The following is a 56325-nucleotide window of genomic DNA, read 5'->3' on the forward strand; positions in this document are numbered from 1 at the left end:
TGTCCAGGAACTGCCTGATGCCCGCCTCGGACACCAGGTAGGTGATGTTGCGGCGCAGGAAGGCCCGGCTGCTGCGGGCGATGGTGACGATGCCGGGGAAGACGGCGGTGTACGCGTCACCGGCCTCCTCGTCGACGGGGTAGTTGTCCTTCCCGCCGAGCCAGTAGTTCCAGATCCGGGCCGAGTGCGGCACCGAGGTGTCGATCTTCTGGTGCACCGACGATCCGGGCGTCGTCGCTGAGTCGCTCATGGGTGGCGTCCGTCTTTCAGCCGAGGCGTGCAGGTTCCATCGCACAACGTACGTCCCAACGGCCACGGCGTGCACACCAGTTCACTTCTTCGAACGACCGATTCGCGGGGCCCCGCCGCCCCCGCCTTCGCCCCCGCCGCGGCACCGGGACCCGGAGGCCGTGGCCCGTCGCCCGGATGTCCTCCCGGCAACTCCTGTGCTGCACTGGGCGCATGGAAGCGCGAGTGGTCGGAGTCGACATCGGTTCGGTGGCGCGGGGGCGGTTCGCCTGGGCGGCGATCGACGCTCCGGCTCCCTCACTCGCCGGGCAGGGGAGTGACCCGGAGACGGCGGTGCGGGCCCTTGTCGAACGGCTCGCCGCCGGCGGCCGGGCGGCGCTGGTGCTGGAGGCGCCGATGTCGGTGCCCATCCCGGCGGCCGACCGGGCCGACGCGTGGGCGGCGCTGGGCCGGGCGCGGACCGGTGAGGGGAACCGGGCGTGGTCGGCGGGCGCCGGCGCCGGCGCCCTGGCCACGGGAATCGCGCAGGCCGGATGGCTGCTGGCCCGACTGGCCGGGACGGTCCCCGGTGCGCGGGCGACCACCCGGCCGGACCGCTGGGCCGCACCGCACGGTCCCCGGCTCCTGCTGGCCGAGGCACTGGTGTCCGGCGCGGGCAAGCCCGTCCCCACGGCCGGTGACCCGCACGCGGCCGACGCCGAGGCCGCGGCCCGCGCCCTCGCCGGACGCCTGCCCGGCCTTCCCCGGATCGCCACGGACGTCGAGTGCGCCCCGCACGGCTCGCTCAACCTCCTTGCCGCCGCAGCGCTGTGGGCGGGCCTGGACCTCCCGGCCGACGAACTGCGCACAGACGTCCTGGTGTTGCGGGCCCGGCCCGCGCCGTACGAAGCCGAGGGAGAGCGGGGAGAGGGCGACGGGAGACGGGCCTGAGCGTACGTATCGGCCCCAACCGCCCCTCGCATCAGGTCAATCGTCCCGGACCCTTGACTCGTAACCCGCCAGTAGCGATCCTCGTCGCATATCTTGCGCGGTCATGACAATCCCGTGTGGGTCGTGGGCGTCCTCGGATCCCAGGCGTCCCGGCTCGTCGACCGCGCGCTCCCGCCGACCGAGGGACGTGGGCAGTGACCATCGCTGGACGCCCGTACCGCAGACACCGGCAGATCACCGTCGTGTCGTTGCTCCTTCTCATACTCTCCATGACCTTCGGGCCGACGCCGAGTTCGGCCGCCGGAAGCGAGTGGTGGGTGCCCACCGCACGGCCTGCGCCGGACTCGCAGATCAACGTCACCGGGGCGCCCTTCACCGGCACCGACTCCGCAGGCGATGTGCGCGGGTTCGTCGACGCCCACAACCACCTGTTCTCCAACGAGGCCTTCGGCGGGCGGTTGATCTGCGGCAAGGTGTTCTCCGAGGCCGGCGTCGCCGACGCGCTCAAGGACTGTCCCGAGCACTACCCCGACGGCACGCTCGCGATCTTCGACTACATCACGCACGGCGGTGACGGCAGGCACGACCCGGTCGGCTGGCCGACCTTCAAGGACTGGCCGGCGTACGACTCGATGACCCATCAGGCGAACTACTACGCCTGGGTGGAGCGCGCCTGGCGCGGCGGACAGCGGGTCCTGGTCAACGACCTCGTCACCAACGGCATGATCTGCTCGGTCTACCCCTTCAAGGACCGCAGCTGCGACGAGATGACGTCGATCCGCCTCCAGGCGAAGCTGACGTACGCCCTCCAGGCGTACATCGACAAGCAGTACGGCGGCACGGGCAAGGGCTGGTTCCGGATCGTCACCGACAGCGCGCAGGCCCGCCAGGTCATCGAGCAGGGCAAGCTCGCGGTCATCTTGGGCGTGGAGACCTCCGAGCCGTTCGGCTGCAAGCAGATCCTGGACATCGCGCAGTGCAGCAAGGCCGACATCGACGCAGGGCTCGACGAGCTGTACGCACTGGGCGTGCGCAGCATGTTCCTGTGCCACAAGTTCGACAACGCGCTGTGCGGCGTCCGCTTCGACGAGCACGGACTCGGTACGGCCATCAACGTCGGCCAGTTCCTGTCGACGGGCACCTTCTGGCGGACCGAGAAGTGCACCGGCCCGCAGAAGGACAACCCCATCGGCCAGGCGGCGTCGGAGGCCGAGAAGGACCTGCCGGCCGGCACCGAGGTCCCCTCCTACGACGAGAACGCCCAGTGCAACGTCCGCGGGCTCACCGACCTCGGTGAGTACGCCGTACGCGGCATGATGAAACGCAAGATGATGCTCGAGATCGACCATATGAGCGTCAAGGCGACCGGCCGCGTCCTCGACATCTTCGAGTCCGCCTCCTACCCCGGAGTGCTCTCCTCGCACAGTTGGATGGACCTCAACTGGACCGAGCGGGTCTACGGCCTCGGCGGCTTCGTCGCCCAGTACATGCACGGCTCCGAGGCGTTCAGCGCGGAGGCGAAGCGTACCGACGCGCTGCGGGAGAAGTACGGCGTGGGCTACGGCTACGGCACCGACTTCAACGGCATCGGCGACCACCCCGCGCCACGCGGCGCCGACACCTCGAACCCGGTCACCTACCCCTTCAGGACCGCCGACGGCGGCTCCCTCGTCGACCGGCAGACCACCGGCGCACGCACCTGGGACTACAACACCGACGGCGCCGCCCACGCCGGCATGATCCCCGACTGGATCGAGGACATCCGGCGCGTCGGCGGCCAGGACGTGGTCGGCGATCTCCTGCGGGGCGCCGAGTCCTACCTCGGCACCTGGGGCGGCACCGAGACGCACCAGGCCGGCGTCAACCTCGCCAAGGGCGCCGCGGCCACAGCCAGTTCCGAGGAGTGGAACCCCGTGACGAGCTACACCGCGGGCCGCGCCGTGGACGGCGACCCCGCCACCCGCTGGGCCGCCGACTGGAGCGACGAGCAGTGGCTGCGGATCGACCTCGGCGCCACCAACCTGGTCGGACGCGTCACCCTCGACTGGGAGCGCGCGTACGGGAAGTCGTACCGGATCGAGCTCTCCGCCGACGGCCAGAACTGGCGGGCGGCCTGGTCCACGACGACCGGCGACGGCGGCCTGGACACGGCCCGCTTCACCGGCACCCCCGCCCGCTACCTCCGCGTCCAGGGTGTGGAGCGCGGCACGGAGTGGGGGTACTCGCTGCACGAGGTCGGCGTGTACAGCGGCTGACCCACGTCCCACCGGCCCGCCCGCCGCACCGCGGGCGGGCCGCCACGAGCCCGAAGGACACGCACATGGCACGGATGCCGTCGGCCGAACGGCGCCGGCACTTGACGGAGGCGGCGATCCGGGCGATGACCCGCGACGGCGTCGCCAGGACGACGACCCGGTCCATCGCCGCCGAGGCGGGCGTGTCGCTGAGCGTCTTCCACTACTGCTTCGACTCCAAGCAGGCCCTCGTCGAGTCCGTCATCACGACGATCACCGACCACTACGTCACGGTCGTCCGGGAGGCACTGCGCCCGCGGGCGACACTGGAGGACACCGTCCGGGCCGGCTTCCAGGCGTACTGGGACCACGTCCGGGCCCAGCCCGACGAGCACATGCTCACCTACGAACTCACCCAGTACGCCCTGCGCCGGCCCGGCTTCGAGCACCTCGCGCGACGCCAGTACGAGCTGTACGCCGACACCTACGCCGAACTGATCGAGCAACTGCGCACGAGCATGGACCTCCGGCTGAGCGTGCCCGTCCCCGTCCTGGCCCGCTATCTGGCCGCCATGACCGACGGCCTCACCCTCAACTACCTGGTGCTCGGCGACGAGACCGTCTGGACCGGCATCCTCGACACCGTCACCGCCCACATCGCGAGCCTGGTGCGCTCCCCGTGACAGGACGTCACCCGGCCAGGGAGCGGGCCCCGCGGTGGAGATGGTCGAGGGCCTCGGCCACGACGCTGCGCCGGTACCACTCGTGCCAGGTCGCCACATCGCGGGCCAGCGCCTCCAGGGCCCGCTCCTGAGGGCCGGACAGCCACCGGCCCGCCGCCGGCCAGTGCGCCGAGACCACCCCGACACTGGTGCCCGCGCCCCCGATCAGCGGCGCGCAGTACAGGGAGCGGGTGCCCTCGGCGAGCAGCACCTCGCGCATCCGCGGGCCGGCGAAGACGGGGTCGGTGGCCACGCTCTCCACCACCACCCGGCGCAGGGTCGTGTGGGCGACCGTGTACGGCGCCCGCAGCTGCGACACCTCGGCGAACTCGTCGGCGAAGGCCTCACCCAGGTTGCATCGCGCCTCCAGCACCAGCGTGCCCTGCGCCTCCTGCGCGCACAGCAGGTCCACGGAACGGGCCCCGGTCACCGCCAGCGCCTCGACGGCCGCGGCGTCCAGTACCCGGCGCCGCTCCACCGGTGAGACGTCGGCGTGTCTCAGGAACGGCGCCGTGGGCACCGGTGGGTGGTCCGACCAGGCGGGTGCCCGGCCCGGCGGGGGAGTTGTCACCACCGCGGAGGCGAGCACCCGGACCGGCACATTGCAGTGCTGGGAGGCGCCGCTGAGCAGGTCGAAGGAGACGGCGGCCCCCGGCAGCCCGTAGCGCTCCACGAGGATCCCCTGAGCCATGCCGATCAGCGCGGAGCTGCGCAGCTTGGCCCGCAGCCCGCGTACCTCGGCTTGCAGGTCCCCGGCCGACGGCGGCTGCACAGGCTCGGCCGGGGGCGTCACCGGGCCCGCGTGAGGCGCGGACCTGAGGCCGTGCAGGGCCGACTCCACGGTGGCGTGCGGCCTGATGCCCGGCAGCCCCGCCAGCCGCAGCGCCTCCCGCACGTGCGGGCGCGGCTGCACGATCGGCAGCGGGCGGCCCGCCGCGGCCAGCCCCCGGGTGACCTGGTCGAGGGCGCGCACGGCGGCTGCGCTCGACAGATAGACGTCCGTCATGTCGAGGACGGCGTGGGTCTGCGTGACCTCCGCGTGTGCCAGGTGCGAGGCGAGCGCGTGGGAGAAGTCGTCGGCGTTGGATGCGTCCAGGGTGCCGCGCACATGCAGGAACGTCACCTGCCCCAGGCTCTCGCCGTCCAGCGGCGAGGCCTTCATCATCAGCGGGGCGGGCGGTTCGCCGGCCCGGCGGGGCTGATCGGACATCATGAGGAGAGGCGCCTCCCGATACGGATGGGTCACCAGCCGGCCGCGTCCTGACCGATGGCGTCCACCATGCCCAGCGCCGGCGACCGGATGCAACGACCCCCGCCCCCGTGTCCGCGCCGACGGACCCGCACGCTCATCCGACGTACTGACGTGCGGGCGACGAGCGCCGGGCGCGTTCCAGCAGGGAGATCCGGTCTTCGATCTCCGGCGGTACGGGCGAGCGCTGCCGCAGCACCCAGGGCAGTCCGGCCACCGCGTGCGCGAACGCGCGGACCGAGGCCGCGTCCCGGGGGACGGTGAGCGCCAGATGGGCCGTACGCCGCAGCGCCGAGGGCAGCGGGCGGCGCAGCCAGGTGAACCACAGCGTGTTGCGCAGACCGAGGATCCGGCGCGCCGTGCTGTCCCGCACCAGCGAGGCCTGGTGGTGGACGGTCAGCTCCTCGGCATAGCTCAGCCACCAGCCCTGCCGCAGCAGATCGGTGGCCAGGAGTTCCTCCTCGCCGCCGAGCCACAGGCCGGGGTGGAAGCCGCCCGCGGCGCGGAAGGCGTCGACGCGCAGGACGGTGGCCGCCGCGAGGAAGGAGCCGAGGGCGGGGCCCGGCAGGTCGTCCGGACCCGTCAGCGGGGATTCCCGGAGTTCTTTCACGACGGGGTCCTCGCAGCCGTCCGGTTCCACGACGATCCGGGCGGTGACGGCGGCCAGTCGCCGTCCCGCGTCGAGGAGGTCCGCCCCCCGCCGCAGGCTCCCCGGCTCCCACCAGGTGTCGTCGTCGCAGAACGCCACGTACGGCGTGCGGACGTGACGCACCGCCAGGTTGCGGCCGACGGCGCCGAGATTCGTCCCCGGCTCCAGCAGGAGAACCTCGGGGAAACCCCGGCGCACCGCTTCGGCCGTACCGTCGCCCGAGGCGTTGTCGGTGACGATCACCGGCGGCCGTTCGGGCAGTTCGCGCAGGCGGGTGAGGGTGCGCAGGAGTTCGTCGCGGCGGTTGTGGGTGATGACCACGACCGTCGTGCGGCCGTCCCTCGTGCAGCTGTCCTTCGTGCGGCTGTCCTTCGGGTTTTCGCTCATACCGGCCTCCGTTCGGCCGCCTCGGGAGCGGTCCGGTCGTCGGGACCGGTCCGGTCCAGCAGCCGGGCCGCCCGTTCCACGCGCGCGGGCAGCGGGCGGCGCCGGGCGAGCGCGGCGGGCAGCCGGACCGCGACCTCGCGCAGGGCGCGTCGGGCACCGGGCTCGCCGCTCACCGCGCAGGCCGTCAGCCGGGCACCCGCCCGCAGGGCCACCGGGAGCGGGCGGCGCAGCACCAGCGTCAGCACCTCGTTGCGCCGCACCTGATGACTGCGCCCCTCCCTGCCGCCGGGCTCGGGAGCGTGCCGGGCCGTCAGCGAGGGCTCGTACGTGACGCCCCAGCCGCCGGCGGCGAGGTCGTAGGCGAGCAGGGTCTCCTCGCCGCCGAAGAACAGCAGCGGGTGGTAACCGCCCGCGCCGAGGAAGGCGTCGCGGCGCGCCACGCACGCGCACGCCAGGAAGCCCAGCACCGGACGCCCCCTCAGGTCGGGTTCGAACGGCAGGGGCGAGGCCGCGAGTACGGCGTTCAGCGGGTCCTCGGTCCGGTCGGGGCCGACCAGGGTGCGCGCGGCCACCAGGCCCAGCCGCGGACAGGCGTCCAGGAGGTCCGCCGCCCGGCGCAGGCTGCCCGGCTCCCACCAGGAGTCGTCGTCGCTGAACGCCACGTACGGGGTGGCGGCCTCCCGGACCGCCAGATTGCGGCCCACGGCACCGGTGTTGGCGCCGGGCCGGATGAGGCGGACGGCCGCCGGATGTGCGCTTACCACCTCGCGGGTCGCCTCCTCGGAGCCGTTGTCGACGACGACGACGGGCGGGCGTTCCGGCAGCGCGGCCAGCGCGTCGAGGGTGTGCAGCAGGCTGTCGGGCCGGTCGCGGGTGATCACCGCGACCGTGATCCGGCCGTCAGGGGCGGGCTGAGGCGACACGCGTCCGCGCTCCCCTCTCTGAAGGTGTGCGACCACGCCGCAGCAGCGATCGCGCGGCCGCGACCGTCTCGTCGGCGTCGATGCCCAGCAGCCGGAGGTCGGGCACGTCGCCGTGCGGGTCGCCGGGCGGACCCGGCTTCCACAGGGCCAGATGGTGCGGCGAACGCGGCGGGCCCCACAGGTGCGGCGCCACCGGCCCGAACAGCGTCACCGACGGCGTCGCGTGCGCCACGGCGAGATGCGCCAGCCCGGTGTCGCCGCTGACCAGCAGCGCGGCCCCCGCGACCAGCGCCGACAGCTCGCCGAACGGCAGTCCGCCGCGCAGCACGTCCCGCTCGGGCAGGCCCGCCCGACCGGCGACGTCCCTCACCAGCACGTCCTCCCCGGGACCGCCGGTGACGACGACCCGGTGGCCTTCGCCGTGCAGCGCCCGCGCCACGGCCGCGTAGCGCTCGGCGGGCCAGCGGCGGGCCGCCGACTCCGCTCCGGGGTGGACGACGACGGCCCCCGGCGCGGGTGACTCCACGGCAGGCGGGGGGAGCCGTACGTCGGCCGGGTCGGCCGGGATGCCGTAGTGGGCGAGGAAGCGGCACCACCGGTCGCGTTCGTGCTCGTCCGGCCGCCACTCGGGCGGGGGCGGATCGGGCTGGGCGAAGGCGAGCAGCCGGCCGGGGGAGAGGGCGGCGAGCGCGTCGCGGCTCTCCGGGCCCTTGCCGTGCAGGTCGACCGCGACCTGCGGCGGCGGTCCCGTCCAGTGCGTCAGCAACGGCACGCCCCGCCCCGGAGCCCGCGCCGGGAGGACCGTGTCCACCGCACCGGTGGCGAGCGCCGCCTCGTGCAGTGCCGGCGGCAGCGCCAGCACCGTCTCATGCCCGGGGAAGGCCCGCCGGACACCGCGCAGCGCGGGCACCCCGGCGAGCAGGTCGCCCAGGCCCAGCGCGCGCAGCACCAGTACCCGAGGTGTCACCGGTGCCCCCGTCCGTGGGCCAGGCCCGCAGGCCGTGGGGACGACGCCGCCTTCTCGGCGATCCCGGTCGTGGAGCGCCCGTCCAGATAGGGGAAGAGGACGACCTGCCCGCCCCAGCTCTCCACGAGCGGGGCCTCCGGGAGCCGTTCCAGGGCGTAGTCGCCGCCCTTGGCCCAGATGTGCGGGCGCAGGTCGGCCAGCAGCCGCTCCGGGGTGTCCTCGTCGAACACGGCGACCGCGTCCACGCACTCCAGCGCGCGCAGCACCCTGATCCGGTCCGCGACCGGCACCAGGGGCCGCCCGCCGCCCTTGCGGCGGCGCACGGAGGCGTCCGAGTTCACGCACACCACCAGGCAGTCCCCGGTACGGCGGGCCGCCTGCAACAGGGCCACATGGCCGGCGTGCAGCAGGTCGAAGCAGCCGCCGGCGGCCACGACGGTCCCGCCCGCGGCCCGTACGCGGGCGGCCGTGCGCAGGGCGTCGTCCGTCGGCTCGGCGTCGACCGCCGGGGGCGACGGCACCGGCGGCGCGGACACGGCACGGGCGCCGCCCTCGGCGACGTAGCGGGTCGCGGCGTGCACGGCTCCCCGGACGGCGGACTCGGTGAGTTCGCCGTCGGCCAGCAGCCCGGCCGCGGCCGCCGCGAACCGGTCCCCGGCACCGCAGGCGTCCCCGTCGGCCGTCACCGGCGACGGCACGAGCAGCGGTGTGTCGCCGTGCGACAGCAGCGCGCCCCGGCCGCCCAGCGTCACGGCCACCGAGGCCGCCCGCCAGGCCCGGACGAGCGTGTCCGCGTCACGGGCCGCCGTCTGCAGGGCGCCCATGCCCTCGGGCCGCTCGTCGCCCGCGAAGCCGCGCGCCTCGCTCGCCGACGGCGTGACCAGCCGCACCCCGGGCACCGGCCGCTCCCCGCGCGGATGCGGGTCCCAGACGACGGGCACCCGGGCCGCCGCTGCCGCCAGTTCCTCCCGCAGCACCTCGGCGGTGCCGCGGCCGTAGTCGGCGACGAGGACGGCACCGGCCTCGGCGACCGCCCGGCGCGCCTCGTCGGTCGCCTCGCCGGCCCGGCCGTCCCCGTCGTCCAGCCGCAGCAGCGGGGTGCCCTCGGCGAGGACCCGGGTCTTGCTGGACAGATCACCGGTCAGCGGCAGCCGCACCAGCCGCACCCGGCCGCCCAGCGCCCGCACCAGACAGGCACTGGACTCGTCCTCGCCGAGGGCGGTCACCAGGGTGACGGGCCTGCCGTCGGCCGCGGCGAGCCAGGCCGCCAGGGCCGCGCCGCCCGGCCGGGTGACGCGCCGGGCCGCGCTGACCACCGGCACGGGCGCGTCCGGCGCCAGCCGCTCGGCCCGTCCGCACAGGTCGTGGTCGAGGAGGGCGTCCCCGACGACGAGCAGCGGGGCGGGGGCACTCATACGCCGTCCCTCCCCGCCGGGTCCGCCCACCGGTCCACGCGCGGGCGCCGCCGCTCCACGGCCAGGCGCCGTTCCACGGTCCGGTCGAAGGCTTCGCACAGTATGTGCACGGCCACCAGGTGCAGCTCCTGCACCGTGGCGGACGTCGCCGCCTCCACGCACAGGGCCGCGTCGGCCGCGCCCTCCAGGGGGTTGGGCGCCGGCCCCGTCAGCGCCCAGACGGTCATGCCGAGTCGGGCGGCCTCCTTCGCCGCGACGAGCAGGTTCTCGCTGGCGCCGCTGGTCGACAGCAGCATCAGCACGTCCGCGTCCCGCCCATGAGCGGCGACCTGCCGGGCGAAGATCTCCTGCACGCCGTAGTCGTTGGCGATCGCCGTGGTGGAGGACGTGTCGGCGTGCAGGGCGAGCGCCGAGAACGGCGGGCGGTCGTCGCGGTAGCGGCCGACCAGTTCGGCGGTCAGGTGCTGGGCCTGGGCGGCGCTGCCGCCGTTGCCCGCGACCAGCAGCCGGGAACCGGAGCCGAGCCGGTCGGCGAGGGCGGCGCCCCACCGGTCGATCACGGGCGTGGCGTACTCGCGGAAGCCCGCGAGGGCCTTCATCAGGTCGTCGCAGTGAGTGACGTCGGTGGCGAGTTTCATCGGACGACTCCAGAGAGCGAGGGGACGCAGGAGACGGCCCCGTAGACCTGGGTCACTCCGTCGGCGACGCGGTCCCACGTGTACCGGGCGAGGACGCGGCGCCGGCCCGCGGCGCCGTACCGGGCGAGCCGGGCCGGGTCGTCGAGGAGGCCGCGGATCGTCGCGCTGAGGTCGTGGTCCTCGTCGGGCGGCACCAGGACGCCGGTGACGTCGTCGACGACCGTGTCGAGCTGGCCGCCGACGGCGGTGGCGACGACGGGCGCGCAGCACGCCATGGCCTCGACGGGGACGATCCCGAACGGCTCGTAGCGGGGCAGTGAGAGCACCAGGTCGGCGCCGGACATGAGCTGGGGCATCCGGTCGGGGCTCACCCCGCCGAGGAGGGTCACCCGGTCGTCCACTCCGCAGTCCTCGGCGATCGCCCGCAGCCGCTCCGCCTCGGGTTCGGCGCCCAGCAGGGCGGGCTCGGGTCCGCCGGCGATGAGGAGTTCGGCGTCGGGGACGCCGGCCAGGGCCCGGATCGCCCGGTCGAACCCCTTACGGGGGACGAGCCGGCCCACCGAGACCAGCCGGCGGGGCGCGGCGGGCGACCGCCGGGCCGCGGCGACGGGCGCGAACCGCACCGGGTCGACCCCACAGGGGACGACGGAGATACGGTCGCGCGGCAGCCCCATGGCGATCAGTTCCGTCACCTCGTCCTCGCAGGTGGCGATGATGCCGCCGCACTCCCGTCCCACCGCCGACTCGATCGCGAGGCGCTGCGGCGGGCTGGTGTCGGCGGTGCCCTGGTGACGCTTCTTCACGGTGCCGAGCGCGTGGTACGTCTGCACCACCGGCACTCCCAGGGCGCGCGCCCCGGCCACCGCCGCCATCCCGGACATCCAGAAGTGCGCGTGCACCACGTCGGGCGGCTCGGTGGCCCACTCCTGCGCCAGCCACGCGCCGAACTCCGGCATGTACGGCAGGAGTTCGTCCTTGGGTATCGGGGCCGGGGGTCCGGCGGGCACATGAACCACCTTCACCCCGTCGGGTGTGGTGACCCGCTCCGGCAGCTTGGGATCGTCGCGGCGCGTGTACACGACGACCTCGTGGCCCCGCCGGGCCAGCTGTCCGGCGAGCTGGGCCACGTACACGTTCTGTCCGCCCGCGTCCGGGCCGCCTAGTTCGGCCAGGGGGCTGGCGTGCTCGGAGACCATGGCGACGCGGCCGGCGGTGGGGTGACTGGGGCTCATCGGGTGACCTCCTTGATCAGGCGTTCCCAGTCGTCGCGGAAACGCCGTTCTCCGTAGCGGGCCTGGACCGCGGCCCGGCCGGCCTCCCCTGTCGCGCGGGCGTACGCGGGGTCCGCGGCGAGGCGGCGGACGGCGTCCTCCAGCACGTCGAACCGGTTGGAGACCACCCCCGCCCCCTCGGGCACGGCCTCGCGGACCTCGGTGGTGTCCAGTGCCACCACGGGCATCCCCAGGAACATGGCCTCCAGGAGGGACAGCCCGAGCGACGTCCAGCGGATCGGGTGCAGGTAGAGGCGGCAGCGGGCCATCGCCGGGTGCAGTTCGCCCTGCGGCAGGTCCCGGCTGCGGCAGCGGTCGGGCGGCAGCCCGAGGTGCTCGGCGAGTCCCTCGGTGCGCATGCCGAAGACGTCCAGCGGTGCCCAGCGGGCGAACCGGGGCAGCAGATCCGTGCCCGTGGTACGGCCGCGCCGCACGGGCTCGTTGACGACGACCGCGGCGCGGGGCTCCTCGCCGGTCCACAGCGGGCCCGGGTCGATGATGCCGTGCTCGATCACCGTCGTCGGCGCCCGGCCGTTGTCCCACATCAGCCGGTTGAAGTGGGTGACGTGCACGACCGGTATGTCGGTCCGGCCGGCGAGGGGGTGGCGGGTGCCGACGGCCGTCCCGTGCGGGCTGTTGTGCTCCACGTACACCGCAGGGACGTCGACGCCGGGGCGGCGGCCGGTCCACGCGTGGGCCAGCTCCAGCTCGTGCGGGCGCTGCAGCACCATCAGGTCGATGTCCGCCGCGCGCAGCTCGCCGGGCCCGGCCTCGCGGACCGCGGGCGGCCAGTTCCAGGTTCTGGCCCGGCCCAGCCCGTCCGGCCCGCGGTCCGGGGTCACCGGGACGAGGAAGGTGTACGGGCCCTGGACGAACGACGTCAGCCACGAGCCGTGCACATGCCAGACGAGAACGTTCATGTGTGCTCCTTGAGCAGTTTCCGCACCGCCTGCACCACGTCCTGGCCGGTGACCTCGTCCAGACAGGGATGGCCGGCCACCGGACAGTGCCGGGCCCTGCTGTCCGCGCACGGCGCCTTCTGGTCGCCGAGCAGCACACTCGGCACGCCGTACGGCCCCCAGCGCTCCGCCGGGACGACGGGGGCGAACAGGGACACCACCGGGGTGCCGACCGCCGCCGCCAGATGGGCGGGGCCGGTGTTGCCGCACACCACGACGTCGGCGGTGCGCAGCACGCCCGCCAGGGTGCGCGGCTCGGTCCTGCCGCCGAGGTCCACCGCCGTCCCCCCGCTGACCCGCCGGGTCAGGTCACTCTCGTCGGGGCCGCCGGTGACGACCACCCGGTGACCGGCGTCGGCGAGCAGCGCGACGGCCTCGGCGCACCGTTCGGCACTCCAGGCGCGGGCGGGCGCACTGGCACCGGGGTGGACGACGACGTACGGGCCGTTGCCGGTCAGGGCGACGGTGTCCGGCGGCGGCAGGACGCGCAGCCGCCCGTCGTCGCCCGGTGGCGGGGGAAAGCCCAGCGCGGCGGCGGTGTCGAGCGCCGCCTCCGCCTCGTGCCGGCCGGGCAGCCGCCGGTGGCGCACGTCGAGGAGGCTGCCGGGGTGGTCGACGCTGTCGGCGCCGATCCGGCCGATACCGGCCAGCCGCAGCACCAGCGCGGTGGGCAGGGGGCTCTGGTGGAACGAGGTCAGGACGAGGGCCACGTCGAACGCGGCCTCGCTCAGTCGCCGCACCAGTTCGTCGACGTCCGCCTTGCGCACCGGGGGCGGGTCGACGCCCTCCCACGGCGCCGACCAGACCAGGACCTCCTCGACGCCGGGCAGCAGCCGGGCGGCCGGTTCGCCGCGTGGGCCGCACAGCATCGTCACGCGCCCGCTGTGTGCGGCGACCGCGCGGACGGCGGGCCCGGCGAGCAGGACGTCGCCGAAGCTGTCGAGCCGTACGACCAGTGCCTTCACAGCCGGCCTCCCTGCGTCTGCGCCAGCAGCCGGTTGACCGCAGTGAGCAGGTCGGGGGCGGTCGTGGGAGCCGACTCGACCTCTTCGAGCAGCGTCACCGCCGTCGGGATCAGCACACCCCGGGCGCCCGCGGCACGGGCGGCCAGCACGTCGGCCCCGATGTCGCCGATCACCACACAGTCCTGCGGAGCCACGTCCAGGCGGCGGGCCGCCTCGATGACCAGTCCGGGACGCGGCTTGCGGCAGCCGCAGCCGTCGTCGGGCACGTGCGGGCAGTACACCCAGGTGCCGAGACCGCCGAGCAGGGCGTCCACCCGGTCGTTGACCCGGCGGACGTCGGAGTCCGTGAGCAGTCCGCGGCCGATGCCCGACTGGTTGCTGACCACGCCCGTCAAGATGCCCTCGGACCGCAGCAGGTCCAGGGCCCGCTTCGCGCCGGGCAGCGGGCGCACCCGCTCGGGGTCGCCGTTGTAGGGCACGTCCTCGACGAGGGTGCCGTCGCGGTCGAAGAGGACGGCGGCGACCCGGACGCGGTCGGCGGTCCGCCGGCTCACGGCCGGCCTCCCATCGGCAGCGCACGCCGATGGCGTACCAGGCCGTGCAGCCAGTGGCGCACCGCGAGCGGCGGGATGAGAACGCTGGTGACCGCCATGGTGACGATCTCGTCCCGGGTCCTCGGGCCGGGCAGGATCCGGGCCGCGGCGAACTCGGCCGTGCCCAGCAGCCACAGGGCTCCGGCCGCGGCGGCGGCCCGGCGCCGGCCGGCCGGCGCGCACAGGGACGCGGTCAGCGCGGCGGACGTCACCAGGACGTGCCGGGGAAGCCGTCCGCGGGGCGCCTCGGCGCGGGTCCACCAGTGGCGGCCGTGCAGCCGGGTCATCAGGACGTCGTCGGCGTTGCCCCGCTGGGCCCGCACGGACACCCACCGGTCGGCGGGCCGCACCGGATGCCGGGTCGTGCGCAGGCCGCGCCGCAGCGTCCAGCCCGCTTCCATGACGCGCAGTGCCAGGTCGGCGTCCTCCCGGAACGCCCGGCGGAACCGCTCGTCGAAGCCGCCCACTCCAGCCAGCGCGGCCGTCCGGTAGGCCATGTCGGCGGTCGCCCAGGCGGCCCGCTCCAGCCCGGCCGTGCCGCGTTCCCAGTCGGTGGGCCTGCGGTCCTCGGGGAGCGGGACGGTCAGCCGCCCCTGGATGCCGCCCGTGTCCGGGCCGGCCGCGTCCAGGTCGTCGGCGAGCAGCCGCGACCACTTCGGCAGCACCCGCACGTCGTCGTCGAGGAACACCGTCCAGGGCGTGCCGACGGTGCGCCAGCCCGCGTTGCGGGCGGCGGCGGGCCCCCGCCCGCCGCTGCGCAGGGTGCGCACCCGCCCGCGCAGCACGCCGGCCGCCTCCAACGGCAGCTCCCCGGCGGGCTCGGGCCGGTCGTCGACCACGACGACCTCCTCGGGCGGATGGTCAGCCGCCGCCGCCAGGGCGCGCAGACAGTCCGCGAGACAGGGCCGCCCGATCGTGGGGATCACCACCGAGTAGGCGGGCGCGCCCGTCATGCGAACATCTTCTTCCGCCGCACCGCGAACGGACCGAGCGCGAGCAGGTCCACCGGCGCGGAACCGAAGCACTCCAAGGCGTCGCGCGGATCGTCGACCATCGGCCGGCCCGCCGTGTTCAGGCTGGTGTTGACCACCACCGGCAGCCCGGTCCGCCGCTCGAAGCCGTCGATCATCCGCGCCACCAGCGGCTCGGCCGCCCGGTCCACGGTCTGGATACGGGCCGTGCCGTCCACGTGGACCACGGCCGGGATCCGCTCCCGCCACTCGGCGGCGACCTCGTGCACGAACAGCATGTACGGGCTGGGCAGCGGCCCGTCGAACAGCTCCGGCGCCCGCTCCGCCAGCACCATCGGGGCCACCGGACGGAACTCCTCCCGCCCCTTCACCGCGTTGAGCCGCTCCAGGTTCTCCGCCCGCCCCGGATGCGCCAGCAGCGAACGATGGCCGAGCGCCCGCGGCCCGTACTCGCTGCGCCCCTGGAACCAGGCCACGACACCGTCACGCGCCAGCTCCTCGGCGACGGCCTCCGCGATATCGGCCGGCTCCTCGTACGCTACGGCCGCCCGCTCCAGCCACTCGCGCAGCTCGGCGTCGCTCCAGCCGCGGCCCAGCGCGGCCGTCGGCATGGCTTCCACCGTCTCCTTCTGGTGGGCGACATGCAGCGCGGCACCCAGCGCCGTCCCGGCGTCACCGGCCGCGGGCTGCACCCAGATCCGCTCGAACGGTCCCTCCCGGTGCAGCCGGGTGTTGGCCACGCAGTTCAGCGCCACCCCGCCCGCGAGCGTCAGCACCTCCTCACCCGTGCGCTCGTGCAGCCACCGCACCAGGTCGAGCAGCACCTCCTCCAGACAGGCCTGGGCGCTGGCCGCGATGTCGGCGTGGTCCTGCGTCCAGGGAGCGCCCGCCGCACGCGGCGCGGCCAGCGACGCCCACGGCACGGGACGGGCCAGGAAACCGCCCTCGCCGTCCGTACGGACGTAACCGCGCAGCCGGTCCAGGAAGCGGGGCGTGCCGTACGAGGCGAGGGCCATGACCTTGAACTCGTCGCTGCTGCGCAGGAATCCCAGGTGCTGGGTGAGGTCCTCGTAGAAGAGGCCCATCGAGTCGGGCAGGGACTGCGAGCCCAGGACGGTGAGTTCACGGTTCGCGTAGCGGCCCGCGAGGTGGGAGCCGCACTCGCCGCGGCCGTCGAGCACGAGGACCGCGCAGTCGGGGTACGGGGACGCCTGCCCCGCCGAGGCGGCGTGGGCCACATGATGAGGGACGAAGCGGACCTTGGCCGGGTCGAGGCCGGGCAGCGCCTCGGCCAGGAACTCGGGAGCGCGGCGCGCGTACTCCTGCCGCAGGTGGTCCCAGGGGTCGTCCAGGCCGAGCCGGTCCGCCGGGCGCGCGAGGTCGGGATCGTAGGAGTAGGCGACCGCGTCCAGCTCGGACGGGTCGAGCCCGGCCTGCTCCAGGCACCAGCGGGCGGACAGTTCGGGCAGTTCCCAGGCGGAGAAGGGGACGGGACGCTTGCCGTGCTTGCGCCGGCTGAAGCGCTCCTCCTCCGTGGCCGCCACGATCCTGCCGTCCATGACGAGCGCGGCGGCGGGATCGTGGAACAGGGCGTTGATTCCCAGTACGCGCATGCGATGCCTCCGTGGCGGGGTGAGGGAGGGGTCTCAGAGCTGCGGTTCCCGCGTCGGCTGGGTCGCGGCGAAGTAGGCGATCGTGTGCTTGATGCCTTCCTCCCACGGCACCCTGGGCGCCCAGCCCAGCAGCTCACGGGCCAGCGTCGTGTCCGGCCGGCGCCGCTGCGGATCGTCGGCGGGACGGTCGACGAACTCGATCAGCGAGCCGGATCCCGTCAGCTCCACCACCCGGCGCGCGATGTCACGGACCGTGACCTCGTCGGTCCCGCCGATGTTCACCGGCCGCACCGAGTGGCTCGCGGCCACCAGCAGCACCCCGTCGACCGTGTCGTCCACATAGCAGAGCGACCGCGTCTGCCCGCCGTCACCCGCCACCGTCAGCGGCTCACCGGCCAGCGCCTGACACACGAAGGTGGGCACCGCACGCCCGTCGTGGGCCCGCATCCGCGGCCCGTACGTGTTGAACAGCCGGACGATGCCCGCATCGGCCTCCCGAGCCCGCACATGGGCCGTGACCAGCGCCTCCGAGAACCGCTTGGCCTCGTCGTACACGCTGCGCGGGCCGACCGGATTGACGTTGCCCCAGTAGTCCTCGCGCTGCGGATGCACCAGCGGATCGCCGTACACCTCGGACGTGGAGGCCAGCAGGAACCTGGCTGCGTCACGCTCCGCGACGGCCAGCATGTTGCGGGTGCCCAGACTGCCGACGTCGAGCGTCTCCAGCGGCAGCCGCAGATAGTCGGCGGGCGAGGCCGGACACGCGAAGTGCAGAACCAGGTCGTAGGGCCCCTCCAGCCGTTCCGGGCAGTCCGCCGAGGACACGTCGCACTCGACGAACCGGAAACCGGGGTGGCCTTCGAGGTGGGCGATGTTCGCCCGTGAACCGGACACCAGGTTGTCCGCGCAGTCGACTTCGACACCTGAAGCCAACAGGCGCTCGCACAGATGGCTGCCGAGGAATCCGGCGCCGCCGGTCACCACGGCACGACGCCAGGGCAGGCTGGGGGTCGCATCATTCATGGGACGTCCTTCGCTCGCGCCCGGCAACGCCTTCACGAGGTCGGCGCACTGATCCGGTGCGGCACGGGAGGGTGTGGAGCAGTGAAGGAGGAGGACGCGCGGAGTGCTGCGCAGCAGCGCCGTCCTGGTCGGCCGCCGTTTTCCCGACGGCACTGGCTCGGAGTTCCCGCGCCAGTAGCTTTCACACGTTGATCCCTATTGTGCTCAGGCACCGGCTGTCCCGCGACCGCTCCCAGCCCCACCAGTACCGCCGATCCCACGAGCACCAGAGGCACCACACGCATCAGGCAGCAGAGGCATCCGGCAGGCCGCGTCAACCGGCGGACCCGGTGTCGGCCGGGCGGCGCGGGGCACCCGGAGTCCCGGCGGGTCCGTCCCGGGCCCGCCGTGCCGAGGCTGGAGGTGAAGGACATGGGTCATGGTGGGAACGTCATCGACGAACTGGTGACCGATCATCGTGAGGTCGAGGAGCTGTTCGGCAAGATCGAGGCGCTGCCGGCCGGCCACAAGGACCGCAAGATGTACGCCGACCAGGTCACGATGGAGCTGGTCAGGCACTCGGTGGCCGAGGAGGCCTACCTCTACCCGGCCGTCCGTGAACATGTGGCGGGCGGGGACACGCTGGCCGACAAGGAGCTCGAGGACCACGCCAAGGCCGAACGGATGATGAAGGACCTGGAGAGCTGCGAGGCGGACGACCCGCAGTTCGACCGGCTCGTCGGCATGCTGATGAGTGAGATCCGCGAGCATGTCGCCGACGAGGAGGGCAACCTCTTCCCGCGGCTGCGCTCGGCCTGCCCCGCGGACGCCCTCGACGACCTGGGCGACAAGGTCCGCATGGCGAAGAAGACGGCGCCCACGCGTCCCCACCCGTCCGCCCCGGACAAGCCGCCCGCCAACAAGATGCTGGCACCGGGGGTCGGCATGGTCGACCGGATGCGTGACGCGCTGAGCGGGCGCGGCAAGAAGGGCTGAGGCCCGGGGCACACCTCGGGCCCAGGTGGGCGGGTCCGTCGCCGCCGGCGACGGACCCGCCGGCATGCCACACGCCATGAGCGCCCGAGCCCTGTGAGCAACCGCACTCGGCGCAGCAAGTACCCGACCAGCACACCCTTTTGGGCAGGAGAAGGCACCTCGGCGGGGGCGGTCCGGCGACCACTCGCCCGTCCCGTCTGCCACGATGGTCCGCGCCGTAACCGATCAGGTGGAGTGGCCGCGCAGCGCAGCCGGCGTTCCCCGGTTCCGCCGCCCCGTGACCTCCCCTCGCACCCTCGGGTACCGCACTGTGACTTCCCCTTCCGTCTCCGCGCCCACCCCTGCCCCCGGCAGCCCTTCCCGCGACGCCTCACACTCGCCGTGGCGGTCCCTGAGGCACCGCAGCATGCGCTGGTGGTCCGTCGCGAACTTCGTGTCCAACGCCGGCACCTGGATGCAGCTCACCGTCCAGAACCTGCTCGTCCTGCAGATCACCGGGTCCGCCGCCGCCACCGGCCTGTCCATGTCCGTGCAGGCCGCTCCCGCGCTCTTCATGAGCGTGCTGGGCGGTGCCGCCGTCGACCGCTGGTCGCGCAAGGTGACGGCCGCGGTCAGCCAGGCCCTGCTGGGCATGGTCGCCTTCACCACGGCCGTGCTGGTCGCGCTCGACATGCTCGACATGACGTCCCTGATGGTGCTGGCCGCCGTGACCGGCACCATCGCCACCGTCGACGGTCCCGCCTGTGCCCTGCTCGGCAACGATCTCGTGCCGGCGGAGGACGTGCCCTCCGCGATCGGCGTGGGCGCGCTGGTCCACAACGCCGGCCGGCTCGTGGGAGCGGCGCTCGCCGGTGTCACGGTGGGCTTCCTCGGCACGGCCGCCGCCTACGCGGCCAACGGACTGTCGTTCCTGTTCGTGACCGCGGTCATCCCGTTCCTGCGCCCGGCGGCCGGCGCGGCCGTCCGGGCCGTCGCTCCCCGTGCCGGGAAACGCGACGACCTGACCATCCGGGAGGGGCTGGCCTTCTTCGCCCGCCGGCCCCGCCTGGTCGCGCTCGCCGGAGTCACCGGCGTCAGCGCCGTCTTCGGGCGGAACTACGGCCTCACCCTCGCGGTGCTCGTCACCGGCCCGCTGGCCGGCGGTCCGGGCGCCTTCGGCACCGTCTCCACGGTCCTGGCCGTCGGCGGCATCCTGGGAGCGGTTCTGGGTGCCCGCCTGCGCCGCCCCTCGGTGCGCGTCGTGGGCACCCTGGCGGCGGCGGGCGGGCTGCTGCAGGTGGTGGCCGGGCTGTCGCCCTCGCTGGCGGTGCTGCTGGTGCTCGTGCTCCCCATGGCCGTCGTCGAGTCGGTCTCCGACACGGCGGGAACGGCCGTGCTGCAGACCGACCCGCCCCCTCACCTGCGGGGACGCGTACTGGGCGTGTGGAGCAGCATCGGCACCGTGTGGGGTCTCGGCGGTCCGCCCGCCCTGGGCCTGCTGATGGAACTGGCGGGCCCGCGCGGAGCCCTGGTGGCCGGCGGACTCGTCGTCGCCACCACCATCGCCGCCGGCCACGTCCTGCGCGGCCGGCGCAGGCCACGGACCGTCCAGCTCCCGGCCCGGCCGGGGGAGGAGATCCCGGGCCGGGAGGTGCTGCGGACGGCGGCCTGACCCCGGGACCGGTCCGGGGTGGCCCTCAGGCGATCAGTGCCCGGCCGGGCCCCAGCAGCTCCGTCAGCTGTGTGCCGTGCAACTCGGACACGGGGGCGAGGAGATCGGGGTGGCGCAGGAGGGCGGCGGCTTCGCGGTCGCGGGCGTCGGGGCTGATCAGCCGGCGGAACTCCATCGGCACACCCGTCGTGTGATCTCCGCCGTGCAGCCCGGCGACGGCCAGCGCGGCCAGCTCCGGGTCGGTGAGCAGGGACGCGGCCCAGCTCGCGACCACCTCGTCCACCCAGCTGCGCCAGGCGTCCGTACCGTCCCCACCGGTGTGTGTGCCGGTGCCGTCCGCGTCGGTGCCGCTGATCCAGTCCAGCCTGGCCGAGCCGCCCGGCCCCGCCATGCCGACCAGCGCGGCGTCCATCACGGTCGGGTAGCGCAGCCAGGCCGCTACGGTCACCGCCTGGCGGGCCTGCACCTCGCACAGGGCCGACGCCAGCGCGCCGCCGCAGGCCGGGTAGGCCCGCGTCAGCCACTGGGTGGTCGCCGCTATGAGGGGGGAGAGATCTGCGCGCACTGATGGCCGTCCGAGCTGCGTACGGGGGAAGGGACCTCTGGCACCGTAGCCCGCGTCCCCCGCGCGAGGACATGGCCCAGCCGCCGGGGAGGACGTGGCTTCGGCCACACTCGGGCACCGGCCGAGCCGTCAGTGGCGCAGCAGGTAGCTGGTGAGGACCATCGCCCGCTCGGCGAGGGCGATGCGGTCCTCGATCCCCTCGAACCGAGAAACACAAGCGGTCGGGTGCTGAGGCCGTCGATTTCCCCGCAGACGCACAAGGCCAGGCATGCAGGGCTTCGCCCACAGTGGAATTGTCCGACGTGAGGACTATTCGTTTCGGGGTGATATGACGGTGTGTCCACATGCCGGTCACGGACTGTTGTGGCTTGATCGTCGGACGGTCCCGGGCAGGGTGCCGTACCCACCCAGTTGGCATCTCTTGTTGAGGAGTTCCGAGCGTGAGACTGACCATGCACCATGCATCCCCACGACGTGGCGCAGAACGGCTGCGGCGTCCGGTCCGGCGCAGCACTCTCCTCCTCGGCATGGCGGCGCTGCCGGTGGCGTTGGTGGTGCCTCTCGCCACGCCCGCTGAGGCGGCGCCGGTGAGCGTGACCTTCACTCCCGGCGTCAATCAGCCCTTCACCGTCCCCTCGGGGGTCACCCAGCTGGTCATCACCGCCACCGGCGCCGCAGGGCAGAACGGGACCGAGGGAGGAGTGGGCGGTGACGGCTCCACCGTCACCGGCACCGTGAACGTGCCGTCGGGCACCACCACCCTCTACGTCAACGTCGACACAGGCGGAGGTTCATCGGGCGGTTCCTTCGAAGAAGGTGGCGCCGGCGGCGGAGCCAGCGACGTACGTACCTGCGACTCCACCGACGCCGGCTGCTTCCTCACCGGCAACACCGCCACCGACCCCCGGCTGATCGTCGCGGGTGGCGGAGGAGGCGGGGGAGCCGGCTTCGACCCCTACCCGGCACCCGAGGCCACCGGAGGAGACGCCGGAGTCACCGGTCAGACCGGCGGCAGCAGGCCCAACGGGGGAGGAGGCGGCGGCGGCGGAACTCAGACGACCCCCGGCGCCGGTGGAACCGCATGCCCGGACACCGGCGGCCCCGTGCCCAGCACACCCGGCACCCCCGGTGGCGGCGGTACCGGTGGCAACGGCGGCGGTCCCTTCTCCGGCGGCGGCGGCGGAGCCGGCTGGTTCGGCGGCGGCGGAGGCGGCGGCTGCGACCTCATCGACGCTGGGACGTACGGGCCCGGTGGCGGCGGTGGCGGGTCCGACCGAGTTCCGGCGGGCGGTACCTCCGGACCCGCGACCGGCCCCGCCTCGGTGACCATCACCTACGAACAGGCCAACGGGAACAACGGCGGAGGCAACGGGTCGGGGTCGATCCTGCCCATCAACCTCAGCGGCATCCTCCCGATGTTCAACAACATCAGCGTCAACAACAACATCAAGAGCCCCGGCGCAGGCAACACCACCACACAGAACCTGGGCCTGAACCGACTGCCGTGACGGACCGGCCGCACTGAGCCGGCCGTGACGGACGGCCGTACTGAGTCGGCCGCGCTGAACCGGCTGAACCGACGGCACCCGGGAGCCCTCCCGACCCGTTCCAGGAGGGCTGACCGGGCTGTCCCTGATCCCGCGCGCTGCGAATCACCGAGCCCGCTCCCGGCGCACCGCCGCCCGCTCCGCGATTCCCCGTCCCCGGATCGAGACGATCCCGCCTCCCAGCCGTATGTGGGGGAACGAGGGGCCCGTGCCCCCCGGACGCGCCGTCGATCCAAGGGACTTACCTCATGAACGCAACCGCTGCCATCGGTGTCACCGGTCTCGGTGTGATGGGCCGCAACCTCGCGCGCAACTTCGCCCGCAACGGCTACACCGTCGCCGTCCACAACCGCTCCTCGGGCCGCACCCGTGCGCTCGTCGAGGAGTTCGGACACGAGGGCGCGTTCGTCCCGGCGGAGACGGCGCGCGAGTTCGTCGCCGCGCTCGAACGCCCCCGCCGGCTGATGATCATGGTGCAGGCGGGCGCGGTCACGGACGCCGTCATCGACGAGTTCGCCCCGCTCCTGGAGCCCGGCGACATGATCATCGACGGCGGCAACGCCCACTTCGCCGACACCCGCCGCCGCGAGGAGGCCCTGCGCGCGCGAGGCCTGCACTTCGTCGGCACCGGTGTGTCCGGCGGCGAGGAGGGCGCGCTCGACGGGCCGTCGATCATGGTCGGCGGCTCTACCGAGTCGTACGACGTGCTCGGGCCGATGTTCGAGGCGATCAGCGCGCGGGTCGGCGGCGAGCCCTGCGCCGCGCACGTCGGCACCGACGGGGCCGGCCACTTCGTCAAGATGGTCCACAACGGCATCGAGTACGCCGACATGCAGCTCATCGCCGAGGCCTACGACCTGCTGCGCCAGGTCGCCGGATACTCCCCGGCGGAGATCGCGGACATCTTCCGTACCTGGAACGAGGGGCGCCTCGGCTCCTACCTCATCGAGATCACCGCCGAGGTCCTCGCCCACACCGACGAGGCCACCGGGCTGCCGTTCGTCGACATCGTGACCGACGCGGCAGGGCAGAAGGGCACCGGCCGCTGGACCGTGCAGACCGCCCTCGACCTCGGCTCCCCGGTCACCGCCATCGCCCAGGCCACGTTCGCCCGAGCCGCCTCCGGCCAGGCCGAGTTGCGCGCCGCCTACTGCGGACTGCCCGGCGGCACCACCCCCGCCATCAGCCGCACGGAGGCCGCCCGCTTCACCTCGCAGGTGGAACACGCCCTGTACGCCTCGAAGGTCATCGCCTACGACCAGGGCTGGAAGATGATCCAGGACGCGGCGGGCGAGTTCGGCTGGAAGATCGACCTCGGCGCGGTCGCCCGGATCTGGCGCGGTGGCTGCATCATCCGCGCCACGTTCCTCGACCGCATCCGCACGGCGTACGCCGCCGATCCCGAACTGGTCAGCCTGCTCGGGGAGATGGAGTTCGCCATGGAGATCACCGACGCCCAGGTGCCCTGGCGCGAGACGGTGGCCTCCGCGGCCCGCCGGGGCATCCCCGTCCCCGCGTTCTCCGCGGCCCTCGCGCACTACGACACCCTGCGCGCCGACCGGCTCCCCGCGGCCCTGCTCCAGGGCCAGCGCGACTACTTCGGCGCGCACACCTACGGCCGTACCGACCGGCCCGGCGCCTTTCACACGCAGTGGGCCGAGCCGGGCCGCCCGGAGACGGCCTCGGCCTGAGGCACGCCGGCTGTCCGGCCCGGTGCGACCGGGCCGGACGGCAGGTCAGGCGCGCGGCGCCGGGAACGTCGGGTACTCGACGCCCGACACGTGCTGGACGACGCGGACGACCTGGCAGGAGTAGCCGAACTCGTTGTCGTACCAGAGGTAGAGGATCGCGTTGTCGCCCTCCACCTTCAGGGCGCCGGCGTCGACGATCGAGGCGTGGCGCGAGCCGATGAAGTCGCTGGAGACCGCGTCGGGGGCGCTGATGAAGTCGATCTGGCGCTTGAGCGGCGAGGTCAGCGACACGTCCCGCAGGTAGTCGAGGACCTCGTCACGGTCGGCCTCCCGGGCCAGCTGGAGGTTGAGGATCGCGATCGACACGTCCGGCACCGGCACCCGGATTGAGCTGCCGGTGATCCGGGCCTTGAGGTCGGGCAGTGCCTTGGCGACGGCGGAGGCGGCGCCCGTCTCGGTGATGACCATGTTGAGCGGCGCGGACCGGCCACGGCGGTCGGACTTGTGGTAATTGTCCAACAGGTTCTGGTCGTTGGTGAACGAGTGGACGGTCTCCACGTGTCCGCGCAGCACGCCGTACTCGTCCGCCATCGCCTTCAGCGGCGGGACGATCGCGTTGGTGGTGCAGGACGCGCAGGACAGGATCCGCTCGTCCGGCTTGATCGTGTCGTGGTTGACGCCGTGCACGATGTTGAGGACGTCGCCCTTGCCGGGCGCGGTCAGCACGACCTTGTCGATGCCGGGACGCAGGTGCTTCGAAAGCCCCTCGCGGTCCCGCCACTTGCCGGTGTTGTCGATGAGGATCGCGTCGTTGATGCCGTACGCCGTGTAGTCGACCTGGCTCGGGTCGTCGGCGTAGATCACCTTGATCTCGTTGCCGTTGGCGAGGATGGTGCTGTTGTCCTCGTCGACGGTGATCGTGCCCTGGAACTGGCCGTGCACGGAGTCGCGGCGCAGCAGTGAGGCCCGCTTGACGAGGTCCTGCTCGCCGCCCCCGCGCACCACGACGGCGCGCAGCCGCAGCCCGTTGCCGGACCCGGACTTCTCGATGAGCAGGCGGGCCACGAGGCGGCCGATGCGGCCGAAGCCGTACAGCACGACGTCGCGCGGCTCGCTGCGCTCGATCTTGTCGGCGCCGGTGGCACCGGAGACGGCGTCGGCGGTGAACTCGCGCACCGACAGACCGTGGTCGCCCGCCCGGTAGTGCTCGGCGAGCAGACCGATGTCGATCTGCGACGGGCCGAGGTCCAGCTCGGTGAGGGCCTGGAGGAACGGCAGGGTCTCGGTGACCGAGAGTTCCTCACCGGCGATCTGCCGGGCGAAGCGGTGGGTCTTGAGGATGCTCACCACCGACTTGTTCACCAGGGAGCGGCTGTGCAGCAGGACGGTCACGTCCCGCTCCCGGTGGAGCTTCCCGATCATCGGGATCATCGACTCCGCGATCTCCTCGCGGTTCTTCCAGTTGGTGAACGAGTCGTCGTTGACAGTCACAGAATTCTCTTTCGAGCTAGGTGGCGCTCATATGCTAACCGCCTCCTGTTTTGATCATTCAAGCGCCCCCTCGCTCAGGTGTGCGGAGCCCCGGAGGTGCCCGGAACCCCGCACACCGGCGCCCGGCCGCCGCGCCCTCACACCTTCCCGGCGGGGGTCCCGGCGTCCGGCCGGCGCGGGATGCCCAGGGCGCACAGCGCGCCGAGCAGGACCACCGCGACACCGACCCACACCGCGGGGCGCAGCCCGTCGACGAACTCCTGCGGCCCCCGCATGCCGCCGTGCGCCACGAACACCGTGCTCAGTACGGCGATGCCGAGCGCGCCCCCGATCTCGCGGACCGTGGTGTTGGCCCCGGACGCCTTGCCCGCGTGCTCCGCCGGGACCGACCCGAGGACGACCGCCGCCGTCGGAGCGAACACGAGGCCCATGCCGACCCCGGCCACGATCATCGGGCCGACCAGGGAGGAGTACGCGGTGTCGGTACCGGTGACGAGGTTGATCCAGCCCAGGCCCACACCCTGGAGGAACAGCCCCAGCGCCATCAGCCGGCCGCCGCCGACCCGGTCGATGAGCAGTCCGGCCACCGGGGCGACGAACATCGGCATCAGCGTCCAGGGCAGGGTGCGCACCCCGGCCTCCAGCGGAGTGCGGGGAGGTGCGATCTGGAGGTACTGGGCCAGCAGGAAGAGCGAGCCGAAGACACCGAAGTACATCGCCGCCGAGACCAGGTTGGTGAGGGTGAAGGCCCGCACCCGGTAGAAGGACAGCGGCAGCATCGGCTGCGCGACACGCGCCTCCCAGGCCACGAAGACGGCCAGCAGGACGACGCCCGCCGCGAACGCGCCCAGCACCGTGGCCGAGGTCCAGCCGTCCGGCTCACCGTGCACGATCGCCCACACCACGGCGCACAGTCCGGCCGCCGCGAGGACCATGCCGCCCATGTCGAGGCGGGCGCCGGGCAGCGAACTCTCCCGCAGCGCGAACAGCACCAGCGGTATCGCGACCAGGCACACCGGCACGTTGATCCAGAACATCCACCGCCAGTCCAGTCCCTCGACCACCGCACCGCCCACCACCGGGCCCATCGCCACGGCGAGCCCGCTCACGCCGGACCACACACCCAGCGCCATCCCGCGCAGCCGCTCCGGCACGGCCTGGGACAGCAGGGTCAGTGAGAGCGGCATCACGGCCGCCGCGCCGACGCCCTGGACCGCGCGGAAGGCGATCAACTGGCCGCTGGTGTCGGCCAGGCCGCAGCCGGCGGAGGCCAGCGTGAACAGGACGACACCCGCGACGAAGACCCGTCGTCGGCCGAACCGGTCACCTAGCGCGGCCCCCGTCATGAGGAGGCAGGCGAAGCTGAGGACGTAGGCGTTGACGAACCACTGGAGTTCCTGGGTGTTCGCCCGGAGATCGACGGCCAGCGTGTGCAGTGCCGTGGACACGACGAGGTTGTCGAGCGCGACCATGAACATGGGCACGCTGCAGGCGACCACGGCGAGCCACAGTGGCACGCGCCGCCGCTCTGCCACGGGTGCGGCGGGGGGCTCGTCGAGCGTGGGCCGGGACAGGGTCATGACGGGCTCTCTTCTCGGAAGGGGGCGGGGCGCGGTCTCAGGCACCGGTGCGTTCCTGCTCGGCGAGCCGGCGGCGGGCGTCCGCCCAGTCGACGGGCAGCCCGTCGGCCGGGACCTGCCAGAACGTGAACGCGGAGGCCTTCGTGGTGGAGCGCATCCCGGTCATGATCGACCGGTGCGGTTCGGTCCTCGCGTACCGGTACAGCGCCTCCTTGTCCTCCCAGGCCGACAGGGTCCAGAAGGTGCGCTTGAGGGGCTGGGCGACGAGCGAGGCGCCGTACGCGCCCGGCGCGCGGGTGACCTGTCGCCAGGCGCTGAGGGACTTCAGGAAGAAGCGCGGTACGTCCTTGAGGGAGCGCACCTCGAAGCGGGAGGCCATGACGTAGGCCTCGGTGTCGGGGGCGGGCTCGCCGAGCGTGGTCCAGGGCAGGGTGGGCATGGCTGCGGCCTTTCGCGAGAGGGGCAGGACGGAGCTGAGGGACCCGTGGCGCACGGTTGGATACCTTCACTATCCATGTTAGACAGTGGAGGTATCCAATTTCTAGAGCGGAGTCGTCCTGATGCGTATCTCCGAGCTGAGCCGCCGCAGCGGCGTCTCCGTGACGACGATCAAGTACTACCTGCGCGAGGGCCTCCTCGCGCCCGGCCGGCAGACCTCGGCCACCCAGGCCGAGTACGACGACCAGCACCTGCGCCGACTGCGCCTGATCCGTGCCCTGACCGGCGTACGGGGGCTCTCCGTCACCACCACCCGTGAGGTGCTGGACGCGCTGGCGGCGCACACCGGCGACACCCACCTCCTGCTGGGCCTCACCCTGGGCTCGGTGTCCCTGTCCGGCGAGACCGCCGAGCAGGACCCGGCGACCGGCGAAGTGGAGGCGCTCGTCGAGGAGCTGGGCTGGCAGGTGCACGAGTCGGCGCCGGCGCGCGCCACCCTCGCCGAGGCCCTGACCTCCCTGCACTCGCTGGGCGTCCCCATGGACCGGCACACGCTGCTGCCCTACGCCCGTCTCGCGGAACGGATCGCCGTCCTGGACCTCGACCAACTCGACGGCCTCACCGACCCGTTGGAGGCGGCCGAACGCGCCCTGCTCCTGACGGTCCTCCTGGAGCCCGCCCTGATGGCACTGCGCCGCATGGCCCAGGAGAACGAGTCGGCCCGACGCCACGCCCCGTAGAGCGTGTTTCGAACGTCCCGTCCGCCGGGCGGCGTCTGTCGGACGCTCGCCCCCAGGGGCCGGCCGCGTTGTCGGCTCGTCCCGGTGTACCGCTCTCGGGACCGACCCTCCGCCTCGCGATCACACGCACCGGACGCCGCCCCGCCTGCCCGTCGGGCGGGCGACGCTCCCTTCACGGCACGCCCCAAACGCGTCGATCCCCGGCGCCCGGCGTCCCGTGACCGGCGTCCCGCGTCCGGCGCCCCGGCGGCCGGCGGTAGGCGGTCGGCGGTCGGCGAGGCGGGAGAAGCGGGAGAAGCGGGAGAAGCGGGAGAAGCGGGAGGAGGGGCAGGGAGGGCGGCCGCCGGAATCCCGATTGCCCGTCGTCGGAGCGGGTACGCGAGGCCGGACGCGCCAACCACCGCTACCTGGGGAGAGCCGCCATGGAGACACCAGCCCACGACGCCACCGCCGCCGCGAGCGCGCTGAACGCGCTGGCCAGGGACACGGGGGACACGGCCGCACTGGACACCCTCGCCCACTGCGAGGTCCTGGTGCCCGTGCCCGAGGACGCCACCGACGAGGACGTGACCAACCCCAGCATGCTGGCCCTGCCCGTCCTGGAACAGCCGGGCACGGCGCCCGTCGTCCCGGTGTTCACGTCCGAGCCCGAGATGGTCGACCTGCTCCCCGGCGTCGCCCGCTACCGCGTGGTGCCCCTCGGTGCGCTCGCCCACCAGTGGCCGGAGGGCGAGCTGTCGCTCTCCATCGACGCGGCGGGAGACCACCCGCTCACGCTCACCTCGGAAGGGGTGCGCACCCTGCTGGCCCGGTAACGACCCGGCGCCCTCGCTTCCGTCCTGCGGCAACGAACATGCGGTGACCATTGCCGGTGGCGGGTCTGTGCCGCACTCGCGGCCCCTGCGACGATCTCCCGACCGCTTGAGGGGCAAGCGGTTTCTTCACCCCTGGGGGATCCATGAGACCGACCCGTGCGGCACTCGTCGTAGCCGTGGGCGCACTGACCCCGGCCCTGCTGCTGGCCGGCCCTGCCGCGGCGGCAGGCCCGGCCTCCGTGTCCGCCGCCACCTCGGCCGCCGCGGTGGCCGTGAGCGCTGACACCGAATCACCGTACGACTCGATGCCGGAGGACGACCTCCGCATCGAGATCCTTCGCCTCCTTGCCGACGACAGCACCGGCATCGGGGTACGCAGGGAGGCGCAGGAGGCCCTCGACGGCACGGTCGAGGACCTGCGCCACTTCCTCAAGACCGGACGCTGGATCGCCCAGGACGAGGACAACAGCGTCGCGATCTTCCGGATCCTGGCCGATCCCGACAGGAGGAGGGCCGTGGTGCGGGAGGCGGAGGAAGCCCTGGAGGGCACCGCCGAGGACAGGAGCCGCTTCCTTGCGACGGGATACCGGCTGGCCCGTGCCGAGGACGACCGGGTGGCCATCGCCAGGATCCTTGCCCGGCCGGACATCAGCGCCGCCCTGCGCGCCGCGGCGGAGCAGGCGGTGGATGGCACCCCGGAGGAGATGCGTCACTTCCTGGAGGTCGGCCAGTACGAAGTGGGCTAGCGTCGCGCGTCGGTCAGCATGCGGGCCAGCACCTCGCGCTGGAGCGGCAGCACCTCGTCGTGGAGGTCGCGGCCCTTCGGGGTGAGGGCGACCCACACCCCGCGCCGGTCCTCCATGCAGACGGAACGCTCCACCAGGCCGTCCTTCTCCAGCCGGCCTATGAGGCGGGAGAGGGCGCTCTGGCTCAGGTGGACGCGGCCGGCCAGGTTCTGCACCCGGCACTGGTCACCCGGCCGGGGGGTCTCGGCGGCGAGGATGTCGAGCACCTCGAAGTCGCTCGCCCCGAGACCGTGCGGATGCAACGCGCGGTCGATCTCGCACGTCGTGCGCGCGTGCACCGACAGAATGTTCCGCCACCGGTCTTCGAGGTCGATTCCGGCCGTCTTCGCTGCCATACCTGCACGGTAACACCGATTTCACCATTCGTTTACCGTGCAACTAGTGTGGGTGCAAGAGATCTCGGGCCTGGGCGGGACGCGGCGGCAGAGCGGTCAGGACGACGCCGGGTCCTGGGTCAGCCCGACGAGGTTTCCGTCGGCGTCCTTCACGAAGGCGATCAGCTTGCCGCCGCCGACGTCCTGCACGTCCTGGAGCACGTCGGCCCCCGCCTCCACCAGGGCCGCAAGCCGGGCCCGGATGTCACTGACGTGCCAGTACGGCACCGGACCGGTCATGCCCTTGGAGTGCCCGTTCGGGTCGAGCCCGACGTCCTGTCCGGCGGCCTTGAAACCGACGTAGTAACTCTCGTCCGCATACGGCTCGACCTGGAGCAGCGCCCGGAACATGGCCTTGGCCCGGTCGAGGTCCTTGACGGGGTAGATGATGGTCTGCAGACCGGCGGTCATGACGTACTCCTCGCTGACGTGGGGACCGACGGATGCCGTCGGTGGTTCCACGCTAGGCCGAGGCCCCGCCGTCCGCTTCTCCGATCCTGACCGTTCGGCGCCCGCCCGTGCGCCCGCCGGAGGCGACGTCCGGCGCGGTGTTCGCGCCCGTCCCCCGTGGGCGTACCCGACGGGGTGTCCAGCGAAGGTCATGGGGTGCCGGTCTCGCGCCCGGAGTCGCCGTCCCGCCAGGTCGGCGAGGAGGGGCCGGGTGCGGCCGAGGCACGCGGACCCACTCCAGGAGCCGGGGGAAATGGCCGCTCCGGGTCGGGAGGATCCGCTGCCCTGAGCAGGGAGGGACCGCTGCCCTGAGCAGGGAAGGACCGCTGCCCCGAGCAGGGAGAGAACGGCCGCCCTGAGCAGGGAGGGACCATCGGCCCGGACCGCGAAGCCCCGTCGGCTCGAGACCGCTCGGGACCGGCGGGGTCGAGGGTCACCGGCGGCCCTCGGCCCCGCCGGGCCGTCACGTCGACTCGCGTTTGACCAGTTCCGTCGGCAGGATGACCGCGGCCGGGTCCTCGCCGCCGATCTGGGCGAGGAGGACGCGGACCATTTCGCTGCTGATCCGGTCCCAGGGCTGGCGGATCGTGGTGAGCGCCGGAGTGGACGCGGTGGCCGCGGGGGAGTCGTCGAAGCCGCCGACCGCGACGTCCTGCGGCACCCGGCGTCCCGCCTGCCGCAGTGCCGCGAGCACCCCCTGTGCCATCAGGTCGGACGCCACGAACACCGCGTCCAGGCCGGGTGCCTGCGCCAGCAGCCGCTCGGCGCCCGCCTCACCGCTGGCCCGGCTGTAGTCGCCGGAGACGACGAGCCGCTCGTCGGCCTCGATGCCCGCCTCGGCGAGCACCTCGTGGTAGCCGGCGAGCCGCTCCACACCACCGGGGGTGTCCAGCGGTCCCGTGACGACGCCGATCCGCCGACGGCCCTGGGCGAGCAGATGACGGACCATGTCGCGCGCGCCGTCCCGGTCGTCGGCGGCCACATAGCTCACCTTCGACCCGATGCCGATCGGCTTGCCGCAGGCGACGAGCGGCACGCCCGCCTCACGCAGCTCGGTGGCGATCGGATCGCCCGAGTGGCTGGACACCAGCAGGACCCCGTCGACGTGCCCCGCGGTGATGTACCGCGTGATGCGCCGCCGCTCGTCCTCGGTACCGGCCAGCATCAGCAGCAGCGGGACGTCGTGCCCGGCCAGCGCCTGGGTGCAACCCCGCAGCAGGACGTTGAAGTTGGGGTCCTCGAAGAACCGTTCCTGAGGCTCCGTCAGGAGAAAACCGACGGAGTCGGAGCGCCCGGTGATCAGGGAGCGGGCGTGCCGGTTGACGACGTAACCCGTCCTGCGGATCGCGGAGTTGACGGCCTCCTGGGCCGAAGGGCTGACGTAGTGGCCGCCGTTGAGCACGCGCGAGACGGTCCCTCGTGAGACTCCCGCCTCGCGGGCCACGTCATGGATCGTCGGCGGTTTGCGCCTGCCCCCCGTGTTGCTCATGGTCATGACTTTACGGCCCCGGACAGCAGGTCAAGGCTCCAGAACCGCTGAATGACCAGGAACAGCGCCACCAGGGGGATCACCGCGAGGAACGCGCCGGTGATCACCAGGGTGTAGAGGGCCGGGGTGTTGGCGCCCTGCTCCAGCAGCGTGAAGAGACCGAGGGTGATCGGGAACCGCTCGTCGTCGCTGAGCATGATGTACGGCAGCAGGAAGTTGTTCCACACGGCGACGAACTGGAACAGGAACACCGTCACCATGCCGGGGATCATCATCGGCAGCGCGATCCGGGTGAAGATCCGCCACTCGCTCGCCCCGTCCATCCGGCCGGCCTCCACCACGTCGCTCGGCACGGCCGCGGCCGCGTAGATGCGCGCGAGGTAGACGCCGTAGGGGGAGAGGATCTGCGGCAGCAGCACGGACCAGTAGGAGTCCGTGAGATCGGCCTGGGCCATCAGCAGGTACTGCGGGATGGCCAGGATGATCGGCGGCATCAGCACGCCCGCCAGCAGGACGTTGAACATCGTCTCGCGACCGCGGAAGCGGTACGTCGCCAGCGCGTAGCCGCTGAACGCGGACACGCACGTCGACAGCAGCGCGCCGAGACCGGCGTAGAGGGCCGAGTTGGCCATCCACTGCCAGTAGATGCCGTCGCGGTAGGCGTTGAGGTCGCTCAGGTTCTGGGTGAAGCCGGTGCCGGGCAGGAACGTGAACGTGGAGAACAGCTCGCTGCCCGACTTGGTGGACGCGATGACCACCCACGCCACCGGCAGCAGGCAGTACAGCGCGCCCAGCAGCAGCGTGATCGTCGGGACGAGGGCGATCCGGCGGCGCAGCGGCGGACGGTCGTCCCGCTCGGCATCCGTGGCGCCGGCCGCCGACGGGGCCTTCTGGACGGCAAGAGAACTCACTGGGCTGCCCCCTGCTTGTTACGACGGTTCGCGGCCCGCAGGAAGCCGAAGGACAGCAGCAGCGTGGCGATGGCGATGATCACGGCCTGGGCGGCCGCCGCGTAGATGTCACCGGTGCCGAACGCGTCCCGGTAGACCTTCATCAGCGGACTCCACGTCGTGGACACGGAGTTGGTGAGCGGTTTGAGCGTGGTCGGCTCGTTGAACACCTGGAGGGTCGCGATGATCGAGAAGAAGAAGGTCAGCACCAGCGAGGGCGCCACCATCGGGATCTTGATCCTGAGCGCGATCTGCAGCGGGGTGGCGCCGTCCAGCTTGGCCGCCTCGTACACCTCGACCGGGATGGCCTGGAGCGAGGTGTAGATGACGATCATGTTGAAGCCGGTGCCGCCCCAGACCGCGATGTTCGACAGGGCGAGATACAGCGGGCCGCCGTCGAGCAGGTCCGGCTGCGGCAGGCCCAGCTTCTCGAGCACGAAGTAGAACGGGCTGACGTCCGGCAGGTACAGGAAGCCCCACAGCAGCGCCGCCACGACACCGGGGATGGCGTACGGCAGGAAGATCGCGAGGCGGGTGAACGGGGCCAGCCGCACCTTGTCGGAGTCGAGCATCAGCGCGAACACCAGGGCGAGGCCCAGCATCACCGGGACGACGATGCAGCCGTAGCCGAGGACGCGCAGGGCGCCGTCCAGCAGCTCGCTGTCGGTGAAGGCGGCGGTGTAGTTCTCCAGGCCGGCCCAGACCTCCTTACGGGCACCGGAGCCCAGGCCGAGGCCGGACACCTTCACCTTGTGGAGACTGAGCCACAGCGCGTAGCCGATGGGCAGCGCGAAGAACAGGGCGAAGAGGATGGTGGCGGGGAGGAGGAAGGCATACGGGGCCCCCTTGACCCCGTACGACTTCCGGCGTGCGGTTGTCACTCGGAGACCTCGAAGCCCTGCTTCTTCATGTCGGCCACGGTGTCCGCCTGCATCGTGTCCAGAGCGGCGGAGAAGTCCGACTTGTTCTTGGCGGCGGCGCCGAAGGCGTCCTTGAAGGTCGTGTAGGCGACGTTCACGTTCGGGCCCCAGGCCGACGGTGCGGTGGTCTTCGCGATCTTGGCGGCGGTGGTGTAGAAGTCCGCCTGGTTCGAGAAGTACTCCGGCGGGTTGATGAAGGCGCCGCTGAGCTGGGCGGAGCTGGAGGCCGGGTAGATGCCGCTCTCCTTGGCCAGCGCGTTGAGCGCGTCACCGTCGGTGTTCAGCCAGGCGGCGAACTTGGCGGCGGCGTCCTTGTTCTTGGAGTCGGTGGTGACGGCGGTGGAGGAACCGCCCCAGCTGCCGGTGACGTTGTCGGTCTGCGACCACTGGGGGAGCGGGGCCATGGCCCACTTGCCCTTGGTGTCCGGGGCGGCGGTGGTCAGGGTGCCCGGCGCCCACACCGCGCTGACCCAGGCGATCTGCTTGCCGGTGTTGAGCGCCTTGTTCCAGGCCGGGGTGTACATCGGCTGGTTGTCGACGGCGCCCTCCTTGACGAGGCCGCCCCAGAAGTCGGCGACCTTCTTGGTCGCCGCGTCGTTGATGCCGACCTGCCACTTGTCGCCGGAGGTGGTCCACCACTTGGCGCCGGCCTGCTGGGCGAGGCCCGCGAAGAGACCGGAGTCGTTGGCCGAGAAGGTGGTCAGGTCCGTCTCCGGGGACTTCTTCTTCAGCGCGCGGGCGGTCTGCGCGAACTGCTCCCAGGTCGTGGGGACGGTCAGGCCGTACTGCTTGAACAGGTCCTCGCGGTAGTAGAACATCATCGGGCCGATGTCCTGCGGCACCGCGTAGACGGCGTCCGTGCCCAGCGTCGTCTGCTGCCAGACGCCGTCGGCGAACTTGTCCTTCACGTCGCCGACGTTCTTCGCTATGTCCGCCAGCGCGTCATTGCTGACGAGCGTCGGCAGTGCCTGGTACTCGGCCTGGACCAGGTCGGGGGCCTTGCCCGCCTTGTGCGCGGTGAGGATCTTGGTGACCAGGGTGTCGCCGGACGCCTGCTTCTTCACCGTGACCGTGATCTGGTCCTTCTTGCCCGGCCCCTTGTTCCACAGGTCCACGACCTTGTCCATGCCCGGCGTCCACGTCCAGTACGTGAGCGAGACCGGGCCCGACTGGGCGCCGCTGTCGTCGTCGGACGAGCCGCAGGCGGCGAGTGCGGTGGCGCCGAGCGTGACGGCGACGGCGGAGGCTGCGACCTTGAAGAGCCGCCGGCGCTGGGTGTTGGACATGGGTTTCTCCCCTGACCTGGGTTCCCGCCTGCTGCGGGAACCTGCCATGCATCACATGAACCGAGGCCCTCGCCCGTCGCGAGGCCCTGTCATGCTTCTGTGAGCGTTCACAGTAGAGAAACATCCCGGACACTTGTCAATGGTTGTTGCTGTGCGGTTATGTTGGGCTCGCACCGCCGAGAACGTCTGTGCACGTTCCCAAATGATCGATTAAACGGGAGAAATCCATGCCGGAGACCACCCCCAAGGGCCTCACAGGGCTCGCCTTCGGTGGGGACTACAACCCCGAGCAATGGCCGGAAAGCGTCTGGCAGGAAGACGTCCGGCTGATGCGCGAGGCCGGCGTCACCATGGTGAGTGTCGGGATCTTCTCCTGGGCGCTCCTGGAGCCCGCGCCCGGAGTCCACGACTTCGGCTGGCTGGACCGGATCATCGACCTGCTGCACGAGAACGGCATCCGCGTCGACCTGGCCACCCCCACGGCGGCCCCGCCCGTCTGGTTCTACCGCGAGCACCCCGAGGCCCTGCCCGTCACCGCCGACGGAGTCCGCTACGAGTTCGGCTCCCGCGCGGCGATCTGCCACAGCAACGCCGACTACCGCGCCGCCGCGGCGGACATCGCCACCCGGCTCGCCGAGCGCTACGGCGACCACCCCGCGCTCGCGATGTGGCACGTCCACAACGAGTACGGCGTCCCTGTCTCGGCCTGCTACTGCGAGTCCTGCGCCGCCCACTTCCGCCGCTGGCTGGAGACGACGTACGGCACGGTCGACGCGGTCAACGAGGCCTGGGGCACCGCCTTCTGGGGCCAGCGCTACGCCACCTTCGACGACATCAACCCGCCGCGCACCACCCCCACCGTCGGCAACCCCGGCCAGGCCCTGGACTACCGGCGCTTCGCCGACGCCACCATGCGCGAGAACTTCCGTATGGAGCGCGACATCCTGCACCGCCTCGCGCCCGGCGTCCCGGTCACCACGAACTTCATGACCGCCCTCAGCCAGTGCGACTCGGTCGACTACTGGGCCTGGGGCCGCGAGGTCGACCTCGTCACCAACGACCACTACCTGATCACCGACGGCCGCCGCACCCACGTCAACCTGGCCATGGCCGCCGACCTCACCCGTTCCGTCGCCGGCGGCGCCCCCTGGATCCTCCTGGAGCACTCCACCTCGGGCGTCAACTGGCAGCCCCGCAACCCGGCCAAGGCCCCCGGCCAGATGGCCCGCAACTCCCTCGGCCACGTGGCCCGCGGCTCCGAGGGCGCCATGTTCTTCCAGTGGCGTCAGTCCCGACGCGGCGCCGAGAAGTTCCACTCCTCGATGGTTCCGCACGGCGGCACCGACACCCGCGTGTGGCGCGAGGTCGTCGAACTCGGCGCCTCACTCGACTCCCTGAGCCCGATCCGGGGCACCCGCACCGAGGCCGACGTCGCCGTCCTGTGGGACTGGCACTCCTGGTGGGCGCAGAACCTCGCCTGGCGCCCCAGCGAGGACCACGACCCGCGCGAGCGCGCCGACGCCTTCTACGAGGCCCTCTACGACCGTCACCTCACCGTCGACTTCGCCCACCCCGAAGCCGACCTCGCGCGGTACCCGATGGTCGTGGTGCCCGCCCTGTACCTGATGACGGAGCGGGCCGGGAACAACCTCAGGACGTACGTCGAGAACGGCGGCACGCTCGTCGTGTCGTACTTCTCCGGCATCGTCGACTCCTCCGACGCCGTCCACGAGGGCGCCTACCCGGGCGCGCTGCGGGACGTCCTCGGACTCACCGTCGAGGAGTTCTCCCCGCTGCTCCAGGGCGAGCGCGTGCGGATCACCGGCCCCGACGGCTCCGAGCTGGGCGGCGACGTGTGGACCGAGTTCGTCGAGCCACGCGGCGCCGAGACCGTCTGGACGTACGCCGACGGCCTCACCGCCGGCCGTCCCGCCGTCACCCGGCACCGCCTCGGCGAGGGCACCGCCTGGTACGTCTCCACCCGGCTCGGCGCCGAGGGCCTGGACGCCCTGCTGGGCCGGGCCGCCGAGGACGCCCGTCTCGCCCCGCGCGCCGGCCTGCCCCGCGACGTCGAGGTCGTGCGCCGCTCCGGCGAGAGGGGCAGCTACCTCTTCGCCATCAACCACACCGCCACCGACGCCAAGGTGCCGCTGGACACGTCCGGCACCGAACTGCTGACGGGCGAACGCGCCGCCGGCCGCCTCGCGGTCCCGGCGGGAGCCGTGCGAGTCGTACGACTCGACGGCTGAACCCGACTCCCCCTCCGCCCGTGGAGCCGCGAGCCGCGGGCGGAGGGGGTCCCTCACCCCGAGGGAGACCCACCCCCATCACGTCGAAGGGACGACGGACGAAGATGTTCCATCCCAGACGCACCCTCAGAGCCCTGCTGCTCCCGCTCACCGCGGGGCTCGCGCTCACCGCCCTGCCCGCACAGACCGCCCAGGCGGCCTCCACGCTCACCAACGCCGGCTTCGAGGCCGACGGCGCCGGAGCGGCCACCCCCAGCGGCTGGTCCGAGTACGGCACCACGAGCGCCTCGTTCGCCGAGTCCGGCGGACACGGCGGCAGTTACCGCCTCTCCCACTGGGCGTCCGCCGCCTACAAGGTGGAGACGTACCAGTACCTGTCGGGGCTGACCAACGGCAACTACAAGCTCACCGCCTGGGTGCGCTCCGGCGGCGGCCAGAAGTCGGCCTACATAGCCCTGAAGAACTGCGGCGGCGCCGAACAGCGCACCGATCTGCCCGTCTCGGCGAGCGGCTGGCTCCGGATCGTCGTCCCGGTCAACGTGACGAACAACCAGTGCACGATCAGCGTCAACAGTGACGCGAACGCGGGCAACTGGATCAATGTGGACGACCTGACCTTCACCTCCGGCACGACCGGACTGTCGATCAAGGGCGCCGACATCTCCTCCCTCCCCAAGAGCGAGGCCAAGGGCGGCGTCTACAAGAGCGCTTCGGGCACCACCGGCGACCCGGTCACCATCCTGAAGAACGCCGGCATGAACTACGCGCGCCTGAAGGTCTGGGTCAACCCCGCCGACGGCTACAACAACAAGGCGCGTGTGCTGGCCGCCGCCAAGCGCGTCAAGGCCGCCGGCCAGAAGCTCCTGGTCGACTTCCACTACTCGGACACCTGGGCCGACCCGGGCGCCCAGAGCAAGCCGAGCGCCTGGGCGGGCCACTCGTACAGCCAGCTCAAGACGGACGTGTACAACCACACGTACGACGTGCTGAACGCGCTCAAGGCCCAGGGCACCACCGCCGACATGGTCCAGGTGGGCAACGAGATCAACGGCGGCATGCTGTGGAACGAGGGTTCCACCTCCAACTGGGGCCAGCTCGCCGGTCTGCTCAACTCCGGCTACGACGCCGTCAAGGCGGTCAACTCGTCCACCCCGGTCGCCCTGCACCTGGCCAAGGGCGGTGACCTGACCGGCACCCGCTGGTGGTTCGACAGCGCGGTCTCCAACGGCGTCAAGTTCGACACCATCGGCCTGTCCTTCTACGGCTACTGGCACGGCACGCTCGCCGACTTCCAGACCACCCTGGACGACGCGGCCTCCCGCTACGGCAAGCCGGTCTTCGTCGCCGAGACGGCCTACCCCTTCCGTCTCGACAGCGACGACTCGTTCGAGAACATCATCGACCTGCCGAGCGAACTGGTCGCCGGCTACCCGGCCACCCCGGCCGGCCAGCTCGCCTGGATGAACTCCGTGGCCAGCATCGTGGAGGCCGTCCCGAACGGCCGCGGTCTCGGCGTCTTCTACTGGGAGGCCACCTGGACCGCCGTGAACGGCAACGGCTGGGACCCGGCCGACGCCGCCTCCGGCAACGGCTGGGAGAACCAGGCCCTGTTCGGCTACGACGACCGGGCACTGTCCTCGACGGCATGGTTCAGCCACCGCTGACCGTCACCATGTGACCTCGTGACAGCGGGGCCCGGCCGCCACCTCGCGGCCGGGCCCCTGCGCGTTCCCCCTGCCCGTGTGAACTGCCGTACGCCAGAGGGATGTTCGATCCCGGCCAAGGGTCCCGGAGCGCCGGACAGGGAGGCCTCGACTGCGGAACAGTGGGAAGACGCGGTGACGAGGGCCCCGATCCAGGGACGGAGGGGACGACCATGCTGAGGACTCCCGTGAACGAACGGCGACTGCACATCCTGGAGTGGCTGAAGGAACCGGCGCGGCACTTCCCGCCGCAACGGCGCGCGGACCTCGTCGAGGACGGCGTCACCGCGGACATCGTCGCGGCGAAACTCGGGGTGCACCGCCGGGTGGCCGACACCCACCTCGCCCTGCTCGCCGACCTGGGCCTGCTGCGCGCCAAGCGGATCCGGCTGCGCACCTACTACCGACGCGACGAGATGCGCATCGCCGAAGTGGCCCGCATGTTCGAAAAGGGCTGGTAGGGGGCTGGCAGGGGCACGCCGGACGGCCTAGCGTCGGCGGCCCGCACCAGTGGAAGGCACCCCGCATGGACCGACCCACCGCCCTCGTCCCCGTACGCCACCTCTCCCTCGGCGGCCACGGCCCCGAGGACGTCGTGTCCGATCGGCACGGGCGCGTCCTGACCGGCGTCGCGGACGGCCGGATCCTGCGCGTCGACGGCCTCGACGATCCCCGCTCCGCCCGCGTCGAGGAGGTGGCCCGCATCGACGGGCGCCCGCTGGGCCTTGAACTCCTCCCCGACGGCGACCTGTTGGTGTGCGACGCGGAGGGAGCGCTGCTGCGCGTCGGCCTCGCGGGCGGCCGGACCGACGTACTGGCCGACCAGGTGGCGGGGGAGCGGCTGCGGTTCTGCAGCAACGTCGTGGCACTGCCCGACGGGACGGTGTACTTCACGGTGTCGAGCCAGGCCCACCCCCTGCACGACTGGATGGGCGACCTCGTCGAACACACCGGCACCGGACGCCTGCTGCGGCTGGCTCCGGGCGACACCGAGCCCGAAGTCCTCCTGGACGGGCTCCAGTTCGCCAACGGCCTGGTGGTGAGCGCCGACGCCACCTTCCTGATCGTCGCCGAGACCGGCGCCCGCCGCCTCACCCGCTACCACCTCACCGGCCCCGCCGCCGGACGCGCCGAACCCCTCGTCGAGAACCTGCCCGGCTACCCGGACAACCTGTGGCGCGGCGCCCCCGACGGACCGGTCTGGGTCGCGCTGGCCGGCCCCCGCGTCCCCCCGCTCGACCTCCTCCACCGGGCCGGCCCGGCCGTCCGCCACCACGCCGCCCGCCTGGCCCAGCGCGCCCCCTACCGCCCCTCGGGCACCATCGGCGTCCTCGCGGTCGACGACACCGGCCGGACCGTCCACCACCTCACCCGCCGCCGCTCCGGCTTCCGCATGGTCACCAGCGTCTGCGCGGCCCGCGGCCGGCTCGTCCTCGGAAGCCTCTGGGAGCCCGGCATCGCGGTCTGTGCGGCACCCTGAGCACGGTGATCCGGCGTTACCCTGTTGACCAGCCGTGATCACCCCGCGAGCCGGTGCGGCCGGGAGTTCGGACCGCCCCCGATCGCCAGGCGGTCCGAGGCAGGAGACGTACGACATGTCAGCCCCGGAGACCGGCAGCCTCCGCGCCGGCGCCCCGCGCCGGTCCGCCGTGCCGGGACAGCTCCCGGCGGTCGCCGTGGTCGCCGTCGGCGGCGGACTGGGTGCCGCCGCCCGCTACGCGGCAGCCCTGTGGTGGCCCTCTGCCGGCAGCGGGTTCCCCTGGACGACCTTCTGGGTCAACGTCGTCGGCTGCGCCGTGATCGGCGTGTTCCTGGTGCTGATCACCGAGGCCCTCACCGTGCACCGGCTCCTGCGCCCCTTCTTCGGCACCGGCGTGCTCGGCGGCTTCACCACCTTCTCGACGTACGCCGTCGACCTCCAGCGCCTGTTCGACACGGGGCATCCCCGCACGGCGCTGGCCTACCTGGCCGCGACCCCCCTCGCGGCGCTCACGGCGGTGTGGCTCGCGGCGACCGCGACCCGCCGCGTCCTGACCCGGAGGCAGCCATGACCAGGCTCACCGGCAGTGCCCTGCGCGTGACCGTCCTCGTCGGCGAGAACGACACCTGGCACCGCAAGCCGCTGTACACCGAGATCGTGCACCGGGCCCATGCGGCGGGACTGGCCGGCGCCAGCGTCTTCCGCGGCATCGAGGGCTTCGGCGCCTCCTCGCTCATCCACACCACCCGCCTGCTCTCGCTCAGCGAGGACCTCCCGGTCGCCGTCGTCATCGTCGACACCGAGGAACGCGTACGGGCGTTCCTGCCGCAGCTCGACGAACTGGTCACCGAGGGCCTGGTCGTCCTCGACCCCTGCGAGGTCATCCGGTACACCGGCCGTGACGGTGATCAGGGCGCAACGGACACGCCCGGTAAGAGGCCGTTGTGAACTGGCTGCTGGTCGTCGCCGGAGGCATGGTCGGCGCGCCCCTGCGCTATCTGACCGACCGCGCGGTGCAGGCCCGGCACCACTCGGTCTTCCCCTGGGGCACCCTCGTCGTCAACGTCGTGGGCTCTGCGATCCTCGGCCTGGTGACCGGCGCGGCCCTCGCCGGAGCCGCCGGCTCCGACCTGCGGCTGCTCCTCGGCACCGGCTTCTGCGGGGCCCTGACCACCTACTCCACGTTCTCCTACGAGACGCTGCGGCTCACCGAGACCGGAGCCGGGCTACAGGCCGCCGCCAACGTCGTCGTCAGCGTGGCGGCGGGCGTCGGAGCCGCCTTCGCGGGGGTGTGGCTCGCGCAGACGGTGTGGTCATGACCGGGGAAACACACCCACGGCTGGTAGGACTGTGCACCGCACCGTCGACCACCCCCAGAACGGGATCCCATGAGCGCCATCTCCGTCGGTCAGGCCGTCGTCCTCGGAGCCGTCGAGGGGGTGACCGAGTTCCTCCCCGTCTCCTCCACCGGACATCTGAAGATCACCGAAGGCCTGATGGGCATCCCGGTCGACGACGACGCGGTCGTCGGCTTCTCCGCGGTCATCCAGGTCGGCGCGATCGCCGCGGTGCTGGTCTACTTCCGCACGGACATCACGCGCATCGTCTCCGCCTGGCTCCGCGGTCTCACCGACAAGAGCGAACGCCACCACCACGACTACAAGTTCGGCTGGTGGGTGATCTACGCGACGATCCCGATCGTCGTCGTCGGTCTGGCCGCGAAGCCGCTCATCCAAGGTCCCCTGGCCTCGCTCTGGGTGGTCGCGGGCTCGCTCCTCGCGGGCAGCGGCGTGATGTGGGCGGCCGACCGCATGGGCCGGCACAAGCGGGGCGAGGACGACACCTCGCTCAAGGACGCCATGCTGGTCGGCGGCTCGCAGATCCTCGCGCTGCTCTTCCCCGGCTTCTCCCGCTCCGGCGCCACCATGTCGACCGCGCTCCTGCTCGACCTCGACCGGGTCGCCGCCACCCGGCTGTCCTTCTTCCTCGGCATCCCGGCGCTCACCGGCGCCGGCCTGTACGAGCTGAAGGACGCCCTGGGCACCGGGGCCGGGGCGGCACCACTGGTCGTCGGCACGGCGGTGTCCTTCGTGGTCGCCTACGCCTCCATCGCCTGGCTGCTGAGGTACGTCGCCAAGCACTCCTTCAACGCGTTCGTGATCTACCGGATCGTCGTGGGCCTGCTGCTCTTCGGGCTACTGACCACGGGAGTCCTCGACAGCTGAGCGCGGGGGAGACAGCCGCCCGGGTGAGGTCGGCCAACCCGAGGGCGTACGACTCGCCCGGTGCGGGCGGCCGGGCCTGGCCGGGACCTGTCGGCTCCGGTGCGGCGGCCGACCCCGGGCGCGGGCGGCCGACCCCGGCCGAGGCGCCCCCCACGGCACCGGCGGCCGACCCCCTGCGGAGACAGCTGACCAGGGCGGAGGCGGGAAACCCGCTTTCACTCTGGACTCTGGCTGAATTTTTCCTTTCACTCGCCTTGACAGCGACCTCCGGCCACCCGGAGTATCACTCCCGTGAACCTGTCAGACAGCCAGACAGGTGGCCCGGCACCCCGTCGCATCAGTGCGATGGAAGCGGTGCTCGCCCACCTCCGCGGTGCCATCGAGCACGGCCACTACGCCATCGGGGACAAGCTTCCCTCCGAGGCGGAACTGTGCCGCACCCTCGAGGTCTCCCGGCCCGTCCTGCGGGAAGCCCTGCGCGCCCTCCAGACCATGGGCCTGACGGTCTCCCGGACCGGCAAGGGCACCTTCGTCGTCGCCAGCACCGTCGAGGACCCCACCTTCGGCGACTACGCGGCCAGCGACCTGCTCGAAGTGCGCCGCCACATCGAGATCCCGGTCGCCGGGTACGCCGCCGCCCGCCGCACCCCGGAGAACCTGGACCACCTGGCCCACCTCCTGGACCGGATGGAACGCGAGACCGACACCACCGCCTGGGTCGCGATGGACACCCTCTTCCACCTGGCCGTCGCCGAGGCAGCCCAGAACCCGGTGTTCCGCCGGGTCATCGAGGAGATCCGCGACGCACTGGCGCGTCAGTCGACCTTCCTCAACCAGCTGGGCGGACGGCGCGAGCAGTCCAACCGCGAACACCGGGCCATCGTCGAAGCGCTGATCGACGGTTCCGAGTCCGACGCCGTGGAGGCCATGAGCCACCACCTCGACCGCGTCGAGACCACCCTCACCGACATCGTGCGCTCCCCGCGCACGGACTCCCCCCTGGAAGGCGGACCCGAGGCGTGAGCGAACAGCACCTCAAGGACGAGACGCGCCCCTCGCCCCGTCACGTCGACGCCGGAGACGAGGGCTACAGCAAGTCCCTCAAACACCGGCACGTCAACATGATCGCCATTGGCGGCGCCATCGGCACCGGCCTCTTCCTCGGCGCCGGCGGCCGCCTGGCCGACGCCGGCCCCTCCCTCTTCATCGCCTACGCGGTCTGCGGCATCTTCGCCTTCCTCGTGGTGCGCGCCCTCGGCGAACTCGTCCTGTACCGCCCGTCCTCCGGCGCCTTCGTCTCGTACGCCCGGGAGTTCATGGGGGAGAAGGGCGCCTACACCGCGGGCTGGATGTACTTCCTGAACTGGGCCACCACCGGCATCGCCGACATCACCGCGGTGGCGACCTACACCCACTACTGGGGCATGTTCTCCGACGTGCCCCAGTGGGTGATCGCGCTGATAGCCCTGGCCGTGGTCCTCACGGTGAACCTGATCTCGGTGAAGATCTTCGGCGAACTGGAGTTCTGGTTCGCGATCGTCAAGGTCAGCGCGCTCGTGATCTTCATGTGCATCGGCATCTTCCTGCTGGTCACCCAGCACCAGGTCGACGGCACCACCCCCGGCCCGTCGCTGATCAGCGACCACGGCGGCATCTTCCCCAACGGCCTGCTGCCCATGCTGCTGATCGTCCAGGGCGTCGTCTTCGCCTACGCCTCGGTCGAACTGGTCGGCGTCGCCGCCGGTGAGACCGAGAATCCCGAGCAGATCATGCCGAAGGCGATCAACTCGATCATGTGGCGCGTGGGCGTGTTCTACGTCGGCTCGGTCCTCCTGCTGTCGATGCTGCTCCCGTGGAACAAGTACACGTCCGGAGAGAGCCCCTTCGTCACGGTGCTGTCCAACATCGGCATCCCGGCCGCGGGCGGCGTGATGAACCTCGTCGTCCTCACGGCGGCGATGTCCTCCCTCAACTCCGGCCTCTACTCCACCGGCCGCATCCTGCGCTCGATGGCCGTGAGCGGCTCGGCACCCCAGTTCACCGCGAAGATGAGCCGCACCCAGGTCCCCTACGGCGGCATCCTGCTCACCAGCGGCGTCTGCGTCCTCGGCGTCGGCCTCAACTTCGTGGTCCCCGCCGACGCCTTCGAGATCGTCCTGAACTTCGCGGCGCTGGGCATCCTGGCCACCTGGGGCATGATCATGATCTGTCACCTGCTGTTCTGGCAGAAGACCGAGAAGGGCGAACTGACCCGACCGAGCTACCGACTGCCGGGCTCCCCCTGGACCGAACTCCTGACGCTGGCCTTCCTCGCCTCCGTCCTGGTCCTCATGTACGCCGACGGCGGCGCCGGACGCACCACCGTGCTGTGCCTGCCGCTGATCGTCGCCGCGCTCGTCGCCGGCTGGTACGCCATCCGCGTCCGCCGCGCACGCACCTCCTCCAAGGCCGACGCGTGAACCCGCCGCCGGCCCTCGCCCACTCACCAGTGACCAGGCCATGATGTACAGCAGTTCCCTCGCCGACGCCCCCGCGATCCGCGAACCCCTCCACGCCCCCGTCGCCCACCTCGTCCGCGGCGGGGTGACGGAGGGCGTCCACTACGGCTCCGTCGTCGTCCTCGGAACGGACGGCGAGGTCGACTTCCAGCTCGGTGACATCGAGGTCGCCTTCTACCCGCGCTCCGCGCTCAAGCCCGTCCAGGCAGTCGCCATGGTCCGTGCCGGGCTCCCGCTCGACGGCGAACTGCTCTCGCTCGCCGCCGCCAGCCACTCCGGCGAGGAGCGCCACCTCGCCGGGACCCGGCGGATCCTCGAACTGGCCGGCGCCACCGAGGACGACCTGCGCAACGTCACGGACCTGCCGTACGACCCGGTCGTCCGTGACCTCTGGACACGCGAGGGCCGCCTGCCGTCCCGTCTCGCCCAGAACTGCTCGGGCAAGCACGCGGCGATGCTGTACACCTGCAAGCTCAACGGCTGGTCCCTCGACGGCTATCTCGATCCGGGCCACCCGCTCCAGCAGGCGATCGCCGAGATCGTCGAGGACCTCACCGGGCAGCGGATCGCCCGCGTCACCGTCGACGGGTGCGGCGCGCCGCTGTTCTCCGTCTCCCTCAACGGTCTGGCGCGTGCCGCAGCCCGTGTCACCACCGCCGTGCCCGGCACCCCCGAGGCGCGGGTGGCGGACGCGATGCGCGAGCACGCCGAGATGGCCTCCGGCTCCGGCCGGGACGTCGCCGCCCTGATGCGGGCCGTCCCCGGCCTGCTCGCCAAGGACGGCTTCGAGGGCGTCGAGGTCGCCGCACTCCCCGACGGCCGTGCTGTCGCCGTCAAGATCTCCGACGGCGCGGACCGGGCCCGCGTCCCCGTCACCGCGGCCGCGCTCGTCCGCGCCGGAGTGGACCCCGCCCTCCTCACCCCCTTCGCGGGCGAGCCCCTCCTCGGCGGCGGCCAACCCGTCGGCAGCATCCGCACGGTACGCGCGCTGGACCCGGTCACCGAGCCGGCCTGCGCCTGACATGCGGTGGGGGAGGCGTCCTGGCGGCATGCGGTACGTCGCACCCGGCGCCGCATCGGCGAAACGGCGCCCCGCCCGGCCCCGCGCATCCGCCCTCCCGGTCTCGCCAGGCCGGACGAGACCCGGTCGGTCTCCCCGCACCACCAACACCCTCGCCCCTCGGAAAGAGGCCGCACCCTCATGACTGTCGTCGTCAGCCGCAGCGAACACGATCTGCTCGGAGACCGGGACGTACCCGTCGACGCGTACTGGGGTGTCCACACCCTGCGCGCCACCGAGAACTTCCCGATCACCGGCACCACGATCTCCGCCTACCCGCACCTGATCGACGCCCTCGCCGCCGTCAAGGAGGCCGCCGCCCTGGCCAACGAGGAGCTGGGGCTGCTGTCGCCGGAGAAGGCCGCCGCGATCGTCGCCGCCTGCCGTGAGATACGGGCGGGCAAGCTGCACGACCAGTTCGTGGTGGACGTGGTGCAGGGCGGCGCGGGCACCTCGACCAACATGAACGCCAACGAGGTCGTCGCCAACCGGGCCCTGGAGCTGCTGGGCCACGCCAAGGGCGAGTACCGGTACCTGCACCCCAACGAGGACGTCAACCTCGGCCAGTCGACCAACGACGTCTACCCGACCGCCGTCAAGGTCGCCACCGTCTTCGCGGTGCACGGGCTGCTCAAGGCCATGGCCGTCCTCCAGGACGCCTTCGCCCGCAAAGCCGTCGAGTTCCGCGACGTGCTGAAGATGGGCCGCACCCAGCTCCAGGACGCCGTCCCGATGACCCTCGGGCAGGAGTTCTCCACGTTCGCCGTCATGCTCGACGAGGACCGCAGCCGCCTCGCCGAGGCCGTCGAACTGATCCAGGAGATCAATCTCGGCGCCACGGCGATCGGCACGGGCCTCAACGCGCCCGTCGGTTATGCCGAGTCGGCCCGCCGCCACCTCGCCGAGATCACCGGCCTGCCGCTCGTCACCGCCGCGAACCTCGTCGAGGCCACCCAGGACTGCGGCGCCTTCGTCCAGATGTCCGGCGTGCTCAAGCGGATCGCGGTGAAGCTCTCCAAGAGCTGCAACGACCTGCGCCTGCTGTCGTCCGGGCCGCGCGCGGGTCTCGGCGAGATCAACCTGCCGCCGGTGCAGGCCGGTTCCTCCATCATGCCCGGCAAGGTCAACCCGGTGATCCCGGAGGTCGTCAACCAGGTCGCCTTCGAGGTGATCGGCAACGACGTCACCATCACCATGGCCGCCGAGGCCGGGCAGCTCCAGCTCAACGCCTTCGAGCCGATCATCCTGCACTCCCTGTCGGAGTCCATCACCCACCTGCGCGCGGCCTGCCTGACCCTCGCCGAGCGCTGCGTCACCGGCATCACCGCCAACACCGAGGTGCTGCGCGCCAGCGTGGAGAACTCCATCGGCCTGGTCACCGCCCTCAACCCGCACATCGGCTACACCGCGGCCACCGACATCGCCAAGGAAGCGCTGGTCACCGGCCGCGGTGTCGCCGAACTCGTCCTGGAGAAGGGCCTGTTGCCCGCCGAGCGGCTCGCCGCCCTGCTGCGCCCCGAGGTGGTCGCGGGCAACGGCTCGTCCTTCGCCTGACCCGTCCCCGACCTGCGACGACGCGCCACGACCGGCCCGGAGGCACAATGGTGATCATGACAACGACGTCGTCCCTCACCTTCCAGCCGGTCCTGGAGCGCATCGCCGAGGAGATGGCCCGCACCCCCGGCCGCGGCCGCCCCGCCGACTACATCCCGGCGCTCGCCGCCCGCGACGCCCGCAGCTTCGGCATGGCCGTGGCGGAGCTGGACGGCACGGTGTACGGGGTGGGGGACTGGCAGGAACCCTTCTCGACGCAGTCCATCACCAAGGTCTTCACCCTCGCCCTGGACCTGGCCCGCGAGGGCGACGAACTCTGGGAGCACGTCGGCCGCGAACCCTCCGGCAACCCGTTCAACTCGCTGGTCCAGCTGGAGTACGAGAACGGCATCCCCCGCAACCCGTTCATCAACGCGGGCGCCCTCGTCGTCACCGACCGCCTCCAGACCCGTACCGGAGACGCGGCGGGCGCACTGCGGGACTTCCTGCGGGCCGAGAGTGGCAACGCGGCGCTCGACTTCGACCTCGACGTGGCCGCCTCCGAGTCCGCGCACGGCGACCGCAACGCCGCCCTCGCCCATTTCATGGCCTCCTACGGCAACATCGACAACCCGGTGCCGGCCCTCCTGGACCAGTACTTCCGCCAGTGCTCGGTCACCGCCTCCTGCGCCGACCTCGCCCTGGCCACCGGCTTCCTCGCCCGCCACGGCGTCCGCGCCGACGGCAGCCGCCTGCTCAGCCGCAGCCAGGCCAAGCAGGTCAACGCCATCATGCTGACCTGCGGCACCTACGACGCGGCCGGCGAGTTCGCCTATCGCGTGGGACTGCCCGGCAAGAGCGGCGTGGGCGGCGGCATCATCGCGGTCGTACCGGGCCGCTGCACGCTGTGCGTGTGGAGTCCGGGCCTGGACGAACGCGGGAACTCGGTGACGGGCGTGGCCGCCCTGGACCGCTTCACGACGCTGACCGGCCTGTCGGTCTTCTGAGCGCCGCCCCGGAACACGCACGCACACGGCGGTGACGCCCATGACGCCTCCCGGAGGCGGCCACGTCGCTTGCCGGCCACCTGGCGTTGACCCTCTGACCCAGTGTTGGCCAGAGCTTTCCCGTCGATCTCCGGGCGCGGTGCTGTGCACGCGCGTGGTGTGGCTCTGGTTCGACGACGCCTGCGGCATCGACGGCTTCCTCGGCGGCAACCTCTACACCTGGATCACGCTGGGCCTGCTGCTACGGCTGCCGGTGGGTCAACCCGCCGAACGGCGTCGGCCCAGGAGCCGCAGCACCAGGGCGACGGAGGCACCGCCCAGCGCGGCGGCGCCCACGACGACGGCCGCCTCCGCCCAGCCGGGCGCGTCGTCGTGGCCGGACACGGCGACCGCCGCGGCCGTCACGGGCGTCGCCTGCGGTCCGGGCCTCGGCCGCGCCCGGAGCGCGTCCAGCGAGCCCACGGGGTCGACCCGCCCGGCGGCCCCGAACCCCCAGTCGAGCAGCTCGCGCGCCTCCTCGTAGACGGCGAAGCCGTCGCCGGCCTGCGGATTGAGCACCGTCACGACCAGCGTGCGGTCGCCCCGCCGGGCGGCGGCCACGAGGGTGTTGCCGGCGTTGCTCGTGTAGCCGTTCTTGATGCCGACCAGCCCGGGGTACCGCGCGACCCCGTCCGTCCCGCTGAGCAGCCGGTTGGTGTTGACGATGCCGTACGTCCCTCCGTCGCGCCCCGGGAAGCGGGCCTCGGCGGTGGCGCAGTACCGGGCGAAGTCCGGGTTGCGCAGCCCGGCCCGCCCGAACACCGCGAGGTCGTAGGCGGAGGACACCTGGCCGGGGGCGTCGTACCCGTCCGGGGACACCACGCGTGTGTCCAGGGCGCCCAGGGAGCGGGCCTTGGCCTGCATGCGGGCGGCCGTGGTGCGCCAGCCGCCGTTGAGCGCGGCCAGCACGTGCACGGCGTCGTTGCCGGAGTTGAGGAACACCCCGTGCCACAGGTCCGAGACCCGGTACGAGCGTCCCTCGGCGACTCCGACGAGGCTGCTGCCCGCCCCGATGCCGGTCAGCTCCGCCTCGGAGACCCGGTGCCGGATGCCTCCGGGCAGCACGGGCAGCACCGTGAGGGCGAACAGGGTCTTGAGGGTGCTGGCGGGAGGCAGCTTGCGGTGCGCGTTCGACGCGGCGAGCACGTCGCCGGTACCGGCGTCGGCCACCAGCCACGACAGCGCGGAGACGGCCGGGACGCCGGGTGCTCCGGGGCGTGGCCGGACCTGCGTACCGGAGCGGTACAGCAGGGCGGGGCGCGGCGCAGTCGCGTGCGGCCCGCCGGCCGGACCGTGGTCCGCCCCGGCGGGAGCGGCGGGCGCCGCGGGCCCGAGGGCCAGGACGCCCGCCGCACAGAGCACGCAGGCCGACGCGACGGCCCGAGAAGAGAATCCGATCGTCATATGATCAACGTAAGAATGAAGCGGGCCTTCGCCGCGCTGCCCGTGCCGCACAGGGGGCCGCGTGCACCCGGATGCCGCATGCGAGGGCGTGCCCTCGCGCCCGCCTGCTGATCCATGCCCGCCACGGCCAGGGCGCGGGCGACGGCGAGCAGGAAGCAGACCGCGGCGATCAGCGCGCAGCCCAGCAGTCCGGTGACACTCCCGATGACACGCCGGCCCCACCGCGTGGCCCGCTCCGCGCGCCGGGCGGCGTCGCCGTGGTCGCTGTCGTCGTACCGGTCCCGCTCCGTCATGGCACCCCCGGCCGGGACCTTGCAGCGGCGGGGGATCAGGCGGCCGGGAGGGTCGGCTGGATGCGGCGGATGAACGTCGCGTTGTCCGGCGTCGCGCGCATCCGCTCCAGCAGGGTTTCCAGGTTGGCCTGGCCCTCCCGGGTCTGGAGGGCGCGGCGCAGGCCGCGGGAGGCGGTCAACTCGCCGGGGGAGAGCAGGAGTTCCTCGCGGCGGGTGCCGGAGGTGTTGATGTCGACGGCCGGGAAGACGCGGCGCGATGCCGGTTCACGGTCGAGGCGCAGCTCCATGTTGCCGGTGCCCTTGAGCTCCTCGAAGTAGAAGTCGTCGGCACGGGAGCCGGTCTCCACCAGCGCGCTGGCGAGGATGGTGAGCGAGCCGCCCTCCTCCGCGGCGCGCGCGGCCCCGAAGAACCGCTTCGGTCCGATGAGCGCGCCGGCGTCGACGCCTCCGCTGAGGGTGCGGCCACCGGCGGCGGCGGCGTTGTTGTGGGCGCGGCACAGCCGGGTCAGGGAGTCCAGCAGGATCACGACGTCCTCGCCCGCCTCGACGAGCCGCCTGGCCCGTTCGATCACCAGGTCGGCGAGCGCGATGTGCTGCCTGGGGGCCTGGTCGAAGGTGGAGGCGTAGACCTCGCCGCGTACCGAGCGGCGCATGTCGGTGACTTCCTCGGGGCGCTCGTCGAGCAGCAGCACCATCAGCCGGGCTTCGGGGTGGTTCCCGGCGACGGCGGCGGCGAGCTGCTGGATGAGAACCGTCTTGCCGGTCTTGGGCGGTGCCACGATGAGCCCGCGCTGTCCCTTGCCGACGGGCGCGAGCAGGTCGACGACCCGTCCGGCGAGCCCGGCCGCCGGGTGTTCGAGGCGGAGGCGCTCGTGCGGGTGGAGGGGCGTCAGGTCACGGAAGTGACGGCGCCCGCGCAGCGCGTCGGGGGTACGTCCGTCGATGTGCGCCACGTCGGTCAGGGAGCGCCGGGCGTCGTGCCTCCCTTCGATGAAGTCGCCCTTGCGCAGGCCGAATCGGCGGATCAGCGCCGGGGAGACCTGGACGTCGTCGGGGGCGGGCAGGCAGTCGGTGGCGCGCAGGTGCCCCTTCCCGTTGCCGTCGATGTCGAGGACACCGGTGACGAGCTGGGGCTGGGGCTGCTGCCGGACAGGCGGGTGTTCGAGTGTGGTGGTCATGGTGGGCCGGTCCTTTCGAGGACGGAAGGCATGAGACATACGAAGGAAGGGGGTGTGGATCCGCGAGGGGGAGGGGCGGTGTACGCGCGCCTCCGGCGGTGGGGAAGCAGGACCTCGGCCACGGAGAACCGCTGCTCACGAGGTTTCTGCGGAAGAGCCGGCGCACCGACCGGGATCGACGGGCGCAACAGCGAACTGGGAGAGGAACCGCACCGGCGCCCCGAAACGGGGGCGTACACAGATGCTGTGGGGAAGCGTAACACCCACGTCGCCGTCATGGCGAGGAATACGGTGCTTCCACCTACCTCAACACGGGACCGTCCCTGGCTGTTCCGGTGTCGGGCCTCTCCTGGCCCGGACCGGAGTGTCATGGATCGGTGCCAGATGTCCCCAGACCATAACGATCCGGGCGGACAGCGGACTTGACCTCCTACGCTGCACTATCTTCACGTCATGTCCACGCCGCCCAAGCCTCCGCAGGAACCCGAGCAGCCGTCCGGGGCGCCGGCTCCGCCGAGTGCGTATCCGTATCCGAGTCCGCAGTCGCCGGGCCCAGGATCGGCGGCGAGTTACCCGCCGCCCGCCGCGCCCGTGCCGGGCCAGCAGAACTTCTACGCCACCCCGACCCTGGTCGGCCAGCCGGGCCAGCCGGGCCAGCCGGGCCAGCCGGGCCAGCCGGGCCAGCCCGCGGCCGGATATCCGTACGGCGGGCAGGGACCGTATCCGCTGGTTCCCCCGCCGCCGTCCGGTGGCGGAGGCGGGGCCGGGCGAGCGGTGCTGTGGGTGGCCGTGGGCGCGGTCGTCGCTTCCGCGGCCTGGGCGGCGGGCGTCTTCCTGATCGGCGGGAAGGGCGCCGACGCGGACCTGCGCGGTTACACGGCGCCGGCGAACCTCTGCTCCAGCACGGACTACTCCTCCTTCGAGACGGAGTACCCGGACAACGACGGCTCGCCGACCCACAACGCACTCAAGGATCCGGCTCTCGACGAGAGTTACTGCAGCATCAACCTCAAGAAGACCGGGTCGAGCTACGCCGACGCCTACCTCTCCACGCAGGTGGACCTGCACCGGAAGTCCGACCCGGGGCCGGAGTTCACGGCCATGTGGAAGAACTACGGGGAGAGATACCCCGATTACGACGTGGAGACCGTCGAGAACCTCGGTGAAGAGGCCTACCTGGTCAGCGAGGACACCACCACGAGCAGCTCCACCAGTGGTTCCCTCTACGCCACGCTCGCCGTACGGGACGGCTGGACGACGTACACGATGAGCTACAGCGCCTACCTGTCCTCCTACGACGATGACGACGACAAGGACCCGCCGTCGCTCGACGACGTGAAGGACTGGCTGAAGACGGACTCGAAGGCCACGCTGGACCAGCTCAAGGACTGACGCCCGCGCACACACGGTGGCCGGCTCACGGGGTTTCGCCCCTGGGCCGGCCACCGGTGTGTTCAGCGCGCCTGGGCCTCCTGCGTGATTCGCTCGAACCGCGCCCCCATCGCCTCGGCCAGCGCGTGCGCCCCCGACAGGGGCCGCACCATCACCGTGAGCCGGTCGATGAGCCCGTCCTCGTCGACATGGATGAAGTCGCAGCCGCTCAGTTCCCGCCGGCCGACCCGCGCGCTGAACACCAGCGCGTGGTCGCGGCCGTCGGCACCGGCGAGTTCCCGCTCGTACCGGAAGTCCTCGAAGACCTCCGTCACCGCGCGCAGGATCGCCGCCGTGATCGCCTTGCCGGTGTAGGGCTTGAACACGACGGGGCTGGTGAACTCCACGTCCTCGGCGAGCAGGGCCTCCACGGCCTTGAGATCGCCGGCCTCGACCGCCTCTCGGAACGCGCGCATCCGATCACCTCATACTCAATAAGTTGACTAGGTGTGGATGACAATAATCACCTGCTGTTACCGTGTCCACATGTCGCTCAAGTACGCCGTCCTGGCCGCCCTCCTGGAAGGTGAGGCCTCGGGCTACGAACTGTCCAAGGTCTTCGACGTCTCCCTCGCGAACTTCTGGCCCGCGACGCCGCAGCAGCTCTACCGCGAGCTGGAGCGACTCGCCCAGGACGGCCTGATCGAGGCGCGGGTCGTGCGGCAGGAACGCCGGCCGAACAAGCGGATGTTCACCCTCACCGAGGCCGGCCGCGAGGATCTGCACGCCTTCGCCGCCGCACCGCCGCGCAGGCCCACCGCCATCCGGGACGAACTCCTCATCAAGATCCAGGCGATGGACGGCGTCGGCGTCGACCCCGAGACGACCCGCGCGCAGATCGAGGAACGCCGGAGCTGGGCCCGCGGCAAGCTCGACCGCTATCTGCGGGTGCGCGATCGTCTCCTCGCCGGGCGCACCGAGGACGAGTTCCTGCGCGAGGCCGACCGGATCGGCCCCTACCTGACGCTGATGGCCGGCATCGCCTTCGAGGAGGAGAACCTGCGCTGGTGCGAACGGGTTCTGCTGCACCTGCGGCGGCGTACCGCCGTAGGCTGACGCCGATGTTCAGCCCCGAAGGACCCACGCTGCGCGAACTCGCCGTCCAGGCCCTGTCGTCCGTCGAACACGGCTACGACCTGCTGGCTCCGAAGTTCGACCACACGCCTTTCCGCACCCCCGCCCCCGTCCTCGACGCGGTCGTTTCGGCCCTGCGCCGGACCGGCCCCTACGACGACGGCCTGGACCTGTGCTGCGGCACGGGCGCCGGCGTCGACGCGCTGGCCACGCTCTGCCGAAGCAGCGTCACCGGCGTCGACTTCAGCGCCGGGATGCTCGACATCGCGCGCGGACGGGCCCGCCCGCCGCAGCCGCGGGTGTCCTTGGTGCGGGCCGACGCGCGTGCCCTGCCGTTCACGGACGCCTTCGACCTCGTCGTCAGCTTCGGCGCGTTCGGGCACTTCCTGCCGGAGGAACTGCCCGGCCTGTTCGCCCAGGTGCACGAGGCGCTGCGGCCCGGCGGGCGGTTCGCGTTCCCGGTGCTCGCGCCGCCCCGGCCGTCGTCCCCCGCGTTCTGGATGCTGCTCGGCTTCGACGCCGTCATGCGGGTCCGCAACGCCGTGTGGCGTCCCCCCTTCGTCATGTACTACCGGGCCTTCCGGCTGGGCGAGGTCCGCCGGGAGCTGGAGCGCGCCGGGTTCCGGGTGGACCTGCACGCCCTGCCCGAGTTCGGCAGGCGGGGCGACGGAAGCCCGCGGGTGCGGATGGTCGAGGCGCGCCGCACGGAGCGACGCGGACCGGGTCAGTCGGCCGCCGGCAGGGTGAACGTGTAGACCAGAACCTCCTGCCGGGTCTCCACGACCAGGTCGGTGATCTCCAGCGGCCGGGCGTACTGGTCGTGCACGTGCCGGGTCACCCGCATCGACGGGGCGCCGTCCGGGCGGGTGATGGAGTCCCGGTGGTGCAGGGTCAGTCCGGCCCGGCGCATCCAGTCGTAGACGCGCCGGAGCTGCGGGGAGCCGGTGGTGTCCGCGCGGTCGCGGTAGCGGGCGAGTTCGTCGACCTCGGCCAGTGCCACCGCCGAGAAGGACGTCACGGCGGTACGCAGGGGGCGTCCGTCCGCGCCCGTCGACCGGTAGCGGTGGACCAGCGTCGGCCGGTGCGGGGCGAGGTCCAGTGCGGTGGCGTGCTCGGGCGGCGGCGGCTCCCAGCTCAGCGCGGTGAGGTCCACCGCGCAGGCGTCGTCCGCGGTCCGGGAGCCGACGGGAAAGGCGAGCCAGGCCGGGTCGGCGACCGGCGCTCCCGGCAGGACGGCGTGGCTGCCGCGCCGGTCGGTGGCGACCAGTCCGTCACGGCGCAGCACCTCCAGCGCCTGTCGGACGGTCACCCGGCTGACTCCGAAGTGCTCGGCCAACTGCCTTTCCGCGGGCAGGCGTTCGCCGGGCGGGATGGTGCCGTCGTGCAGCTCGCCGAGCAACTCCTTCGCTATGCGCCAGTAGAGGGGCTGATCAAGGGGGATGGTGCGGGCCATGCCGCGCGCCTCCTGTGGTGACGTGCCGTGCGGGCGTGTTCGTCACCAGATCTAGCATTGGTCTAAACCAACACCGCTCCTTACACCCACAACCCGCCCCCAACACACAAAAACGCAAAAATCAATTTTCCCCTTTATTCCCTAAAAAAAAAAAAAAAAAACAAAAAAAACT

General features: G+C 72.3%; 55 protein-coding genes (1 of these 55 cut by a window edge). 26 read left to right on the forward strand and 29 right to left on the reverse strand.

Annotation, left to right across the window (positions count from 1 at the left end):
* A protein-coding gene (locus P1P75_RS02200; RefSeq protein ID WP_319251236.1) for an SAM-dependent methyltransferase crosses the window boundary here: on the reverse strand, window positions 1–250 show its 5' portion. Its footprint begins 566 nt before the window's first position; 250 of the gene's 816 nt are visible here — the first part of the coding sequence; it begins with the start codon at window positions 248–250; its stop codon lies off the left edge, out of view.
* A 212-nt stretch (window positions 251–462) separates the two neighbouring features.
* Between P1P75_RS02200 and P1P75_RS02205 the strand changes: the two genes are divergently transcribed.
* The 3 genes from P1P75_RS02205 (at window position 463) to P1P75_RS02215 (ending at window position 4096) form a co-directional block, all read left to right on the forward strand.
* Window positions 463–1179: a hypothetical protein gene (locus P1P75_RS02205; protein ID WP_319251238.1), complete on the forward strand. Its 717-nt coding sequence runs from the start codon at window positions 463–465 to the stop codon at window positions 1177–1179.
* Between the two features lie 194 nt (window positions 1180–1373).
* Window positions 1374–3434 carry a discoidin domain-containing protein gene (locus P1P75_RS02210; RefSeq protein ID WP_319251240.1) on the forward strand — a complete coding sequence of 687 codons (2061 nt, stop codon included), beginning with the start codon at window positions 1374–1376 and terminating at the stop codon, window positions 3432–3434.
* A gap of 65 nt (window positions 3435–3499) precedes the next feature.
* Window positions 3500–4096 (forward strand): TetR/AcrR family transcriptional regulator, encoded by a 597-nt coding sequence (locus P1P75_RS02215; RefSeq protein ID WP_319251242.1) that lies wholly within the window; start codon window positions 3500–3502, stop codon window positions 4094–4096.
* Between the two features lie 7 nt (window positions 4097–4103).
* Here P1P75_RS02215 and P1P75_RS02220 read toward each other — a convergent pair whose 3' ends face one another.
* The 13 genes from P1P75_RS02220 to P1P75_RS02280 all read right to left on the reverse strand — a co-directional run bounded on the left by P1P75_RS02220 (window position 4104) and on the right by P1P75_RS02280 (window position 17758).
* A complete protein-coding gene (locus tag P1P75_RS02220; protein ID WP_319251244.1) occupies window positions 4104–5348 on the reverse strand; it encodes an STAS domain-containing protein in 1245 nt (414 codons plus the stop codon).
* Window positions 5349–5481: 133 nt separating this feature from the next.
* Window positions 5482–6420, reverse strand: coding sequence for a glycosyltransferase (locus P1P75_RS02225; protein ID WP_319251246.1), 939 nt, complete (start codon window positions 6418–6420; stop codon window positions 5482–5484).
* Window positions 6417–7343, reverse strand: coding sequence for a glycosyltransferase (locus P1P75_RS02230; protein ID WP_319251248.1), 927 nt, complete (start codon window positions 7341–7343; stop codon window positions 6417–6419). Before P1P75_RS02230 ends, P1P75_RS02225 begins: the two co-directional genes overlap by 4 nt.
* Complete coding sequence (locus P1P75_RS02235) at window positions 7321–8310, reverse strand: glycosyltransferase family 9 protein (RefSeq protein ID WP_319251250.1); 990 nt, start codon at window positions 8308–8310, stop codon at window positions 7321–7323. The genes P1P75_RS02230 and P1P75_RS02235 overlap by 23 nt, the downstream gene beginning before the upstream one ends.
* Window positions 8307–9725 carry a D-glycero-beta-D-manno-heptose 1-phosphate adenylyltransferase gene (gene rfaE2, locus P1P75_RS02240; RefSeq protein WP_319251252.1) on the reverse strand — a complete coding sequence of 473 codons (1419 nt, stop codon included), beginning with the start codon at window positions 9723–9725 and terminating at the stop codon, window positions 8307–8309. The genes P1P75_RS02235 and rfaE2 overlap by 4 nt, the downstream gene beginning before the upstream one ends.
* Window positions 9722–10363, reverse strand: coding sequence for an SIS domain-containing protein (locus tag P1P75_RS02245; protein ID WP_319251254.1), 642 nt, complete (start codon window positions 10361–10363; stop codon window positions 9722–9724). The genes rfaE2 and P1P75_RS02245 overlap by 4 nt, the downstream gene beginning before the upstream one ends.
* Complete coding sequence (locus P1P75_RS02250; RefSeq protein ID WP_319251256.1) at window positions 10360–11595, reverse strand: glycosyltransferase; 1236 nt, start codon at window positions 11593–11595, stop codon at window positions 10360–10362. Before P1P75_RS02250 ends, P1P75_RS02245 begins: the two co-directional genes overlap by 4 nt.
* A complete protein-coding gene (locus tag P1P75_RS02255; RefSeq protein ID WP_319251258.1) occupies window positions 11592–12554 on the reverse strand; it encodes a glycosyltransferase family 4 protein in 963 nt (320 codons plus the stop codon). The genes P1P75_RS02250 and P1P75_RS02255 overlap by 4 nt, the downstream gene beginning before the upstream one ends.
* The gene (locus P1P75_RS02260; protein WP_319251260.1) at window positions 12551–13558 is read right to left on the reverse strand and encodes a glycosyltransferase family 9 protein; all 1008 of its coding nucleotides are present in this window, start codon (window positions 13556–13558) and stop codon (window positions 12551–12553) included. Before P1P75_RS02260 ends, P1P75_RS02255 begins: the two co-directional genes overlap by 4 nt.
* Entirely contained in the window at window positions 13555–14112 is a 558-nt protein-coding gene (locus P1P75_RS02265) for an HAD family hydrolase (protein ID WP_319251262.1), read from the reverse strand. Before P1P75_RS02265 ends, P1P75_RS02260 begins: the two co-directional genes overlap by 4 nt.
* On the reverse strand, window positions 14109–15104 hold the full coding sequence (locus P1P75_RS02270) for a glycosyltransferase (protein WP_319251263.1): 996 nt from the start codon (window positions 15102–15104) through the stop codon (window positions 14109–14111). The genes P1P75_RS02265 and P1P75_RS02270 overlap by 4 nt, the downstream gene beginning before the upstream one ends.
* Complete coding sequence (locus P1P75_RS02275; protein ID WP_319251265.1) at window positions 15101–16735, reverse strand: carbamoyltransferase C-terminal domain-containing protein; 1635 nt, start codon at window positions 16733–16735, stop codon at window positions 15101–15103. Before P1P75_RS02275 ends, P1P75_RS02270 begins: the two co-directional genes overlap by 4 nt.
* 33 nt (window positions 16736–16768) lie before the next feature.
* Window positions 16769–17758: an NAD-dependent epimerase/dehydratase family protein gene (locus tag P1P75_RS02280; RefSeq protein WP_319251267.1), complete on the reverse strand. Its 990-nt coding sequence runs from the start codon at window positions 17756–17758 to the stop codon at window positions 16769–16771.
* Window positions 17759–18169: 411 nt separating this feature from the next.
* Between P1P75_RS02280 and P1P75_RS02285 the strand changes: the two genes are divergently transcribed.
* Both P1P75_RS02285 and P1P75_RS02290 read left to right on the forward strand, forming a co-directional pair.
* A complete protein-coding gene (locus tag P1P75_RS02285; protein WP_319251269.1) occupies window positions 18170–18733 on the forward strand; it encodes a hemerythrin domain-containing protein in 564 nt (187 codons plus the stop codon).
* A gap of 406 nt (window positions 18734–19139) precedes the next feature.
* Window positions 19140–20384, forward strand: coding sequence for an MFS transporter (locus P1P75_RS02290; protein WP_319251271.1), 1245 nt, complete (start codon window positions 19140–19142; stop codon window positions 20382–20384).
* Window positions 20385–20409: 25 nt separating this feature from the next.
* Here P1P75_RS02290 and P1P75_RS02295 read toward each other — a convergent pair whose 3' ends face one another.
* Window positions 20410–20949 carry a hypothetical protein gene (locus tag P1P75_RS02295; RefSeq protein WP_319251272.1) on the reverse strand — a complete coding sequence of 180 codons (540 nt, stop codon included), beginning with the start codon at window positions 20947–20949 and terminating at the stop codon, window positions 20410–20412.
* A 440-nt stretch (window positions 20950–21389) separates the two neighbouring features.
* On the opposite strand from P1P75_RS02295, the gene P1P75_RS02300 reads away from it, so the two are divergent.
* Window positions 21390–22457, forward strand: coding sequence for a hypothetical protein (locus P1P75_RS02300; protein ID WP_319251274.1), 1068 nt, complete (start codon window positions 21390–21392; stop codon window positions 22455–22457).
* A 287-nt stretch (window positions 22458–22744) separates the two neighbouring features.
* Window positions 22745–24187, forward strand: coding sequence for an NADP-dependent phosphogluconate dehydrogenase (gndA, locus tag P1P75_RS02305; protein ID WP_319251276.1), 1443 nt, complete (start codon window positions 22745–22747; stop codon window positions 24185–24187).
* Between the two features lie 45 nt (window positions 24188–24232).
* Here gndA and P1P75_RS02310 read toward each other — a convergent pair whose 3' ends face one another.
* The 3 genes from P1P75_RS02310 to P1P75_RS02320 form a co-directional block, all read right to left on the reverse strand.
* Complete coding sequence (locus P1P75_RS02310) at window positions 24233–25678, reverse strand: glyceraldehyde-3-phosphate dehydrogenase (protein WP_319251278.1); 1446 nt, start codon at window positions 25676–25678, stop codon at window positions 24233–24235.
* Window positions 25679–25815: 137 nt separating this feature from the next.
* Window positions 25816–27258 (reverse strand): MFS transporter, encoded by a 1443-nt coding sequence (locus P1P75_RS02315; protein WP_319251280.1) that lies wholly within the window; start codon window positions 27256–27258, stop codon window positions 25816–25818.
* 37 nt (window positions 27259–27295) lie between these two features.
* A complete protein-coding gene (locus P1P75_RS02320) occupies window positions 27296–27697 on the reverse strand; it encodes a DUF3291 domain-containing protein (RefSeq protein ID WP_319251282.1) in 402 nt (133 codons plus the stop codon).
* 121 nt (window positions 27698–27818) lie between these two features.
* Here P1P75_RS02320 and P1P75_RS02325 point away from each other — a divergent pair, with 121 nt between their 5' ends.
* The 3 genes from P1P75_RS02325 to P1P75_RS02335 all read left to right on the forward strand — a co-directional run bounded on the left by P1P75_RS02325 (window position 27819) and on the right by P1P75_RS02335 (window position 29997).
* Window positions 27819–28436: a MerR family transcriptional regulator gene (locus P1P75_RS02325; protein WP_319251284.1), complete on the forward strand. Its 618-nt coding sequence runs from the start codon at window positions 27819–27821 to the stop codon at window positions 28434–28436.
* Between the two features lie 422 nt (window positions 28437–28858).
* The gene (locus P1P75_RS02330; RefSeq protein ID WP_319251286.1) at window positions 28859–29251 is read left to right on the forward strand and encodes an SseB family protein; all 393 of its coding nucleotides are present in this window, start codon (window positions 28859–28861) and stop codon (window positions 29249–29251) included.
* Window positions 29252–29394: 143 nt separating this feature from the next.
* Window positions 29395–29997: an ALF repeat-containing protein gene (locus P1P75_RS02335; RefSeq protein WP_319251288.1), complete on the forward strand. Its 603-nt coding sequence runs from the start codon at window positions 29395–29397 to the stop codon at window positions 29995–29997.
* Here the strand turns inward: P1P75_RS02335 and P1P75_RS02340 are convergent.
* From P1P75_RS02340 to P1P75_RS02365, 6 genes are all read right to left on the reverse strand, one after another.
* The gene (locus P1P75_RS02340) at window positions 29994–30392 is read right to left on the reverse strand and encodes a MarR family transcriptional regulator (protein WP_319251290.1); all 399 of its coding nucleotides are present in this window, start codon (window positions 30390–30392) and stop codon (window positions 29994–29996) included. The two genes, P1P75_RS02335 and P1P75_RS02340, sit on opposite strands and share 4 nt — an antisense overlap.
* Window positions 30393–30488: 96 nt before the next feature.
* The gene (locus P1P75_RS02345; protein WP_319251292.1) at window positions 30489–30842 is read right to left on the reverse strand and encodes a VOC family protein; all 354 of its coding nucleotides are present in this window, start codon (window positions 30840–30842) and stop codon (window positions 30489–30491) included.
* Window positions 30843–31344: 502 nt separating this feature from the next.
* Window positions 31345–32376, reverse strand: a complete 1032-nt coding sequence (locus P1P75_RS02350) for a LacI family DNA-binding transcriptional regulator (RefSeq protein ID WP_319251294.1) — start codon at window positions 32374–32376, stop codon at window positions 31345–31347.
* Window positions 32373–33281, reverse strand: coding sequence for a carbohydrate ABC transporter permease (locus P1P75_RS02355; RefSeq protein ID WP_319251296.1), 909 nt, complete (start codon window positions 33279–33281; stop codon window positions 32373–32375). Before P1P75_RS02355 ends, P1P75_RS02350 begins: the two co-directional genes overlap by 4 nt.
* Window positions 33278–34201 carry a sugar ABC transporter permease gene (locus tag P1P75_RS02360; protein WP_319251298.1) on the reverse strand — a complete coding sequence of 308 codons (924 nt, stop codon included), beginning with the start codon at window positions 34199–34201 and terminating at the stop codon, window positions 33278–33280. Before P1P75_RS02360 ends, P1P75_RS02355 begins: the two co-directional genes overlap by 4 nt.
* A complete protein-coding gene (locus P1P75_RS02365) occupies window positions 34198–35526 on the reverse strand; it encodes an extracellular solute-binding protein (protein ID WP_319251300.1) in 1329 nt (442 codons plus the stop codon). Before P1P75_RS02365 ends, P1P75_RS02360 begins: the two co-directional genes overlap by 4 nt.
* Before the next feature lie 227 nt (window positions 35527–35753).
* Here P1P75_RS02365 and P1P75_RS02370 point away from each other — a divergent pair, with 227 nt between their 5' ends.
* From P1P75_RS02370 to P1P75_RS02430, 13 genes are all read left to right on the forward strand, one after another.
* Window positions 35754–37775: a beta-galactosidase gene (locus tag P1P75_RS02370; protein WP_319251302.1), complete on the forward strand. Its 2022-nt coding sequence runs from the start codon at window positions 35754–35756 to the stop codon at window positions 37773–37775.
* 104 nt (window positions 37776–37879) lie between these two features.
* Window positions 37880–39439 carry an arabinogalactan endo-1,4-beta-galactosidase gene (locus P1P75_RS02375; protein WP_319251304.1) on the forward strand — a complete coding sequence of 520 codons (1560 nt, stop codon included), beginning with the start codon at window positions 37880–37882 and terminating at the stop codon, window positions 39437–39439.
* A 212-nt stretch (window positions 39440–39651) separates the two neighbouring features.
* Window positions 39652–39939 (forward strand): ArsR family transcriptional regulator, encoded by a 288-nt coding sequence (locus tag P1P75_RS02380; RefSeq protein ID WP_319251306.1) that lies wholly within the window; start codon window positions 39652–39654, stop codon window positions 39937–39939.
* 65 nt (window positions 39940–40004) lie between these two features.
* Window positions 40005–40958 carry an SMP-30/gluconolactonase/LRE family protein gene (locus tag P1P75_RS02385; RefSeq protein WP_319251308.1) on the forward strand — a complete coding sequence of 318 codons (954 nt, stop codon included), beginning with the start codon at window positions 40005–40007 and terminating at the stop codon, window positions 40956–40958.
* 115 nt (window positions 40959–41073) lie between these two features.
* Window positions 41074–41529 carry a fluoride efflux transporter CrcB gene (crcB, locus tag P1P75_RS02390; protein ID WP_319251310.1) on the forward strand — a complete coding sequence of 152 codons (456 nt, stop codon included), beginning with the start codon at window positions 41074–41076 and terminating at the stop codon, window positions 41527–41529.
* The gene (locus P1P75_RS02395; RefSeq protein WP_319251312.1) at window positions 41526–41906 is read left to right on the forward strand and encodes a DUF190 domain-containing protein; all 381 of its coding nucleotides are present in this window, start codon (window positions 41526–41528) and stop codon (window positions 41904–41906) included. Before crcB (P1P75_RS02390) ends, P1P75_RS02395 begins: the two co-directional genes overlap by 4 nt.
* The gene (crcB, locus tag P1P75_RS02400) at window positions 41903–42277 is read left to right on the forward strand and encodes a fluoride efflux transporter CrcB (RefSeq protein ID WP_319251314.1); all 375 of its coding nucleotides are present in this window, start codon (window positions 41903–41905) and stop codon (window positions 42275–42277) included. The genes P1P75_RS02395 and crcB (P1P75_RS02400) overlap by 4 nt, the downstream gene beginning before the upstream one ends.
* A 69-nt stretch (window positions 42278–42346) precedes the next feature.
* Window positions 42347–43183, forward strand: coding sequence for an undecaprenyl-diphosphate phosphatase (locus tag P1P75_RS02405; protein ID WP_319251316.1), 837 nt, complete (start codon window positions 42347–42349; stop codon window positions 43181–43183).
* 345 nt (window positions 43184–43528) lie between these two features.
* Window positions 43529–44206 carry a FadR/GntR family transcriptional regulator gene (locus P1P75_RS02410; RefSeq protein ID WP_319251318.1) on the forward strand — a complete coding sequence of 226 codons (678 nt, stop codon included), beginning with the start codon at window positions 43529–43531 and terminating at the stop codon, window positions 44204–44206.
* Window positions 44203–45642: an amino acid permease gene (locus P1P75_RS02415; RefSeq protein WP_319251320.1), complete on the forward strand. Its 1440-nt coding sequence runs from the start codon at window positions 44203–44205 to the stop codon at window positions 45640–45642. Before P1P75_RS02410 ends, P1P75_RS02415 begins: the two co-directional genes overlap by 4 nt.
* A 43-nt stretch (window positions 45643–45685) precedes the next feature.
* Complete coding sequence (locus P1P75_RS02420) at window positions 45686–46702, forward strand: asparaginase (RefSeq protein ID WP_319251346.1); 1017 nt, start codon at window positions 45686–45688, stop codon at window positions 46700–46702.
* A gap of 180 nt (window positions 46703–46882) precedes the next feature.
* Window positions 46883–48295, forward strand: a complete 1413-nt coding sequence (gene aspA / locus P1P75_RS02425; RefSeq protein ID WP_319251322.1) for an aspartate ammonia-lyase — start codon at window positions 46883–46885, stop codon at window positions 48293–48295.
* Window positions 48296–48342: 47 nt separating this feature from the next.
* Window positions 48343–49281: a glutaminase gene (locus tag P1P75_RS02430; protein ID WP_319251324.1), complete on the forward strand. Its 939-nt coding sequence runs from the start codon at window positions 48343–48345 to the stop codon at window positions 49279–49281.
* 258 nt (window positions 49282–49539) lie between these two features.
* Here P1P75_RS02430 and P1P75_RS02435 read toward each other — a convergent pair whose 3' ends face one another.
* From P1P75_RS02435 to rho, 3 genes are read right to left on the reverse strand one after another with little or no spacing between them, the layout of a single operon-like run.
* Entirely contained in the window at window positions 49540–50724 is a 1185-nt protein-coding gene (locus P1P75_RS02435) for a D-alanyl-D-alanine carboxypeptidase (protein ID WP_319251326.1), read from the reverse strand.
* Window positions 50721–51017, reverse strand: a complete 297-nt coding sequence (locus tag P1P75_RS02440; protein WP_319251328.1) for a hypothetical protein — start codon at window positions 51015–51017, stop codon at window positions 50721–50723. Before P1P75_RS02440 ends, P1P75_RS02435 begins: the two co-directional genes overlap by 4 nt.
* Window positions 51018–51052: 35 nt before the next feature.
* Window positions 51053–52195: a transcription termination factor Rho gene (gene rho / locus P1P75_RS02445; RefSeq protein WP_319251330.1), complete on the reverse strand. Its 1143-nt coding sequence runs from the start codon at window positions 52193–52195 to the stop codon at window positions 51053–51055.
* 453 nt (window positions 52196–52648) lie between these two features.
* On the opposite strand from rho, the gene P1P75_RS02450 reads away from it, so the two are divergent.
* Entirely contained in the window at window positions 52649–53587 is a 939-nt protein-coding gene (locus tag P1P75_RS02450) for a hypothetical protein (RefSeq protein WP_319251332.1), read from the forward strand.
* A 62-nt stretch (window positions 53588–53649) separates the two neighbouring features.
* Here the strand turns inward: P1P75_RS02450 and P1P75_RS02455 are convergent, their stop codons facing one another.
* Window positions 53650–54042: a nuclear transport factor 2 family protein gene (locus P1P75_RS02455; RefSeq protein ID WP_319251334.1), complete on the reverse strand. Its 393-nt coding sequence runs from the start codon at window positions 54040–54042 to the stop codon at window positions 53650–53652.
* Window positions 54043–54112: 70 nt separating this feature from the next.
* On the opposite strand from P1P75_RS02455, the gene P1P75_RS02460 reads away from it, so the two are divergent.
* Both P1P75_RS02460 and P1P75_RS02465 read left to right on the forward strand, forming a co-directional pair.
* The gene (locus tag P1P75_RS02460) at window positions 54113–54682 is read left to right on the forward strand and encodes a PadR family transcriptional regulator (protein ID WP_319251336.1); all 570 of its coding nucleotides are present in this window, start codon (window positions 54113–54115) and stop codon (window positions 54680–54682) included.
* A gap of 5 nt (window positions 54683–54687) precedes the next feature.
* On the forward strand, window positions 54688–55455 hold the full coding sequence (locus P1P75_RS02465; RefSeq protein WP_319251338.1) for a class I SAM-dependent methyltransferase: 768 nt from the start codon (window positions 54688–54690) through the stop codon (window positions 55453–55455).
* Here P1P75_RS02465 and P1P75_RS02470 read toward each other — a convergent pair.
* Window positions 55425–56153, reverse strand: coding sequence for a GntR family transcriptional regulator (locus P1P75_RS02470; RefSeq protein WP_319251340.1), 729 nt, complete (start codon window positions 56151–56153; stop codon window positions 55425–55427). The two genes, P1P75_RS02465 and P1P75_RS02470, sit on opposite strands and share 31 nt — an antisense overlap.
* Window positions 56154–56325: the final 172 nt, after the last annotated feature.

Origin of the sequence: Streptomyces sp. ID05-39B, from assembly GCF_033794725.1 — a bacterium.
GTDB classification, from domain to species: Bacteria; Actinomycetota; Actinomycetes; order Streptomycetales; family Streptomycetaceae; genus Streptomyces; species Streptomyces bobili.

Coding starts and splice junctions, on each gene's coding strand:
- P1P75_RS02460 (WP_319251336.1), top strand. CDS start 54,113: ATGTCGCTCAAGTACGCCGTCCTGGCCGCCCTCCTGGAAGGTGAGGCC.
- P1P75_RS02275 (WP_319251265.1), bottom strand. CDS start 16,735: ATGCGCGTACTGGGAATCAACGCCCTGTTCCACGATCCCGCCGCCGCG.
- P1P75_RS02225 (WP_319251246.1), bottom strand. CDS start 6,420: ATGAGCGAAAACCCGAAGGACAGCCGCACGAAGGACAGCTGCACGAGG.
- P1P75_RS02465 (WP_319251338.1), top strand. CDS start 54,688: ATGTTCAGCCCCGAAGGACCCACGCTGCGCGAACTCGCCGTCCAGGCC.
- P1P75_RS02245 (WP_319251254.1), bottom strand. CDS start 10,363: ATGAAACTCGCCACCGACGTCACTCACTGCGACGACCTGATGAAGGCC.
- P1P75_RS02365 (WP_319251300.1), bottom strand. CDS start 35,526: ATGTCCAACACCCAGCGCCGGCGGCTCTTCAAGGTCGCAGCCTCCGCC.
- P1P75_RS02430 (WP_319251324.1), top strand. CDS start 48,343: ATGGTGATCATGACAACGACGTCGTCCCTCACCTTCCAGCCGGTCCTG.
- P1P75_RS02440 (WP_319251328.1), bottom strand. CDS start 51,017: ATGACGGAGCGGGACCGGTACGACGACAGCGACCACGGCGACGCCGCC.
- rho (WP_319251330.1), bottom strand. CDS start 52,195: ATGACCACCACACTCGAACACCCGCCTGTCCGGCAGCAGCCCCAGCCC.
- P1P75_RS02320 (WP_319251282.1), bottom strand. CDS start 27,697: ATGCCCACCCTGCCCTGGACCACGCTCGGCGAGCCCGCCCCCGACACC.
- P1P75_RS02205 (WP_319251238.1), top strand. CDS start 463: ATGGAAGCGCGAGTGGTCGGAGTCGACATCGGTTCGGTGGCGCGGGGG.
- P1P75_RS02340 (WP_319251290.1), bottom strand. CDS start 30,392: ATGGCAGCGAAGACGGCCGGAATCGACCTCGAAGACCGGTGGCGGAAC.
- P1P75_RS02215 (WP_319251242.1), top strand. CDS start 3,500: ATGGCACGGATGCCGTCGGCCGAACGGCGCCGGCACTTGACGGAGGCG.
- P1P75_RS02330 (WP_319251286.1), top strand. CDS start 28,859: ATGGAGACACCAGCCCACGACGCCACCGCCGCCGCGAGCGCGCTGAAC.
- P1P75_RS02220 (WP_319251244.1), bottom strand. CDS start 5,348: ATGATGTCCGATCAGCCCCGCCGGGCCGGCGAACCGCCCGCCCCGCTG.
- P1P75_RS02285 (WP_319251269.1), top strand. CDS start 18,170: ATGGGTCATGGTGGGAACGTCATCGACGAACTGGTGACCGATCATCGT.
- P1P75_RS02450 (WP_319251332.1), top strand. CDS start 52,649: ATGTCCACGCCGCCCAAGCCTCCGCAGGAACCCGAGCAGCCGTCCGGG.
- P1P75_RS02420 (WP_319251346.1), top strand. CDS start 45,686: ATGTACAGCAGTTCCCTCGCCGACGCCCCCGCGATCCGCGAACCCCTC.
- P1P75_RS02455 (WP_319251334.1), bottom strand. CDS start 54,042: ATGCGCGCGTTCCGAGAGGCGGTCGAGGCCGGCGATCTCAAGGCCGTG.
- P1P75_RS02325 (WP_319251284.1), top strand. CDS start 27,819: ATGCGTATCTCCGAGCTGAGCCGCCGCAGCGGCGTCTCCGTGACGACG.
- P1P75_RS02350 (WP_319251294.1), bottom strand. CDS start 32,376: ATGACCATGAGCAACACGGGGGGCAGGCGCAAACCGCCGACGATCCAT.
- P1P75_RS02255 (WP_319251258.1), bottom strand. CDS start 12,554: ATGAACGTTCTCGTCTGGCATGTGCACGGCTCGTGGCTGACGTCGTTC.
- P1P75_RS02470 (WP_319251340.1), bottom strand. CDS start 56,153: ATGGCCCGCACCATCCCCCTTGATCAGCCCCTCTACTGGCGCATAGCG.
- rfaE2 (WP_319251252.1), bottom strand. CDS start 9,725: ATGAGTGCCCCCGCCCCGCTGCTCGTCGTCGGGGACGCCCTCCTCGAC.
- P1P75_RS02385 (WP_319251308.1), top strand. CDS start 40,005: ATGGACCGACCCACCGCCCTCGTCCCCGTACGCCACCTCTCCCTCGGC.
- aspA (WP_319251322.1), top strand. CDS start 46,883: ATGACTGTCGTCGTCAGCCGCAGCGAACACGATCTGCTCGGAGACCGG.
- P1P75_RS02375 (WP_319251304.1), top strand. CDS start 37,880: ATGTTCCATCCCAGACGCACCCTCAGAGCCCTGCTGCTCCCGCTCACC.
- P1P75_RS02250 (WP_319251256.1), bottom strand. CDS start 11,595: ATGAGCCCCAGTCACCCCACCGCCGGCCGCGTCGCCATGGTCTCCGAG.
- P1P75_RS02315 (WP_319251280.1), bottom strand. CDS start 27,258: ATGACCCTGTCCCGGCCCACGCTCGACGAGCCCCCCGCCGCACCCGTG.
- P1P75_RS02270 (WP_319251263.1), bottom strand. CDS start 15,104: ATGACGGGCGCGCCCGCCTACTCGGTGGTGATCCCCACGATCGGGCGG.
- P1P75_RS02280 (WP_319251267.1), bottom strand. CDS start 17,758: ATGAATGATGCGACCCCCAGCCTGCCCTGGCGTCGTGCCGTGGTGACC.
- P1P75_RS02410 (WP_319251318.1), top strand. CDS start 43,529: ATGGAAGCGGTGCTCGCCCACCTCCGCGGTGCCATCGAGCACGGCCAC.
- P1P75_RS02405 (WP_319251316.1), top strand. CDS start 42,347: ATGAGCGCCATCTCCGTCGGTCAGGCCGTCGTCCTCGGAGCCGTCGAG.
- gndA (WP_319251276.1), top strand. CDS start 22,745: ATGAACGCAACCGCTGCCATCGGTGTCACCGGTCTCGGTGTGATGGGC.
- P1P75_RS02290 (WP_319251271.1), top strand. CDS start 19,140: ATGCGCTGGTGGTCCGTCGCGAACTTCGTGTCCAACGCCGGCACCTGG.
- P1P75_RS02395 (WP_319251312.1), top strand. CDS start 41,526: ATGACCAGGCTCACCGGCAGTGCCCTGCGCGTGACCGTCCTCGTCGGC.
- P1P75_RS02345 (WP_319251292.1), bottom strand. CDS start 30,842: ATGACCGCCGGTCTGCAGACCATCATCTACCCCGTCAAGGACCTCGAC.
- P1P75_RS02435 (WP_319251326.1), bottom strand. CDS start 50,724: ATGACGATCGGATTCTCTTCTCGGGCCGTCGCGTCGGCCTGCGTGCTC.
- P1P75_RS02380 (WP_319251306.1), top strand. CDS start 39,652: ATGCTGAGGACTCCCGTGAACGAACGGCGACTGCACATCCTGGAGTGG.
- crcB (WP_319251310.1), top strand. CDS start 41,074: ATGTCAGCCCCGGAGACCGGCAGCCTCCGCGCCGGCGCCCCGCGCCGG.
- P1P75_RS02370 (WP_319251302.1), top strand. CDS start 35,754: ATGCCGGAGACCACCCCCAAGGGCCTCACAGGGCTCGCCTTCGGTGGG.
- P1P75_RS02335 (WP_319251288.1), top strand. CDS start 29,395: ATGAGACCGACCCGTGCGGCACTCGTCGTAGCCGTGGGCGCACTGACC.